At 46.3% G+C, this 57,671-nt stretch carries 52 protein-coding genes and 1 tRNA gene (2 of these 53 cut by a window edge); 27 read left to right on the top strand and 26 right to left on the bottom strand.

Going from position 1 to position 57,671, the window contains the following annotated elements; genetic code table 11:
- A protein-coding gene (locus WCK19_RS02475) for a hypothetical protein (protein ID WP_342395769.1) crosses the window boundary here: on the bottom strand, positions 1 to 279 show its 5' portion. 93 nt of this gene lie to the left of the window's left edge; 279 of the gene's 372 nt are visible here — the first part of the coding sequence; its start codon is at positions 277 to 279; its stop codon lies beyond the left edge, outside the window.
- Positions 280 to 1,235: 956 nt separating this feature from the next.
- Here WCK19_RS02475 and WCK19_RS02480 point away from each other — a divergent pair.
- The 4 genes from WCK19_RS02480 to gmd all read left to right on the top strand — a co-directional run bounded on the left by WCK19_RS02480 (position 1,236) and on the right by gmd (position 6,033).
- Positions 1,236 to 2,027 (top strand): ribonuclease Z, encoded by a 792-nt coding sequence (locus tag WCK19_RS02480; RefSeq protein ID WP_342395770.1) that lies wholly within the window; start codon positions 1,236 to 1,238, stop codon positions 2,025 to 2,027.
- A 185-nt stretch (positions 2,028 to 2,212) separates the two neighbouring features.
- Positions 2,213 to 2,914, top strand: coding sequence for a DUF4388 domain-containing protein (locus WCK19_RS02485; RefSeq protein WP_342395771.1), 702 nt, complete (start codon positions 2,213 to 2,215; stop codon positions 2,912 to 2,914).
- 6 nt (positions 2,915 to 2,920) lie between these two features.
- The gene (locus tag WCK19_RS02490) at positions 2,921 to 4,924 is read left to right on the top strand and encodes an ATP-dependent DNA helicase (RefSeq protein WP_342395772.1); all 2,004 of its coding nucleotides are present in this window, start codon (positions 2,921 to 2,923) and stop codon (positions 4,922 to 4,924) included.
- Positions 4,925 to 5,052: 128 nt separating this feature from the next.
- Positions 5,053 to 6,033 (top strand): GDP-mannose 4,6-dehydratase, encoded by a 981-nt coding sequence (gene gmd, locus WCK19_RS02495; protein ID WP_342395773.1) that lies wholly within the window; start codon positions 5,053 to 5,055, stop codon positions 6,031 to 6,033.
- A gap of 44 nt (positions 6,034 to 6,077) precedes the next feature.
- Here gmd and WCK19_RS02500 read toward each other — a convergent pair whose 3' ends face one another.
- From WCK19_RS02500 to WCK19_RS02510, 3 genes are all read right to left on the bottom strand, one after another.
- Positions 6,078 to 7,493, bottom strand: a complete 1,416-nt coding sequence (locus WCK19_RS02500) for a peptidase MA family metallohydrolase (RefSeq protein WP_342395774.1) — start codon at positions 7,491 to 7,493, stop codon at positions 6,078 to 6,080.
- Between the two features lie 25 nt (positions 7,494 to 7,518).
- Positions 7,519 to 7,591: transfer RNA gene (locus tag WCK19_RS02505), tRNA-Thr, on the bottom strand.
- Between the two features lie 46 nt (positions 7,592 to 7,637).
- Complete coding sequence (locus WCK19_RS02510; RefSeq protein WP_342395775.1) at positions 7,638 to 8,696, bottom strand: hypothetical protein; 1,059 nt, start codon at positions 8,694 to 8,696, stop codon at positions 7,638 to 7,640.
- Between the two features lie 175 nt (positions 8,697 to 8,871).
- Between WCK19_RS02510 and WCK19_RS02515 the strand changes: the two genes are divergently transcribed.
- Both WCK19_RS02515 and pknB read left to right on the top strand, forming a co-directional pair.
- Complete coding sequence (locus WCK19_RS02515; RefSeq protein WP_342395776.1) at positions 8,872 to 9,006, top strand: hypothetical protein; 135 nt, start codon at positions 8,872 to 8,874, stop codon at positions 9,004 to 9,006.
- 143 nt (positions 9,007 to 9,149) lie between these two features.
- Positions 9,150 to 11,210 carry a Stk1 family PASTA domain-containing Ser/Thr kinase gene (gene pknB, locus WCK19_RS02520; protein ID WP_342395777.1) on the top strand — a complete coding sequence of 687 codons (2,061 nt, stop codon included), beginning with the start codon at positions 9,150 to 9,152 and terminating at the stop codon, positions 11,208 to 11,210.
- A gap of 70 nt (positions 11,211 to 11,280) precedes the next feature.
- On the opposite strand, the gene WCK19_RS02525 is transcribed toward pknB, so the two are convergent.
- The 13 genes from WCK19_RS02525 to WCK19_RS02585 form a co-directional block, all read right to left on the bottom strand.
- Positions 11,281 to 12,252: a quinone oxidoreductase gene (locus WCK19_RS02525; protein WP_342395778.1), complete on the bottom strand. Its 972-nt coding sequence runs from the start codon at positions 12,250 to 12,252 to the stop codon at positions 11,281 to 11,283.
- A 175-nt stretch (positions 12,253 to 12,427) separates the two neighbouring features.
- Complete coding sequence (locus WCK19_RS02530; protein WP_342395779.1) at positions 12,428 to 13,306, bottom strand: class I SAM-dependent methyltransferase family protein; 879 nt, start codon at positions 13,304 to 13,306, stop codon at positions 12,428 to 12,430.
- A gap of 32 nt (positions 13,307 to 13,338) precedes the next feature.
- On the bottom strand, positions 13,339 to 14,319 hold the full coding sequence (locus tag WCK19_RS02535; protein WP_342395780.1) for a phosphatidate cytidylyltransferase: 981 nt from the start codon (positions 14,317 to 14,319) through the stop codon (positions 13,339 to 13,341).
- A complete protein-coding gene (locus tag WCK19_RS02540) occupies positions 14,316 to 14,948 on the bottom strand; it encodes a CDP-alcohol phosphatidyltransferase family protein (RefSeq protein WP_342395781.1) in 633 nt (210 codons plus the stop codon). The genes WCK19_RS02535 and WCK19_RS02540 overlap by 4 nt, the downstream gene beginning before the upstream one ends.
- 16 nt (positions 14,949 to 14,964) lie before the next feature.
- The gene (locus WCK19_RS02545) at positions 14,965 to 15,651 is read right to left on the bottom strand and encodes a lysophospholipid acyltransferase family protein (RefSeq protein ID WP_342395782.1); all 687 of its coding nucleotides are present in this window, start codon (positions 15,649 to 15,651) and stop codon (positions 14,965 to 14,967) included.
- 267 nt (positions 15,652 to 15,918) lie between these two features.
- Positions 15,919 to 16,707: a PhzF family phenazine biosynthesis protein gene (locus WCK19_RS02550; protein WP_342395783.1), complete on the bottom strand. Its 789-nt coding sequence runs from the start codon at positions 16,705 to 16,707 to the stop codon at positions 15,919 to 15,921.
- A gap of 11 nt (positions 16,708 to 16,718) precedes the next feature.
- Positions 16,719 to 17,831 carry an aminotransferase class I/II-fold pyridoxal phosphate-dependent enzyme gene (locus WCK19_RS02555; RefSeq protein ID WP_342395784.1) on the bottom strand — a complete coding sequence of 371 codons (1,113 nt, stop codon included), beginning with the start codon at positions 17,829 to 17,831 and terminating at the stop codon, positions 16,719 to 16,721.
- Between the two features lie 8 nt (positions 17,832 to 17,839).
- Entirely contained in the window at positions 17,840 to 18,142 is a 303-nt protein-coding gene (locus WCK19_RS02560; RefSeq protein ID WP_342395785.1) for an AzlD domain-containing protein, read from the bottom strand.
- Positions 18,126 to 18,857 carry an AzlC family ABC transporter permease gene (locus WCK19_RS02565; protein ID WP_342395786.1) on the bottom strand — a complete coding sequence of 244 codons (732 nt, stop codon included), beginning with the start codon at positions 18,855 to 18,857 and terminating at the stop codon, positions 18,126 to 18,128. The genes WCK19_RS02560 and WCK19_RS02565 overlap by 17 nt, the downstream gene beginning before the upstream one ends.
- A 74-nt stretch (positions 18,858 to 18,931) precedes the next feature.
- Complete coding sequence (locus WCK19_RS02570; protein ID WP_342395869.1) at positions 18,932 to 19,939, bottom strand: type I phosphomannose isomerase catalytic subunit; 1,008 nt, start codon at positions 19,937 to 19,939, stop codon at positions 18,932 to 18,934.
- Between the two features lies 1 nt (position 19,940).
- Positions 19,941 to 20,609 (bottom strand): hypothetical protein, encoded by a 669-nt coding sequence (locus WCK19_RS02575; protein ID WP_342395787.1) that lies wholly within the window; start codon positions 20,607 to 20,609, stop codon positions 19,941 to 19,943.
- Positions 20,610 to 20,611: 2 nt separating this feature from the next.
- Positions 20,612 to 21,088, bottom strand: coding sequence for a hypothetical protein (locus WCK19_RS02580; RefSeq protein ID WP_342395788.1), 477 nt, complete (start codon positions 21,086 to 21,088; stop codon positions 20,612 to 20,614).
- Positions 21,089 to 21,092: 4 nt separating this feature from the next.
- Positions 21,093 to 21,557 carry a YbjQ family protein gene (locus tag WCK19_RS02585; RefSeq protein ID WP_342395789.1) on the bottom strand — a complete coding sequence of 155 codons (465 nt, stop codon included), beginning with the start codon at positions 21,555 to 21,557 and terminating at the stop codon, positions 21,093 to 21,095.
- A 281-nt stretch (positions 21,558 to 21,838) separates the two neighbouring features.
- Between WCK19_RS02585 and WCK19_RS02590 the strand changes: the two genes are divergently transcribed.
- On the top strand, positions 21,839 to 23,281 hold the full coding sequence (locus WCK19_RS02590) for an aspartate kinase (RefSeq protein WP_342395790.1): 1,443 nt from the start codon (positions 21,839 to 21,841) through the stop codon (positions 23,279 to 23,281).
- A gap of 84 nt (positions 23,282 to 23,365) precedes the next feature.
- Here WCK19_RS02590 and WCK19_RS02595 read toward each other — a convergent pair whose 3' ends face one another.
- A complete protein-coding gene (locus WCK19_RS02595) occupies positions 23,366 to 24,220 on the bottom strand; it encodes a TIM barrel protein (RefSeq protein WP_342395791.1) in 855 nt (284 codons plus the stop codon).
- Between the two features lie 365 nt (positions 24,221 to 24,585).
- On the opposite strand from WCK19_RS02595, the gene prfA reads away from it, so the two are divergent.
- From prfA to WCK19_RS02655, 12 genes are all read left to right on the top strand, one after another.
- Entirely contained in the window at positions 24,586 to 25,650 is a 1,065-nt protein-coding gene (gene prfA / locus WCK19_RS02600) for a peptide chain release factor 1 (RefSeq protein ID WP_342395792.1), read from the top strand.
- A gap of 15 nt (positions 25,651 to 25,665) precedes the next feature.
- Entirely contained in the window at positions 25,666 to 26,571 is a 906-nt protein-coding gene (gene prmC, locus WCK19_RS02605; protein WP_342395793.1) for a peptide chain release factor N(5)-glutamine methyltransferase, read from the top strand.
- Positions 26,564 to 27,460: a glycosyltransferase family A protein gene (locus WCK19_RS02610; protein ID WP_342395794.1), complete on the top strand. Its 897-nt coding sequence runs from the start codon at positions 26,564 to 26,566 to the stop codon at positions 27,458 to 27,460. The genes prmC and WCK19_RS02610 overlap by 8 nt, the downstream gene beginning before the upstream one ends.
- On the top strand, positions 27,457 to 29,634 hold the full coding sequence (locus tag WCK19_RS02615) for a glycosyltransferase (protein ID WP_342395795.1): 2,178 nt from the start codon (positions 27,457 to 27,459) through the stop codon (positions 29,632 to 29,634). Before WCK19_RS02610 ends, WCK19_RS02615 begins: the two co-directional genes overlap by 4 nt.
- Positions 29,628 to 31,700: a glycosyltransferase family 39 protein gene (locus WCK19_RS02620; protein WP_342395796.1), complete on the top strand. Its 2,073-nt coding sequence runs from the start codon at positions 29,628 to 29,630 to the stop codon at positions 31,698 to 31,700. The genes WCK19_RS02615 and WCK19_RS02620 overlap by 7 nt, the downstream gene beginning before the upstream one ends.
- A 209-nt stretch (positions 31,701 to 31,909) precedes the next feature.
- Positions 31,910 to 32,989, top strand: a complete 1,080-nt coding sequence (locus WCK19_RS02625; RefSeq protein WP_342395797.1) for a lysylphosphatidylglycerol synthase transmembrane domain-containing protein — start codon at positions 31,910 to 31,912, stop codon at positions 32,987 to 32,989.
- A gap of 123 nt (positions 32,990 to 33,112) precedes the next feature.
- Positions 33,113 to 34,594: a hypothetical protein gene (locus tag WCK19_RS02630; protein ID WP_342395798.1), complete on the top strand. Its 1,482-nt coding sequence runs from the start codon at positions 33,113 to 33,115 to the stop codon at positions 34,592 to 34,594.
- 23 nt (positions 34,595 to 34,617) lie between these two features.
- Positions 34,618 to 35,502 carry a hypothetical protein gene (locus WCK19_RS02635; RefSeq protein ID WP_342395799.1) on the top strand — a complete coding sequence of 295 codons (885 nt, stop codon included), beginning with the start codon at positions 34,618 to 34,620 and terminating at the stop codon, positions 35,500 to 35,502.
- Positions 35,503 to 35,533: 31 nt separating this feature from the next.
- Positions 35,534 to 36,538: a P1 family peptidase gene (locus WCK19_RS02640; RefSeq protein WP_342395800.1), complete on the top strand. Its 1,005-nt coding sequence runs from the start codon at positions 35,534 to 35,536 to the stop codon at positions 36,536 to 36,538.
- A 1-nt stretch (position 36,539) separates the two neighbouring features.
- Entirely contained in the window at positions 36,540 to 37,964 is a 1,425-nt protein-coding gene (locus WCK19_RS02645) for a UbiD family decarboxylase domain-containing protein (RefSeq protein ID WP_342395801.1), read from the top strand.
- Positions 37,965 to 38,131: 167 nt separating this feature from the next.
- A complete protein-coding gene (locus WCK19_RS02650; protein ID WP_342395802.1) occupies positions 38,132 to 38,674 on the top strand; it encodes a hypothetical protein in 543 nt (180 codons plus the stop codon).
- Between the two features lie 147 nt (positions 38,675 to 38,821).
- A complete protein-coding gene (locus tag WCK19_RS02655) occupies positions 38,822 to 39,826 on the top strand; it encodes a copper resistance protein CopC (protein ID WP_342395803.1) in 1,005 nt (334 codons plus the stop codon).
- Between the two features lie 67 nt (positions 39,827 to 39,893).
- Here WCK19_RS02655 and WCK19_RS02660 read toward each other — a convergent pair whose 3' ends face one another.
- From WCK19_RS02660 to gcvPB, 6 genes are all read right to left on the bottom strand, one after another.
- The gene (locus WCK19_RS02660) at positions 39,894 to 41,387 is read right to left on the bottom strand and encodes a hypothetical protein (RefSeq protein WP_342395804.1); all 1,494 of its coding nucleotides are present in this window, start codon (positions 41,385 to 41,387) and stop codon (positions 39,894 to 39,896) included.
- The gene (locus tag WCK19_RS02665) at positions 41,384 to 42,073 is read right to left on the bottom strand and encodes a class I SAM-dependent methyltransferase (RefSeq protein ID WP_342395805.1); all 690 of its coding nucleotides are present in this window, start codon (positions 42,071 to 42,073) and stop codon (positions 41,384 to 41,386) included. The genes WCK19_RS02660 and WCK19_RS02665 overlap by 4 nt, the downstream gene beginning before the upstream one ends.
- Before the next feature lie 4 nt (positions 42,074 to 42,077).
- Positions 42,078 to 44,552: a glycosyltransferase gene (locus WCK19_RS02670; RefSeq protein ID WP_342395806.1), complete on the bottom strand. Its 2,475-nt coding sequence runs from the start codon at positions 44,550 to 44,552 to the stop codon at positions 42,078 to 42,080.
- A complete protein-coding gene (locus tag WCK19_RS02675) occupies positions 44,549 to 45,790 on the bottom strand; it encodes a glycosyltransferase family 4 protein (RefSeq protein WP_342395807.1) in 1,242 nt (413 codons plus the stop codon). The genes WCK19_RS02670 and WCK19_RS02675 overlap by 4 nt, the downstream gene beginning before the upstream one ends.
- 110 nt (positions 45,791 to 45,900) lie before the next feature.
- Positions 45,901 to 46,764 (bottom strand): hypothetical protein, encoded by an 864-nt coding sequence (locus WCK19_RS02680; RefSeq protein WP_342395808.1) that lies wholly within the window; start codon positions 46,762 to 46,764, stop codon positions 45,901 to 45,903.
- Between the two features lie 149 nt (positions 46,765 to 46,913).
- Positions 46,914 to 48,383 carry an aminomethyl-transferring glycine dehydrogenase subunit GcvPB gene (gene gcvPB, locus WCK19_RS02685; protein ID WP_342395809.1) on the bottom strand — a complete coding sequence of 490 codons (1,470 nt, stop codon included), beginning with the start codon at positions 48,381 to 48,383 and terminating at the stop codon, positions 46,914 to 46,916.
- 260 nt (positions 48,384 to 48,643) lie between these two features.
- On the opposite strand from gcvPB, the gene WCK19_RS02690 reads away from it, so the two are divergent.
- Entirely contained in the window at positions 48,644 to 49,489 is an 846-nt protein-coding gene (locus WCK19_RS02690) for a metal ABC transporter ATP-binding protein (protein WP_342395810.1), read from the top strand.
- A 24-nt stretch (positions 49,490 to 49,513) separates the two neighbouring features.
- Complete coding sequence (locus tag WCK19_RS02695) at positions 49,514 to 49,753, top strand: cytoplasmic protein (RefSeq protein WP_342395811.1); 240 nt, start codon at positions 49,514 to 49,516, stop codon at positions 49,751 to 49,753.
- A 1-nt stretch (position 49,754) separates the two neighbouring features.
- Here WCK19_RS02695 and WCK19_RS02700 read toward each other — a convergent pair whose 3' ends face one another.
- Positions 49,755 to 50,630: a decaprenyl-phosphate phosphoribosyltransferase gene (locus tag WCK19_RS02700; RefSeq protein ID WP_342395812.1), complete on the bottom strand. Its 876-nt coding sequence runs from the start codon at positions 50,628 to 50,630 to the stop codon at positions 49,755 to 49,757.
- Between the two features lie 398 nt (positions 50,631 to 51,028).
- On the opposite strand from WCK19_RS02700, the gene groES reads away from it, so the two are divergent.
- Both groES and groL read left to right on the top strand, forming a co-directional pair.
- On the top strand, positions 51,029 to 51,325 hold the full coding sequence (gene groES, locus WCK19_RS02705; protein WP_341468260.1) for a co-chaperone GroES: 297 nt from the start codon (positions 51,029 to 51,031) through the stop codon (positions 51,323 to 51,325).
- Between the two features lie 49 nt (positions 51,326 to 51,374).
- Positions 51,375 to 53,006 carry a chaperonin GroEL gene (gene groL / locus WCK19_RS02710; RefSeq protein WP_342395813.1) on the top strand — a complete coding sequence of 544 codons (1,632 nt, stop codon included), beginning with the start codon at positions 51,375 to 51,377 and terminating at the stop codon, positions 53,004 to 53,006.
- A 64-nt stretch (positions 53,007 to 53,070) separates the two neighbouring features.
- On the opposite strand, the gene WCK19_RS02715 is transcribed toward groL, so the two are convergent.
- Entirely contained in the window at positions 53,071 to 53,847 is a 777-nt protein-coding gene (locus WCK19_RS02715; RefSeq protein WP_342395814.1) for an SDR family oxidoreductase, read from the bottom strand.
- Positions 53,848 to 54,431: 584 nt separating this feature from the next.
- Here WCK19_RS02715 and mraZ point away from each other — a divergent pair.
- The 4 genes from mraZ to WCK19_RS02735 form a co-directional block, all read left to right on the top strand.
- Entirely contained in the window at positions 54,432 to 54,875 is a 444-nt protein-coding gene (gene mraZ / locus WCK19_RS02720) for a division/cell wall cluster transcriptional repressor MraZ (protein ID WP_342395815.1), read from the top strand.
- Positions 54,875 to 55,843 carry a 16S rRNA (cytosine(1402)-N(4))-methyltransferase RsmH gene (gene rsmH / locus WCK19_RS02725; protein ID WP_342395816.1) on the top strand — a complete coding sequence of 323 codons (969 nt, stop codon included), beginning with the start codon at positions 54,875 to 54,877 and terminating at the stop codon, positions 55,841 to 55,843. Before mraZ ends, rsmH begins: the two co-directional genes overlap by 1 nt.
- 72 nt (positions 55,844 to 55,915) lie before the next feature.
- Positions 55,916 to 56,422 (top strand): hypothetical protein, encoded by a 507-nt coding sequence (locus WCK19_RS02730; protein ID WP_342395817.1) that lies wholly within the window; start codon positions 55,916 to 55,918, stop codon positions 56,420 to 56,422.
- Between the two features lie 14 nt (positions 56,423 to 56,436).
- On the top strand, positions 56,437 to 57,671 hold the 5' portion of the coding sequence (locus WCK19_RS02735) for a penicillin-binding protein 2 (protein WP_342395818.1). It continues 631 nt past the right edge of the window; only the first 1,235 of its 1,866 coding nucleotides appear in the window; the start codon lies at positions 56,437 to 56,439; its stop codon lies off the right edge, out of view.

Raw genomic sequence — 57,671 nt, forward strand, 5'->3', positions numbered from 1 at the left:
CTTGACAATTTGGGCGTGGCTTAAAACCTGACCACATTCGTGTCTTCCGCATGTACCGCTTTGAGGGGTTGAAATGGGGAGTAATACTTCTTTGCGGTTTGCCAGCAAATTGTAACGCCCCTCGCGGAGCATTCGTTGCTGTCGTTTTTTAATATCGGCTTCACAGAAGGTACAGTATCCATAATCGGTGGGTTTTGCCAACCGTTTTGGTCCCATAAGAATATTACAGATAGGGCAAACTAACTCACCCTGTGCCAGTTTATATGGTGAATGTGACATATTGCTCCTTTCAAAATGACGCTTATCTAGGTATCAACGGCGATACCGAATTCGTTGCGCCTCCAAACTCACTAGTCGAAAGTTTCGTAAATTGTTAATCGGCTAATAAGTAATATGACTGAGGTACGCCCAGTATTTGTGGAAAGGATAATTCCTTTTTCAGGGAAAGACTAACAAAAATAGAAATTATATAAAGATTGTAAGTATGACTAAATCTAGCTAACCATGCAGCTAATTTGGCGAGAATTTCTGGTATTCTGCATGAAAGGAACGTTAAAAAAACTAGAATATGCTGAAATTATTGTTATGTATAATTATACACTACATATTGTAAGGCTGGAATACCCTTATCTCTAGAATTTTGCCTTTAAGACTTAAATTTCGGTAAATTTTTTGTTAATTTTTTTTACCATTATTTACTTTTACTCTCTCAGATTTAATATCTGTGCTGAATTTGTTCCAAACGCATATTGACACAACCACGATTTCAGTATGTTCCTATAGTTATTACCAATGAAACGTTTGTCAAAATGCAGGTTTTGTCCCTTCAAACAACCAAGATTAGCTAAAAAAAATTGCAGTAACTTATAGCGTCTCAGACATCCTTGCCGTTCTAATGAGCTATTTGGATGTGGGCTTACTGGACAAACCCTTGCCAACAACTTTAATGGCAAAATAGCTCTTAAGTGCGATAATCTGATATACCGATACTGTCAATAAGTCAGGAAATGGCAAAATCGAAATGCTTGGTAACATTGTGATTAAAATCATAGAAAATGTACTGGAGAATTGAGATAATACGGGTTATAAAACTTGCGCTAAGTTTGACGCTGTTTAACGGCTTTGTTATTATCGCTAACTTGAAGGCTAAAGTTTACGAAAATTCGTTTGCCGTTGCAGGTTCTGAATAAATAAAGAGAGACATCTGCTAGAAAGGCTATAGGTTAGTATAGGATATGGGCAGAGTCATTTTTCTAGGTACAGGTTCTGCGCTTCCCTCTGAAACTCAAGATAACACCTCATTACTAATAGAATCCAATGGTTCTTATCTGATGATTGATTGCAGCGGTACTCCTTACCGTAAGTTGCTGAAATTAGGAGTAGAGCGTGACCGCCTTGAGCATATTCTGATTACCCACCACCATATTGACCACATATATGCTTTGCCATCTCTAATAGAATGTCTGTGGGTAGAAGGGCGGGACTTGCCTTTGCATATATATGCCTTGCCTTCGGCAATGAAAGCGGTTGAGACACTTCTCGATCTTTGGAATTTGCGTTCGCGTCCGGTTCGACAGTTCCAAATCGAGCTTCACTCCTTGGCAGGTTACGAAAACGAACTAATTTTACAAAATATAAATTTTACGATACGCACCTCTCCAATGGTTCATGCAGTGCCTAGCGTTGCCACCAAAATAACCTTTCCGGATGGCAAGACTTTCGTTTACAGCAGTGATACTGCGCCTTGTAAGCAACTGGTCGAGTTTGCCAAAGGCGTAGATTATGTTTTGATGGAATGCACTTTTTGCGGTGATGACGAGGGTCTTGCCGAGGTAACCCTTCATCTTAATTCAAATCAATATCGTGAATTAGCACACTCAATCGCGGCTAATAATACCTTACTTATACATCATTCTGATGTTACAGCTTGCCCGCATGTCGAGGTATTGCAAGAAATAGGTCCTTTGGGTAACGGTCACAAGAAAATGGTTTATTTACCACACGATATGGAGATTCTAGAACTTTAAAACCTTCTATTTAAGCCAAACACAAACCTTTTTTATGATTGTTTGGCTATATTTATGGGGTAATAATTATTCTTTACCCTTTAGTTCATTAGTGCTATAATCTTATTCGAGTAATCTAAGCTACTGTTGGGTAAAAGCTTTTTATCCAAATTTGTCCAATCAGATCTGGGGTAAAGAGGAAGGTAATGGCTTCAGGGCGGTCAACAGCTCTATATGGGCAGTTGCAAGTATTCACCCTTAATACAATATTATCGGCATTAAACTTGCAAAAAGTTACTGGACATCTGACGTTAGCCCAGTATGATCGCTATGCCCAGATTTTGATTAAAGAGGGTGAGGTAGTAGATGCTTGGTCTGAAACCGAGCGAGGTTTGAATGCTTTATTACCGCTCTTTGGTTGGGAAGAAGGCTTCTTTTCTTTTGATTTATTGCCGGTAGAGACCCGAACCATCAATATTTCATTGCCGGTATTGCAGGTGCGTTCTGCGGTTTATATGGAAGAACAAAAAGCGACGAAATTGGCTCAAGCCGCGCCGATTGCTCCCCAACAGCTACCGCCTCAACCGCAAGCCCAGAAGCCCAACCCCCAGCAAGCTCAACCTGTACTTGCTTCCTTAAAGTCAGAGCCAATAACTTCTCAGCCTCGAAGCAAATTTACCCGTGAAATTCCCGGTCCCGATTATATTCTAGGAGTGAATCAGGATTCGGATAATGATGTTACCATTCTGCCTCAGCATTGGGGGATTTTGCGGTATCTGGTTTCAGGTCCCCGCACTGTCTCCGAAATGGCGGAACTAACCGGGATGAACCTTGAAGTCTTCGTGGATACCGCAACCCAATTGGTGCGCGGCAGAATGTTAAGGGTTTATTCGCCCCAACAAAGGTGATCAGACGTGAACGAAGAGCGTCTTTTACGCTTGCTCGAAAAATTATCCCGCTATCTATCCAATTATCGCCAGCGCGCCGGACAACAACAAATGGCTGTTGCAACCGGAGCGGCGATTGAAACTGGTAAGAGCCTTGTGGTAGAAGGTGGTACCGGGGTCGGCAAATCAATGGCGTATCTGCTACCCGCACTTATGGCGGTATCTGAAAAAGGCGCTCGCTCTTTAATTGCTACTAGCCACAAACCTTTGCAAGATCAGATTTCCAAAAAAGACGTTCCGGTTGTAGCTCAATTGCTTAAAGAAGAGGGTAAACGCCCAATCAAATGGGTCACTCTCAAAGGTTTAAGCAATTATTTTTGCTGGCATAGTGCCGATGAAGAGCAGGGCAAAATCGCGGTTGATCCGATTGCAGCTAAAGTTATTCGCTACGCTGCTGCTGCTTCGAGAAGCGAATTTAACGGTGATTTTGAAGAACTTCCCTTTGATGTGCCGCCTGATACCAGAGCGTTGCTGAGCGCTACCAGTGAAGATTGTCTGAGCAAAAAATGCCCACAATTCAGCCGTTGCTACGCTTTCAAAATGCGCGAAGAAGCTGAAGAAGCCGATGTAGTTATAACCAATCATTCCCTGCTTACCCTTGATATTCAGAGCGAGGGCATGATTATTCCGGGTCAATATGCTTTCTATGTAATTGATGAAGGTCATAATTTTGAGGATAATGCTACCAAAGCGAATGGCTTAACCGTAACGCTTGGCGCTTGTCGTCGTTTTCTAAATAGCGATGCGGTTAAAACTGCCACCAAAATAGCTACCGCTCGAATTGAAACTGCCCGCACTAACTACGAACGCTTGCAGCAAGCAATTATACAGCTATGGAGTTTACCCGCCGAGCAGAATCGTTTTAAGAGTTCGGGCGGTAATGAAGATGAAAACAAGCGCTTGCTAAAAACCGAAATGCCGTCTGGGTTAACGTTGGCAGATGATATCAAGGGTCTAGCGGCTTTAATCCGAGCCGTGCCTCCCAAAACTGATGAGGAAGGGGCGCGTTTGCAGCGTATGGCAAAACAAGGGCTATCGCTGGCGGAAAGGCTGGAGAAAATCTGCGCTATCGGCGACCCTAATTTGGTGTATTACGCAGAAAGGCTCAGCTATAATCCGGTTGAACCCCGCCGCCGCTCTGATGCCGCTGCCTATGCCATCAATGCAATGCCAATTGATGTAAGTGGCTATCTTGAAAAATGGTTCAATGAAAATACGGTTATTGTTACCAGCGCTACGCTTTCAGACGGGCAGAACTTTGACTTTTTCAAGAAGCGGGTAGGGCTACACAACGCCGACACTTTGATTGTACCTAGTCCTTTTGATTATGCCGGAAGAGTCCGCCTGTTTTTCCCACGCACCGAAAATAACGGTGCAAACGGCGGCAAAACCTATGCCACGCTGACTGAGCAAATAGCCCAACTGATTAACACAGTTCCAGATGGGAGAATATTGGCGCTGTTTACCAGTTATGCTGCTCTGGATTATGTTTGGCGAAGGCTGAATGACCACGAAGAATTCCGCCTGAACCCACAACGCCCCCTTTTCCGGCAAGGGGAGTCGCAAATGCAGCGTATAATCTCGAATTTTCAGGATACTTCTAACGGAGTTATATTCGGCACTCGCAGTTGGTGGCAAGGGGTAGATTTACCCGGAATGCGGCTTTTGATTATAGATAAATTACCATTTCCCCAATTAAATGACCCCATTATTAACGCCCGCAATCAAGATATTGACACTCGCGGTGGTAGTAGCTTTAACGAATTTATGCTGCCGATGGCGCTTATCACTTTTCGGCAGGGGGCAGGTCGGCTGATGCGACAGGAAAACGACCGGGGTGTGATAGTAGTTTGCGATGAGCGTATTGTGCGCCAGCGTTATGGAGCGCGTTTTATCAAGAGTCTGTCGGCTAATATCCCTGTGTTGGGTTCCATTAAAGACTTGCACCCTTTCCTTGAATCCTTCGATTAAGCACAATTTCATACCAAACCATCGTAATCTTCCAACCATTTTTAATACAGGTTGGCGTTTTTGCGATTTTGCTGTTATTATTTAACCCACTGTTAAACAGAAAGTAAAATGCAACGGAGGAAGGTGTTTTGACGAAAACTGCTTTGATTACCGGTATTACCGGGCAGGATGGTAGTTACTTGGCTGAGTATCTGCTCGAAAAAGATTACAAGGTTTACGGATTGTTGCGCCGTACCAGTATTATAATTGATGAGCGTATCCAGCACCTAATGAATCAAGTAGAGTTTCTGGATGGGGATTTGTTGGATCAACTCTCCCTTATAAGCGCGATTAAAACTTCCCAACCCGATGAGGTTTATAACCTTGCCGCACAATCATTTGTGCCTACAAGCTGGCAACAACCGGTGCTAACCGGGGAATATACCGCTATTGGTGTAACCAAAATGCTAGAAGCTTGTCGCTTTTCAGACAAGCCGGTACGTTTCTATCAGGCAAGCAGCAGCGAAATGTTTGGTAAAGTGGTGGAAGTGCCTCAAAAAGAAAGCACTCCTTTTTACCCCCGCTCGCCCTATGGTGTTAGCAAGGTTTATGGTCATTGGATTACCGTTAACTATCGCGAGAGTTACGATATGTATGCGGTGAGCGGCATCCTTTTCAATCATGAATCGCCAAGGCGCGGTCTTGAGTTCGTAACCAGAAAGATTACCAATGGTGTAGCGCGTATCAAGCTGGGGTTGGACAAGAAACTATATCTGGGCAATTTGGAATCGCGGCGTGACTGGGGTTTTGCAGGAGATTACGTAAAGGCAATGTGGTTGATGCTACAGCAAGACGAGCCTGATGATTATGTAATCGCTACAGGCGAGACTCATTCAGTGCGTGAGTTTGTGGAACTTGCTTTTAGGCACGCCGGATTGCCGAATTGGGAAGACTATGTAGATATAAATCAGAAATTTATTCGCCCTGCCGAAGTTGATTTGTTAGTAGGCGACCCCTCCAAAGCACATGAGAAATTGGGCTGGAAGCCTGCCGTCACTTTTGAAGGTTTGGCGAAAATGATGGTAGAAGCCGATATTGCGCTATACAAAAACACTTTGGGCAAAGCTTAACGAGTTATAGATAAAAAGCGAGGGTGGCGAAAGCCACCTTTTTTTTATCGTTTTCTACGGAGTACCAACACAACGCTCAAGGTGATTGTGACCAGAGTAGCGGCTATCCCGGTGGCTGCTAGAACAATTAGCAGCGTGTTATTTGGCTCTGGATTTGCAGAAATCGCGCTGGTGGACGAATTGGAGATGGGGCTGCTTTTGGAAATATCAGGCAAGAATCCTACTGTGGGATTACCGATATTGCTGGTAGTAGGTACGGTAACAACTTCTATGGGGGTAATCGGGATACGTGTGGGTGGGACAATAATAGGAGTTGGAGTGGTTGCAACCGCGCTTACTTCGGAAACAGGATAACCGAGTGAGAGCCTCCACTGCCTATCAAGCTCATCGGTAGAGATGCCCAATACCGAGACAAACGCTTCATCGTAGCTAACGCCGTTTTTGAAGGCAACCAGCAATTGCCCCAATTTAGCCTCACCGTATTTTTCCACGATATATTTCACCGCATTTAAGCTTTCGCCATAAGACTGGTAAAATAATACCGGGTCGTTGGGAAATCGCCCGTTTATGGTGCGAAGCGGTTGCAGGGTGCGTTTATCCACCCCTCGCTGGAAGGATTCGGTCAGAAAACCCTCCACCTCATCCTGATTGTAAACTGCAAACCCTTCATTCAACCATAGGGGTAGCATATTATAAGGATTTGCGGTTGCCTGATATATTATCAGGTGGCTGATTTCGTGCGGCACGCTACGTCCGATTTCCTTGTTATCTCCGGGTGGAATTAGCAAGGAAGTTACCCCATATATTACATAAGCCTGCCCCCCTACAAACTCCTCAGAATTGGGAGGCATCGCAGTATAGAGAGTGCGCTGGTCAGGATAGACGTGAATGAGGATTGGGCTGTTGGCTTTGATGCCGTACTGGTTGAAAAGCTTATCCGCTGTAGCTTTTGCTTTATTCAATATAGACTGTCCAAATGAGTTATTTCCTTCGTACCAGCGCACCGTAATAAAGCCGCTGCTCAATTCTTTGAAAGGAAAGCGTTCATCGTTGACAATAAATTCTTGCGAAGGGCTATCATAGTGGTCATTAGACGCGGTGTAGAGCGTCCAGTAATAGCCAATATGAACGCCGGGTGGGATGAATTCTTTCTGGGTATCAAGAATGAAATTGGCTGAAATCAAGGATGTATCTGGATTGAGATTCTGGCTGCGAACTTTAGTGGCAACCTCTCCTTGCAACCTAAAATTTAGCTCTAACTTGGAAAACCGTAAAGGACTGTTATTAGTAGCATTAAGTTCGAAAACAATATTATCAGGGAAATTGGGCTTGGCACGATTGAGGGTTATATTTATTTCAGTCGGGAATACTTGCGAACTGGCTTGCGTTTGAATGGGGATAAAAAATAGCAGCCCAACCATTGCTGCCATTAAAAAGGTAACAACTCGCAGTGTTTTCATTACAGATAGTGTCACATTACCACTAAGCCGACTATCGGAATCGAACCGATGACCTGCCGATTACGAATCGGCTGCTCTACCAGCTAAGCTAAGTCGGCGCGCCAATTACTATATTAAAGTTTATAAGAACTGTCAATATTAATATCAGGAAACCACAAAAAATGGTTCTACTGGAGCAAAAGTGCCCTCATTTTCATCACCGTTCAGCCGCAATTCAAATTGTTCCAGTGCATTGCGGGCGGAATAACTGACTTTGCTACGGATGAGATTGGCAAATTCTTGGCGTGGTACTTGTGCCGAGAGCAATACCGATTCATAGCTAAGTGTTCCATCAAAAAGCTCGTCACTGGGTTCGCGTTGATTCATCGCAAATTCACCGGGATTCTGTTTTTTCCGTTGTTTTTCCAGCTTCTTTTCTTCTTTTTCGCGTTTTTTCCGGTCTTTTTCTGTTTCAAAGGGGGTTGAATTTTCTCTTAGACCGAATTTGCGTAATCCGCTGGGGCGTGTATGCGTATCTACAGGAGCAAGGCTTACTCCTACAACAGGCTCATAATCCATCCGAACCAGCACTACTTCTAGTGTATCAATTCCGGGCAACATCTCGGCAGCTTTGACAAGGTACAATGCCGCTTGTGAGCATAGTTGGTCTTCGTAATCTTTGAAATTTGCCTGCAATTTTTTTTGGGTATTATTAGTGGAGCTTATGATTGGCGGAAAAGGCGCTCTGGCTTTAACCTGAAAACGGCGAGTTTCAGGTGAATAGTTCAAATAGGTAATCGGTTGGTCGCAAAGCTCGTACAGCATTAAATCATACATAGCTTGCTGGTCGCGTTTCTCTACTAACTCGACCTGTGCCTTTTCCATCCGGGTAATTACTTCCTTTTGCAAAGATTCTAAAGAGCGTGGGTCAAGGAAAGGCAAGCGTGCATATTGCACATAGAGTTCGAGATGCTCGCCTTCATCTGAGAAGCCAACCGACTCTATCATTCTTTTAGTATTGAAATAAGCCTTATTGATGTAATAATATGGAAGTTCAAGGTCGCGACTGGTGCGTGCGCCTTCTCGCATTATCAGGGCATGCTCGGTGAAATCAATAAAATATCCATCTTCTTTTACGTTAATGCTATAAAGACCACTATTTCCAGTGCGTTTCTGAGGCATGCGTCCATGTGCTACATACCGCCGATTCTGCTTAAAGGACACAACTACCAACCTTTCCAAGCTATGATGGAAAATTCCATTTCTAATTTGCGTTAATTATACCACAGGCTGAACCGGGCTTGAGCTATGCTATAATCAATAAGATTTGTGCTGAAAATCACTTGACATTTAAAATGTCTATAGAAATAAAAATATTGCGGAAGCACGTTTTTGGAGCGTGGAAAAGCTTCAAAAAGCTGGAATATATGACAGTGTGGCAGTGTCGCCTCCGTTACCACACGGGGTCTTTAACGATAGCGATGAACTTCTGGTAAGGCTGGTTTTTCTGCCGGGTGAATACCTGCGCCAGTAGTTCGGAACTCAAACCCGCTACACTGCGTTATATATAATGTTGGGTAGCAATTTTGGCAATTATTTATCTGTCCACCACCAAACATTGTATAATGACGTAGCATTTAGCTAAACAAATTATCAGGCTGAAAGAGGATATACCTCATGACGCAGGCTCAAAGAACCCTTAATAATCGTTATGAATTGATAGCCAAAATTGGCGACGGCGGCATGGCGGTTGTTTTCAAGGCGCTAGACCATAAGCTCAACCGTACAGTTGCTGTTAAAGTCTTAAGAGAAAGCTTTTCCAGCGATCAACAATTTTTATCTCGGTTCAACCGTGAAGCCCAATCTGCCGCTTCTTTGACCCACCCTAATATTGTAAGCGTATATGACGTAGGCGAAGACGGTAATTTTCATTACATCGTAATGGAATATATCGAAGGAGTGAGCCTTAAAGATTATATAACCAGTAACTCACCTATACCGGTTAATCAAGCGGTTGAATTTGCCATTAAAATCAGCAATGCAATCGGCTACGCCCATACCAAAGGACTGATTCATCGAGATATAAAGCCTCAAAATATACTGCTAACTACTGATTTGGATATAAAAGTTACAGACTTTGGTATTGCTAAAGGTTTGGGTGACGCTACATTAACCCAAACTGGCTTTACCCTCGGTACGGTGCATTATTTCTCTCCGGAGCAAGCACAGGGTAAGCCTGCAATGGCACAAAGCGATTTATATTCAATCGGGGTTGTCTTATATGAGATGTTAACCGGGCGCATTCCATTTGAAAGCGATAGTCCGGTGGCGTTGGCTCTAAAGCATATTGAAGAACCGCCACCTTCGCCGCGCCGCTTCAACCCGAACATTCCGGTGCCGCTTGAGCAACTGGTATTGAAGTCGTTGGCAAAGAATCCCACCGCTCGTTTTCAGTCTTCTACTGCTTTTACGCAGGCGCTCAAGGAATTTGCGAAGGCAAGCGAGATGGGTACAATGGCAGTGCCGCGTGTTCCCGGTTCTCCGGGTAATCGCCCTCCCAACGCAAGAGTGGAAGAAGATTTTGCCTCGCCAACTCCGCCCAAGCCCCCATTACGCCGCCCGTCAGACCCGGAGGCTTATTCGGCGTACGCGCAGGGTAGCGGTTACGACCCTAATCAGGAAATGCGCCGCCGTCCTACTACCGGGCAGGGCAATTACCAACCTAATAATTATATTGATAATCAGGGAGATTTGGCGCGTAGATATAATACCCAATCTTCACGCTCTATATCGGCAGAAGACCGCTATGATGAAGACACTTTTTCGAAGCGTAGCTCAGGTTGCGTACCATGGGTAGTGGGCGGCTTGTTAATGGTGATGTTAGCTGGCTTGGTGGTATTGTTCTTCCAATTTCTCTTGCCTGTCCTTACTCCAACAGTAACACCTTCCCCAACTCCCAAACTAGTAATACCTACCCCAACATTAGGACCGGTGGCGAAAGTAGCCGTGCCGGATGTTAGAAATAAGGTATTGGATGAGGCTGAGATTGTTCTGAAAGAAGCCGGTTTGCAACTCGGCACAACCAAAACCCAGTTTGATGATAAGGTTGATGGTGGAAAAATAATAAGCCAGTCTATTGCGCCCAAAGCGCAGGTTGATAAGGGCGCAAAGATAGACCTTGTTATCAGTCAAGGGGTGGATGCGGTAGAATTGCCGCAGCGTTTTGTCAATACTCCCTATGAAGATACCAAAAAAGCCATTGAGGTTTATGGCTTGAAAACGCAACGGGTTGACCAACCTAGCGATTCGATTGGTCCCGGTGCGGTTATCAAAACCGACCCTGAAGGAGGTCCGGGAGTAAAAGTGCCGCGCAGCGCCGTTATCAAAATCTTTGTCAGTACCGGACCGTTGCCTACTGCAACGCCTGTACCACCGACTGTCACGCCTGTGCCACCGACACCTACTGTTAGTCCCACTCCTAAAGTGATGGTGACGGTTCCAAGCGGCTTGGTTGGTAAGAAAGAAGCGGAGGCACTCAAACTGTTGCAGGATGCTGGTTTTACGGTTGAGGTAGTACGGTGGAATCTGGACGATATAAAACGTCAGTTCCCCGGCGATTTGGTGGCGATTGATACTTGGAACAGCCTTAAAGAAGGCGATGCGCTTGGTACAAATCCGTCCTCCGGAGTTAAGTTGGATAAAGGTGCAAAAGTGACACTGGCGGTTAAAAAGCTCTAACATTTTTCTGTTAGTTGCAGATATATAATGCCCTTCTCATTCAGAGGGGGCATTATATTAAAAGAAGTGGTTAGCTGCCCGGTATTAGCACAAGTTTCCCGGTAGTGGCGCGTCCTTCCAAATCAATATGTGCTTGTGCTGCCTGTGATAGCGGATAGGTATGCTCTACCCGCAGCTTTAATTTACCTGATTGCGCCCAAGTCAGCACATCTCCGGCGCGAGAAAGCAGCGCAGTTCTATCGGCGATATAGTGTCCCAACGTAGGGCGAGTCAGGAAATACGAACCGCGCATCAGGATAATAGGGTCTATTGGGGGGACAGCGCCGCTGGATGCGCCGTATAAAACCAGATAACCAAATTGTTTGAGCGAGTTAAGGCTTTTATCAAAAGTGGTTTTTCCCACTGCATCGTAAACAACTTCTACCCCTGCTCCTTCGGTCAACCGCTTAATCTCGGCTTCAAAATCCTGTGAAGTGTAAAGAATAACTTCGTCTGCGCCCGCTTCTTTAGCCAGAACCGCCTTTTCTTCGGTTGATACGGTAGTAAATACCCGCGCTTCCCGCATTTTACACATCTGGATTAATAACAAACCGACCCCACCTGCTCCGGCATGCACCAATACATTATCTCCCGCTTTAACCGGATAGGTGGTGTGGCATAGATAGTGCGCCGTCATACCCTGCAACATTGCCGCTGCTGCATAGCGAAAATCCATTCCGTCAGGAACCGGAACCAGTTTTGAAGCGGGTACAGCCGCATGTTCGGCATAACTACCGGGAACATTAGTGTAAGCTACCCGGTCACCGACTTTAAATTCGGTTACGCCCTCTCCAACTGCTTCTACCACGCCCGCGCCTTCCTGACCGGGTATAAGGGGCAGATTATTGGGATAGCGCCCGGTACGATGATATACATCTATAAAGTTTATGCCACTGGCTGCCAATTTGATAAGCGCTTCTCCGGCTTTGGGAGTAGGATTAGGTACTGCTTTATAGGTTAGAACTTCAGGTCCCCCAAATGTTTCTATTTGAATCGCGTACATGATTCCTCCTTTGAGGCTTTATTGTAGATTTGAGCAATATATCTAAAAAAAACTATGCTGGAATTATACTATCACGCTGAGCTATATGCAGCTCATAAAATAATAAATCCCCTGTGCGTGACTATTCACAGGGGATGAGTGATGTGGAATGGACGTGATTAACGTCAGATATTGTTCATTTGCGCCCGGTTGTTACCGAAAACAGCCCGACTTCCTCAATTCTGCTTTCGACCTGTTTGAAACTGGCTTCTCGCCCCCATGTAGCCATGTCTGCCACCGGGCGGCAGCGCATTACCCACGGTATGCCATCCCGGTTTGGTAATACGTTGGCGATAAATTCAAGCTGCGGGTGGCGATTCTGAGCGGTGTAAAAGATTGCCCCGCCGGGAGCGAGAAATTTGTACAAGGTTTTGAGCGATGTGCGAATGATTTCATCCTCTAGCATCAATTCGTACAGCCCTGAAACTACGATTACATTTGGTGCAGACCCAAGCGTGGCATCTGTAGGCGCGGGATTGAACGCATCGCCCTGTTCATACTGGATGTGCTTAATCCCGGCTTCCTGTGCCTGTTGTGCGCCCTGTGTGACACCTGCCAGCGAGAGGTCGCGGCACAACACTTCGACATCGCCCTTTTCCTCGCCGATTTCCTGCAATAGCTCCTGAAGGTAGCGACCGGGTCCGGCTGCAACATCGAGAATACGAGTCTTGATTCCATCAGCGCGATTTTTTTCAATTTCAGATTTCAGCATTTGTTTCAGCACTGCACGCCGCGCCCGGATGCCTCTCCAACCTATTGAATTCAGGTAGTAGCGATCCACCAGTTTACCGACTAGCAATGTTCCGTGCGCTTTATTTACATACACGTAGTCAAGCATGTTGCCGCTATCGAAGCCGTAGCGGAAACCAAGGCGAACGCCTTTGCTGGTACGCCCGAAGGTGGAGAACCCTGCTTTCACCACTGCCCATTTAATTTTTCCAAAAAAGCCCGGTTTTCGCACTTCAACTTCATTCGCTTTTGGTTGGTTAACTGTATTAGTATTAAAGGTTGTCATTTTGATGCCTCTTTCTCTTGAAATTTTATTGATTAAAGACCGATGAGTGTTTCTAACCTTGACAGGTAGAAAACTAGGGGAGCTACAAATAGCAAGCTATCTATCCGGTCGAGCAACCCTCCGAAGCCGGGAAGGAAATTGCCCGCATCTTTTACTCCACTTTGCCGCTTTAGCAATGATTCAAATAGGTCGCCGCATACACTACCGACTGCAATTCCTAACGAAAGCAGGAAAAGCAACCACCAAGCCATTCCGGTGAGAGCGAAAGAGAATAGCGCGATTGCAATTCCTGCCCCCATCAAGTTACCGACTACCCCGCCCCATGTTTTGTTTGGGCTGAGTTTAGGAGAAAGTTTGGGACCTCTCAGCGTTTTGCCGCCGCAGAATGCGCCTATATCGCTCAACGCTACGCCAAGCCCTATTGCGAGGGTTAAGCCGGGTCTTTGTCCGGTTTCGAGCGCTAAGAGATGCGCTGGAAGCCATCCTGCATATAGATAAGCCGAGAACCCGCTTGAGGCTGCCATAAAACGTTCTTTAAGTTCGTGTTCCCCCTTCAGGGGCAGCAATGCCACAAATGCCCAGAAGAAGAAAGCGATGGCGGGCGCGATAACTATTTCAGTAGAACCCCCAACCAACACCAGTATTAGTGTTAACCAACCACATAGCACCGCGAGATATTGGTGCATTTTCGGCAGGCTAAACAACTTTGCGTATTCGGCAATTCCCTGCCAGATAATGAAAGCTACCATCGCGGCGGTGGTTAGCGCTCCACAAAGCGCAGCGCCACCATAAACAAAGGCGATGATGAGCCACGTGCGGTAACGCTGCCACAGCACATGTCGAGGAGTGCGTCCGGCAGCAATTGTTCCACCACCAGTTACTTCAAGTTGCTTTTGCCTCAAACTAACCAACGCCAGAGCCATACCACCTAGACTAAACAAGAGGGTCAGTACCGTTATGACCGGGATTATAACCGGATTATCGAGCGGGTTTGTCACAATTTCCGCTTTCATTTCTGTCCATCCTTTGCCGGGTTCAAATCCCGGTAGCTCCAACGAAATCGCTGTACGATAGTAATCAGTATTCCGATGCCAAAGACCACCAGCAGCCAGTTCCAAGCGGTTGCTCCAAAGAAGGCGACAAAAGGCGAGAATAGCGCCAGATAAATCATGCGGTCGGCTTTAGCCAGTAATCCGCCAAACTGCCGTTTTCCTCCGGCAGCTTTTGCAGCCGTGCCGAGGTAGCTATTCAACAGCGCCAATACCAGCACTCCCCATCCCAGTGGGACGATTACTTGCGGATTCAAAGCCAGCCCAACCAATACCAGCAAGTCGGCAACTCGGTCACTGAATTCGTTGTAAAGCTCACCCCATGGGCGAGCCTTGCCGGTGCGACGCGCTACCAATCCATCTAGGGCGTTCGCCGCAATCCGGGCAATGACCAGCGGGGCTACTACCAACGCCAGCCACGACCAGTGAGCCGAAAAATAAAGGGCTATTCCCGCTAACCCTGCAAATGCCACACCACTCAGGGTTACATAGTCCGGGTGAACCTCTCGCTTGACCAGAGCATCTTCTATGCCTTTCAAGCGTCTTTGCCACCATGGTTTTATAGAATAAATGCCGCCAAATTGCTTTAACATTTATGTACCTAGCCTTTTAAGCTGCTCGATTATGAGTGTCAATTGTTTCTACGCCCGCCATTCGGCGTAACTGCTGCTCCATCGCGATGTTGATTTCTGTTGTGCTGGCAGTTTCGGAAAAGCGCATCGGTTCGCCAAAAATTACGGTGATATGATGGTGGCGAGGGAAGCGTGCGCCCTTTGGCATTGCCTCAAAAGTGCCTTCGAGGTGTATAGGTACTACCGCCACGCCGCTGTGTTTCACCAAATGAGCCGCACCCTTTTTGAAGGTGTGCAATTGCCCGTCAACGCTTCGAGTGCCTTCCGGGAAAATCAAAATGTTTTTGCCGTCTTTCAACAGGTGTTGAGTTTTCATCAGGCTGGTAAAACAACCATCGCCTTTTCGAGAAAATGAGATGCAATTGAACAGGGTGCTGACCAACTTGCCTTTCCAACCGTTGCTATAGAAGTAATCGTTGGCGGCGGCGACTTTGGTTTGAAGTCGTTGCTTGCCCGGTAGCGCTTTCAAGATTGAGAGCGTATCCAGATGGCTGGAGTGATTAGCGATGAATACTACCGGGCTATCCAGATTAGTTAGGTTTTCTTCTCCGTGTACCTCTACCGGAACGATTGCTCGCATTGCCGGGTAGAAGGTAACTTTTCGGATTGCTTCCCCGATGTGGGGCTGCATCATTTCAAAAGCTTGTATTATTATGGTTTTCATCGCTTTACCTCGTTTATTCTTTGTTGTCTGTTGCTTGTCGTTTGTTCTTTTTCTACTACCACCATACCTCTAATAGACCTGTCATTTACAGGTTTTGGGCTGTTATAAACTGGAAAATTACTGCCATTTACTGCCAACTTGAGTTTAAAGCCACAGAATCGGGTTTTTAGTGGTAGGGAAAAGAGATGGTATTTGTAAGAAAAGGGTAGAGGCGGGTGAAAAGCAGAAATAAAAAAGAGCCGGGCAGTTAACCCGGCTTTGCAGTTGTTAACAATCCAGTTCGCCTCGTAACACGGTGATTGCTTTGCCAAGTAGTCTGGTTCTATCGCTTTCCACTATGACTTGCACCACTCCACCGCGTGCGGAAGCCTGATAAGCAATAAATTCACTTTTGCCGAGCTTTGCTTGCCAATATGGAGCAAGGCAGCAATGCGCCGACCCTGTAACCGGGTCTTCATTTACGCCGGAGGCTGGCGCAAAGAAGCGCGATACAAAATCATAGTTAGCCGAGGCACGCGCCGTTACTATAATTCCGCGTGTTTCGATACGCGCAAGCGCGGTCATATCGGGTTTGAGCAACCTAACCGCTTCTTCAGAGTCAAGCTCAACAATGTAATCCATGCGATTTTGCCCTACGAAAAGAGGTGTACCGCCGAGAATCGAGGCGAAATCAGGCGGATTTGCAACCGGAACGGCAGGTTCAAGCGGAAAGTTAAGCTCAATCCAGTTGCCTTTAAGGTTGGCGGTGAGCAAGCCGCTACGGGTATAGAATTTAGCTTGCTCTTGCGGTTTAAGATGCCCTTCTTGCCAAAGTATATGGGCGCTGGCAAGAGTGGCATGCCCACACAAATCCACCTCAAGCGTGGGAGTGAACCAACGCAGACGATAACCGTCACTTTCTGGGAGGAGGAAAGCGGTTTCGGACAGATTCATTTCGCGTGCCACATTATGCATCCACTCGGTTTCTTGTGGTGCAGTTAATACACATACAGCGGCGGGATTGCCGGAAAAAGGTATATCGGTAAAAGCATCTACCTGTACAATGCGTTGTCCCATCTTAATCCTCTCTATAACTCTCTAAGAAAATCTTCCAACCTTTGCAGGGCTTCGGGCATATTTTTGCGTCCAAAACCAAGCCTAAAATTATTGCTATTTCCATCGTACAACGTGCCGGGGAGCAGCAAAACGCCTTTTTTTTCTACCAACTTGCGGCAGAAATCGGTCACTGGCAAGTCCTTTTGCAAGTGGGGGAAGGCAATCGGTCCGGCAAGCGGTTTTTGCCACTGGAAATAATCTTGCCATTGCTCGAAAAAGCGGTCAAGTAGTGGCAGATTCTTCTGAATTATTCCCACATTTCGCGCTAGAATTTTCTCGCTGTGCCGAAGGGCAAGCGTGGCGAGAAATTCGCTCGGTGCGCTATTGCAAATAGTTGTATAGTCCTTGAAAGATGCGCTTTGTTTGAATATCTCGCGATTCTGAGTAGCTATCCAACCGATTCGCAAACCCGCCAGCCCATAGGCTTTGGACATTACCCCTAGTGAAACGGCGTTTTCGTAGAGGTCACAGGCGGCAGGCAAACGGGTTTGCAAATCGTATTCCAGTAACCGATATACCTCATCCGAAAATAGTAACATGTTGTGGCGACGCGCTATTTCAATGAGACGCTCGAAATCAGAACGGTTCATCAAGTAACCGGTAGGGTTGTGCGGACAGTTGATTACGATTGCCCGCGTATTCGGGCGAATAGAGCTTTCCAGAAAATCTAAATCCAGACTCCAGCCCGATTCTTCCTGTGCTTGCCAGCGCGTAACCTCACAGCCGATTGCGTCCGCTATCTCAAAGAGTGACTGGTATGAGGGGTAATGTACAATAAGGTGGTCGCCTTTTTCTAGCACCGCGTTCATGAAAATAAAGATGGCTTCTTCCGCTCCGCTAAAAACCAGCGTTTGGGAAGGCTCAATCTGTTGATATAAACCAGCGATACTGGCTCGAAGCGCAGGATTTCCCGCAGATTCGGTATAGCCCAGCCATAGCCCATGCATTTCTTCTGCTGCTTCCGGTTCGTAAGCCAGCAAATCTTTTATTGACATAGACTCAAGGTCAGAAGAACAGAGCAGATAGGAGGCTTTGAACTCCCAATCGGCGAAATAGCGTTCCAGTTTGAAATCCGGTAGCTTCATAATTCCACCTATTTAACTTGGCGAAACAGCCAAACCGCTAAAACCCCGATTATCATTGCCAACAACAGGTTACGGGTACGCACCGCAATTGCCCCGGTCAGTATCCCCGCTGCCAATTCCGCCAAACCGCCTGTAAAAAGGGCGGGAGCAATCATTGAAATAAAAACTGCGCCCGGCACATAGCGCAAACCCGCCTCAACTCGCGGCGAAAGTTTTATTCGCCCCATCATCCAGAGACCGCCGCTGCGAGTGGCATATGTTACCAGTCCCATGCCTAGAATTATCAGGAAAACTTCAAGATTTACGTCCATACGTCCATGCTCCCATAAGGCTTCCGGCAAACCCTCCTGCCAATATGTACCATTTACCCGGCAATGCCTGTGAGACAACGATTGCAACCAACGCTGCTATTCCCCACGGCAATAAATCTCCTTTTCCTCGCCATAGTCCCAACAACAGAGCGATAAAAACGGCGGTAAAGGCAAAATCTAAGCCGTATTTAGCAGGGTCTTGCACCACACCTCCTAGCAGTTGCCCCGCTATAGTAGAGCTATTCCAAGCTATAAAGGCTACGATGCCGCTCCCCAGCAAAAAACCGGCGTTGCGTCTGCCGTTCATATATTCGCCCATAGTCAAAGCCCAGCTTTCATCAGTCATGAGATAGGCGGTGAGGTAGCGTTTAAGGGGGCTTACTTGGGAGAACCAAGGATAGAGGGCTGCGCCCATCAAAACGTGACGCAAGTTGATAATCAAGGTGGTGATAATGATGCTGGCAGCAGGTAAAGGCGCAATCCACATGCCTAGTACCGCAAATTGCGCCGACCCAGCATAAACTAGGCTGCTCATTAAGAGGGCTTCGAAGATGTGCAAACCCGCTTGACCGGATAGCACTCCGAAAATCAGTCCATACGCAAATATACTTATACCCACGGGAAAAGTGCGCCGGATTCCGGCGATTACCCCGCGCAAGTCATAGGTTACAGGTTCTACTTTGGTTGGTTTTTCGTTGCTTGTTTGTTCAGACATGCCCCAAGTATAGCAAAAGACTTGAGGCATGTCCTGATATATTTGGCGGATTTATTTGGGAATATGTGCCGACTTTACCGATGTCCGGTTTCCAGCCAACTCCCAATGATTTCGAGAAGGTATGAACTATCTTTTGTGTCAAGCTCATAATCCATATCTGTCGGAATTAAAAGTGTATCGCCTTTATTCAAGGGCTGTGGCATAAATTCGTCTGTTGGAGAGCGTATTTCGCCTTCGCCACCTAGCACGGTCAGCAAGGTAAAACTTCTAGGCGCAGCTTTAAGCTGAGCTTGTTTTTCAATCTGCCATAGAGTAGCGGTGAAAAAGTCACAATCCACCAACTCCGTAGCCCAGTAACCTTCATGTCTGACACCTTCCGTATGAGAGACCTTGAAATTACGGGAAGTTAGGTCTATAGCTTGTACGCCCTTTTCCACGTGCATTTCGCGTCCTACTCTGCCCCAATCGTACAGGCGGTAGGTAATGTCACAATCTTGCTGCAATTCGTAAACTATAATTCCTTCGGTGAGGGCATGCACCGTACCGGCGGGCAAAAACACCACATCTCCTTTTTTTACCGGTGTGCGTTGCACGAAGCGCAACAGGTCATCCCGGCGAATGGCTTCCGCCAACTCTTCGCGACTGGCAGAAATATCATTCAGGCTATAGCAGATTTCTGCGCCTTCTTTCGCTTCTATGACATACCAGAATTCGGTTTTCCCGAAGGGGTAATTTTCCAACCTTTGCGCCATTGCATCATCAGGATGAACTTGCACCGAAAGATTCTGGTGGGCATCTATGAACTTAACCAGCAGTGGAAATTTGGGATAGCTCATTGCTGCTGCACCAAACAAGGACGCGCCATAGGTATCGAAAAGCTCGGCGAGTTTTTCACCGCAGAAATCGCCATTAATAATGATGCTATTGGAATAGGCTTCCCAGCTTTCACCGAGATTAGCCCTTTCCGCGCCTTTGCGCCCCAATTTGTTTGCCAACCAACGCCCACCCCATACAACTTCTTTGACATATGGCTCAAGCCGGAGTGGGTATTTGGTAATAGCAGAAACCGTTTCTTTGTTTATATTATTGCTCCATTATATTCAAGCCGTATTTCAAGAAGCTTCCGAAGGCTTCTCGCAGCTGTTTTTCGTATTCGCTTTCGTTGCGAAAACTCCACCAATAATCGGGTTTTGTGCCGGGAATTAAATTGCTCAAACGGGTTTCAAAACCGCCGCTACTTCCAAACAAAGGACTTTCACCAGCGTTTTTCACCAAATTGATGGTGAAACGGCGCGGCGGTGGTGTAAGCATTACGGTGGTAGAAATTTGCACATCCACAAAGCAAGTTTGCGCTCCGATGATTGTCCGCCGGAAAACAAACGAGAACTGTTCTGGTCCGGGTTGGCTTACATCTTCGGCAAATCCATAGTGATACGGCGCAAGCAACTCTTGTCCAATTTTGATGACGCTCTCTCGATAGAATACGCCCCATTCATTCTGATTCAAAAGGTTATATTCGGTATCTAAATACAACACCAACCCTTTTATAGCCTTTGGCGACCAGAAAAATATTTCCCAACTCTTTTTCTCGTTGAGATGGGCAGGTGGGTAATCCGCAATTTCGGTAAGAGCAGTACGGGCATCGGGTTGCCATTGCCGGGCGATTATTATACCTCGTTTGAAAGCTTCGGTAGCATCTGCCCAGCTTTCAGAATCGTTCAATTCTGGTTCTTCGAGATTAAAAAAGCCCATGATTAATCAAATAGCTCCGCATAGAAACCCCGTATATAATCCGGGAGCAATTCGGTTTTGCCCATAACGCCACTGGCTAGTCCAGCGTATTGTTCCCAATCAATTACGGTTCCGTCCGCTTCAAACATTCCTTTGAAACCGGTTAGCGCCTCCCCATTTTCATAAACACGAGCTAGTTCTTGAGCGCGGCGGTAACGGTGGTCGGTTTCCTCTGAAAGCCGCCTGACCATTGCTGAGAAAGCTTTGCGTACCTCTGGGTCTTTTCGCAATTCATGCCACCAAGCATGCGCCAATTCGTGAATGGCGGCTTCTTCCTGTGCCGTTTGCAGTTCGACTAATTTGCTATCAGGATACCACCCGCCGCCGCCGTGTGTACTGTGAGGGTTTTTCACTTCGATGCGAACACCGTAGTATTGCAACCACTCCCAAGCACGTTCGCGAATGGGAAGCGGCGGTATGTCAGGATGCACTTGAACCATAGGGCTATCTTCTGTCACTTAGTGGCTCAACTATAACTGCTGTGCCGTAAGATAGCACTTCGGTGATACCGTCAGATACTTCGTTTGCATCGTAATGCATACCAACAATCGCGTTTGCGCCTATCTGAGCAGCGTGTTGAATCATTAACTCAAAAGCTTCTTCTCGCGCTTTCTCGCAAAGCTCAACATAGATGCTGATTTTGCCTCCCACCAACGCTTGGAAACCTGCTCCGATATTGCCGATTACGCTGCGGCTACGTACTGTTATGCCACGTACCACACCGAAATAGCGTACAATCCGAAACCCCTCGAAACTAAAGGCGGTTGTAACCATTCCGCGATCTAGGAAACTGGGCGGTGGCATACCCGGTCCCTGTTGCGGTGGGAAACCGCCGGGTCCCTGATTATATCCACCGGGCGGCGGGGGCGGGAAATTGCCGGGCGGCGGTTGATTATAAGGTGGCTGCATCAGTTTTGCTCCTTACTTTACATTTTACAAGTCAAAAAATGACTAGAATCACTCCTGAATTGAGAGAACTACTTCTCTTTAAAATTATAGCATATAGTTAAACCCCTTCTTTGACATTACACGTACAATTGCTATAGCGCTTTGAAAAGAGCTTACAACGATCTGGGTATAAAACCGCGTTAGATGGTCTATTCGTCCCGGTTGTAGTAAAATATCATACTGTTTGGCAGATTAAACGTATAAATCAACAAAGCGTCCCGAAAGTGAGGATTGGCTCGAAAATGATAGTTATGAAATTTGGTGGAACTTCTGTAGGAAGCGCAGAGCGGCTCCGCCATGTAGCAAAGTTGGTCGGTGGTTATCTGGAGTTAAAGCCGGTAGTAGTAGTTTCGGCTATGGCAGGTACAACCGATTGGTTATTAAATACTGCTCGCCAACTTGCCGAGTCCAATCCTAGCGTCGGTACCAGCGCCGATAAATTAATCGCCGAATTCCATAGCCGCTACCATCAGGTTGTGGATGAAACGATAGATAATCCCGATATACGTTCTTCCCTACGCAGCGAAATTGCTACACTCTTGCACCAACTGTTAAGGCTCTTCACCGGTATCGAATTATTGGGGGAGGTTAGCCTGCGTTCGCTGGATGCAGTAGCAGCTTTCGGTGAAAAATTATCCAGTACCATACTCGCGGCTGCTCTTCGAGATATAGGTTATAAATCCGAAGCAATCAGCGCTACTACCTTGATTGAAACTGACCGTACTTTTACCAGTGCAGTACCACAAATGGAACAAACCACTTTAAAGTGTCGCGAGAAACTGATTCCCTTGGTAGCGCAAGGTTCTATACCAGTGGTTACGGGCTTTATCGGCGCAACCTCCGATGGTATTACTACTACGTTAGGGCGTGGCGGTAGCGATTATAGCGCCAGCATAATCGGTGCAGCTCTGGATAGTGAAGAAATCTGGATTTGGACTGATGTTGATGGGGTAATGTCTGCCGACCCACGCCTAGTATCCAACGCGCGTTCTTTGCGGAGAATCAGTTATGCTGAGGCAGGCGAACTTAGCTATTTTGGCGCAAAGGTAATCCATCCCTTAACGGTGATGCCTGCGGTTGAAAAGAATATTCCGCTTTATATCAAAAACACGATGAATCCGGAATTTCCCGGTACTCGCATTGACAATCCAAAAGAGTCAGCCGAAGGGGTGGTCAAAGCTGTCACTAGCGCACGCAATCTGGCTTTGATTACGGTGTCGGGTGGCGGTGTTCTAACCGTACCCGGTATTGCAGCTCGTACTTTTGCCCGTGTGCATGACCATAACGCCAACGTGCTGATGATTAGCCACGCCAGCAGTGGTCACGACCTTTGCTTTGTGTTAGAAAAGCAGGTTGCCCCTTCGGTTGTTGCCAGTCTTAACCGTGAGTTTGACCGTGAAATTCACCGTAAGGAAATTGACCCGATTAGTCTTGACGATAATATTGTAATTGTTGCGGTGGTAGGGGCTGGTATGCGCGGTACTCCCGGTGTGGCAGGACGCTTGTTCAGTACGCTTGGTCGCAAGAATATCAACATTATTGCGATAGCACAGGGCAGTAGCGAATTGAATATCAGCCTTATTACTTCTGTCTCAGATGAAAAAGCAGCGGTTCATGCAATTCATGATGAGTTTATTTCGCTGACAGGGTTGGGAAAAAGCATGCGATACCAACCGGCAAAGTAATAAATCCGGTATTTGGTAGCTGGAAAGACATTTATTCTGGGTTTAAAAAGGGCAATAGCGAAATGTTACTGCCCTTTACCATTTTTAGACCGATTCTGAGCTTGAAACTGCCTTTACAATCCCTTTTAGGGTAGCAAGCTTAGATTCGAAGCTATTTAACTGGAACGCTCCATCTTCTCTTGTATCAAGGTTTATATATCCCTGATAGCCATTTTCCCACATTGTTGCAAGCAGTTTTTTCAACTCGCTTTGTTCAAGGGTTTCAGGACTCTGGAATAGGCTGTTTTCCAGTTGCACGTAGGTATATTGGGCTAACATCGGTTCATACGCTTCGCTCAACGGCTTTTCGCCTACTTCCATGAATTGCGCCGGATTAAAGGAGGTACGCAAGTTGCTACTGGCAACCTCATAGATGATATGCTTGCATCGCGCCGCTTTATCCCCGATATAACCCGGCGCATTTTCGTGAAGCATAATTATTCCCCACGGTTGTGCCTGTTCCGCCAGTTCACTGAGACGCTTGATTGCTTCTGCCAGTTGCTCTGGGTTTGTACCGTCACCCTTGAAGGAACTAACTTTAATGTAGCTTGCTCCAAACCAGTCTGCAACTTCAAGCATTCGTTCAAATTTGAGTTTTTCGGACTCGAAAGCGTCTCCGATTCCAATTGTACCAATCTGAGAATTGACTCGACTGATAGCCAACTCGGTTTGTTTAAGAATTTTTTCTAATTGCTTCAGGTCTTCGTTGGTAAGCTCGTAAAGCTCCTTACCCCATGCACTGGCAAGGTCAATTCCGGTAATGCCAGCTTTTTTCAGGGATTCAAAAAGGGTGGTCGGGTCGTCCTGTGATAAATTCAAACTGGTACTGTAGGAAAAAAGAGGTTTGGGCTTCTGGTTCTGGGTTAAAAATCCGAAATCCAATTCAGGTTCAAATGACATAGTCTGACTCGCTTTTGTTTGGGCTTAGAACAATTAACGTTGATATGATAATTTTATCACACATAAAATTTACGCCGTTGCGCTTTATGCTATAATTTAAGCAGAGGTGTTATAAAATGTGCGGTAACTGGCGCAACATTCTTACAAATCTTATAGAAAATACCTCCTTACGGGTTGCCTTGCGATGTAATGCAATTATTGCCTCTCTTTCTTGGCACTAGCGGTTCTACCTCCCCCGAAAGGGCTTTTAGCATACCCCTTGAGACGGGCTTTCTACTTTCCTTTAGCAAATTGAAGCTAACCGGCTTTAGTGCGCGGAAATATGTTATGCTATAATAATTAACCGAAATGGAGGATACCGCAGGGTGTACGATAAGTTAGAACAAATACAACAAAGATACGAACAATTAGGGCAATTTATGTCTGACCCCGCTACTATTGGGGACAGCGAAAAGATGCGAACCTACGGCAAAGAGTATTCCGATCTTGAATCGATTGTGGAAAAATTTCGAGAATACAAGATTTCAATTACCTCTCTTAAAGAAGCCGAACAGCTTACCAATGACAAAGAAATGGCAGAACTCGCTCGTGAAGAGGTTGAGCAACAAAAGCAGCTAAGCGAAAGATTAATGCAGGAAATCATGGTTTTACTGCTGCCCAAAGACCCCAATGATGAGCGCGATATAATTGTTGAGATTCAGGCGGGGGCTGGTGGAGATGAAGCCGGGCTATTTGCCGCCGACCTGTTCCGTATGTACCAGCGCTATGCAGAAAAAAAGGGCTGGAAAATAGATGTGATGGATGGCAATATTTCCAGTCTGGGTAATATTAAGGAAGTTGTTTTTGAAGTAAAAGGTAAAGGCGCATATAGCCACTTCAAGTATGAAAGTGGGGTTCACCGGGTGCAGCGTGTTCCTGCTACCGAAGCGAACGGGCGCATTCACACCTCCACTGCTAAAGTAATCGTTTTACCTGAACCGGACGAGGTGGATATTCAAGTACGTGACGAGGATATACGCATTGACGTATATCGTAGTACCGGGCATGGCGGTCAGAGCGTAAACACTACCGATAGTGCTGTGCGTATTACCCATATGCCCACCGGATTGGTAGTAACCTGCCAAGATGAGAAAAGCCAGTTAAAAAACAAGGCGAAGGCTATGCAAGTGTTACGCGCCCGTCTTTACGAAGCAGAAATGAACAAACGCCAGAGTGATTTGCAGGAGCAACGACTTAGCCAAGTTGGTACTGGCGACCGCAGCGAGAAGATACGCACCTACAATTTCCCGCAGGATAGGGTTACTGACCACCGGATAAATTTGAGTTTGAGTAACTTGCCGGGTATTCTGGAAGGCAAAATAGATGATCTTATCAATACCTTACAAACCACCGATCAGGCGGAGCGGTTGCGTTTTGCCGGGGTGGGCTAATCTCAGGCTTTTGTTATGACTCAGAGGGTAAAAGATTTACTTGCCAGAGCAGTACAGCGACTGGTAGAGGTGCGTGATAATACCGCCCAACTGGATGCTGAGGTACTTCTTAGGCACAGGTTGGACTTGAGTCGCGCGGAATTATATGCGCGGCTTAATGATGAGATGGATGACCGCACCTCGCAGGAATATTATCTGCTGGTTGAGAGACGCGCTCAGGGTGAACCCGTAGCCTATATTACTAATACCCGCGAGTTTATGGCGTTAGACTTTTATGTGGATAAGCGGGTGCTGGTGCCACGTCCCGAAACCGAATTGCTGGTTGAGTTTGCCATCAGCAAGCTTCAGGAAAAAGGGTGGCTTGATCAGGAGATTGTGCTGGTAGATGTGGGTACCGGAAGCGGTATCATTGCGGTGTACCTTGCAATTCGTTTTCCGAATTTGCATGTCTATGCCACCGATATTAGCGATGAAGCTCTTGAAGTAGCGACAATTAATGCTCGCCGTCATGGGGTAGCGGCACGTATCAAGCTCTTACATGGCAATCTGATAGAACCTTTAGATACTAAACCCAATATTATTATCTCAAATCCCCCTTACACTGTAATATCGCAGGTAGAGCCGAATGTAGCCCGTTTCGAGCCTAATATTGCGCTGGATGGCGGACCTAAAGGGTTGGCGATTTTCAGAGAATTGTTCACACAGGCAAAAACTGGTCTAACTCGTCCCGGTTTTATTGCGCTTGAAATCGGCGCAGACCAAGCCAACGATGTGCAGAATCTTAGCAAGCATTTCTTTCCTGACTCGCATGTTGAAATTCATAAAGATTATGCAGGACTCGATCGTGTAGTAATTATTGACGTAGCGCAAGAGATTACACCGGAAATTACTGGAACTCGGACAGGCACAGAAAATGAGTGAAAAAGCAGTGCAGCCAAATACTCAACCGTTAGTTGCAGGAGATAAGAGGCTCTCGGTAATCATTCCTACATATAATGAACAGTTGCATATCACAGAGTGCCTAGACAGTCTTTTAAACCAGACCTTGCCACCTGAAGATTATGAATTGATAGTGGTGGATGATGGTTCAAAGGATAAAACCCCCCATATCTTGCAAGAATATGCTAATCGGTTGCCTGAACGAGTTAAATTTCTAAAGCAAAAACATGGTGGACCTGCGCTCGCTCGAAACTGGGGTTCAACTCACGCACGCGGCAAGATGTTGAGTTTTTTAGACGCAGATATGAAGTTTGCTTCAGATTTCTTAGAAAAGCTTATCACTCCTATTGAGAAGGGTGAAGCGGTTGGCACTTTCACGCTTGATGAGTTTGTTGCTAATTCCGATAACCTATGGTCACGTTCATGGAGCGTGTGCTACTATCTCCCGGTAAATTGCCGTGTACCGTCCGATTTGAAGGAAGAAGAAAGCACTGTTTTTAGAGCTATCAGCCGCAAAGATTTCTGGTCGGTAGGCGGCTTCGATAGTACCGGTTATCATGATGACCATACTGTAGCCAAAAAGCTGGGAAAAACAGCCAGCCGCGTAGCCGGTGCGCTTTGCTATCATTATAATCCGGGTTCAGCCGAGGAGGTTTTTGCCAGCGCCCAATGGATAGGCAAGAGTGATAAACAGCCTAATTCCACCAAAGAATGGCTCAGACGCTCGCCGCCGGGCGCTTTGAAAAGGGGAATAGCCCGCGCCATTGAAGAAAAAGAGCCTTTCTATATAATTTTTGAACAAGTATATAGCTTAGGCATATTAACTGGCATGTTCTGGCGAAATATATTGCACCGTGACCATTCTCGATGAGCAATTTCTCCGTTGTAATTGTCAGCTATAATGTTGCTGTCTTGCTTGAAGATTGCCTGAACAGCCTGTATTCTGATGTACCTGAAGGCGTTAACCTCGAAGTAGTGGTGGTGGATAATGCCAGCCACGATGGCAGCGCAGAACTAGTCAAGCAGAAATTCCCACAGGTTTTTGTAATCCCCAATTCTGAAAATTACGGTTTCCCGGTAGCCTGTAATCAGGGATGGCAGCGTACAAACGGCGACTATGTTTTTTTTCTAAATCCCGATGCCCTCCTTGAACCGGGCGCAATATCTACGTTGCTAACCTTCATGGCGCAACATTCTCGCGCCGGAATCTGTGCGCCGTTGCTGCGTTATGGTGATGGCAGCCTCCAATCCAACCGACGACGCTTTCCCTCATTTAAACTGGCTCTGATAGAAAGTACCGTTTTACAACGTAACTGGCTTTTCAAAAACTCACCTTTGCTTAAACGCTACTATTTTGAAGATGTGCCGCTTGATTTTGCCCGTCCGCAGGAAGTGGACTGGCTTGTTGGCGCTGCATTTATAGTTAGGCGCGAAATACTGGAGCAAATCGGCGGTTTTGACGAACGTTTCTTTATGTATAGCGAAGAAATGGATTTGTGCCGTCGCGTTAAATCGGCGGGTTGGGAAGTATGGTTTGAGCCAAACGCCGTTGTAACCCATCTGGAAGGGCGCAGCAGCGCTCAGGATGTGCCGCGTCGCCATATCAACTTTAACACCAGCAAGGTGAGCTATTTCCGTAAACATAATGGGGTGTTGGCAGGTTGGGCGTTAAGGCAGTATCTATTAATGACCTATCGCTACCAGTTTCTTGAAGAAGGCGCAAAATTAATATTGCGGCATAAGCCACAACTGCGCCGTGAACGCTTGTCTCTGATTAGAGCGGTATTGGCAACCAAACTCCTACCGGGCAAATTCCCGCGCCCGTCTTTCAGCAAAGGGATTTGTTTGTTGAGCGCAGAATTTCCGCCCCAACCTGGTGGCGTTGGTGATTATACAGCTTGCTTGGCAAGTGAATTGGCTCAGGTTGAGCCAGTGCGAGTGCTAACCGGAGTACGGGATAAAGAAGAACAGTCGGTAGCTCAAACTTATCGGGTAGTACGTCCTGTCAAGGAATGGAATTGGGGTAGTTTACGCCAAATTGCTACCTATCTGGAGCAATATCCTGCTGATGTACTGAATATCCAGTACCAATCCGGCGCATACGAATTACACCCTGCCGTTAATTTCTTGCCGCTTTACCTCAAGCGCAACTTGGGCAGAACTTGCCCTCGTATTGTGACTACTTTCCATGATTTGCGCGAACCTTATCTGTTTCCGAAAGCAGGAAAAGTAAGGCGTTGGGTAAATCTCAGGCTGATGAAAGACAGCGATGTGGCGGTGGTAACAAATGAGGAAGATTACCACAACGCGCTTGAAGGCGGAGTTTCTGTGTCCCATCTGAAATTAATTCCGATTGGAAGCAATATTACGCCACTTGAAATTCTAAACGATGCGGAGAAAAAGATAGAGCGAGGGAAATGGGGCGCGGGTGATGCTGATTTTCTAGTCGGTTATTTCGGGTTGTTGAACCATAGCAAGGGCGTTGATAATTTGCTGGACGCGCTTTCGCTATTGAAGAACGAAAAGGGCTGGAAATTGGTGATTATTGGAGGCAGCACCGGCGAAACGGATGTTACCAATCATCCCTACGCTCTCCAGCTTTTTGCCCAAATCGAGCGGCTAGGTTTGGCTGAATACCTTCACTGGACGGGATACCTTTCGCCTACTGAAACTTCCTGCGCCCTATACGCCCTCGATGCTATCGCTTTGCCTTTTCGAGATGGGGCTAGTCTGCGGAGGGGCAGCCTGATGGCGGCTTTAGCGCATGGTATTCCGGTTCTTACTACTAACCGCAATCCTGCTTCTGAGACGTGGCTGACAAACTCGTTAGCTTATGCTAACATCCGCGAAGCTCTGAGTTTGCTAGAGAGCAGCGTTTTAAGCGTTGCGCTCGAAAACCCCACGGCATTGGCAGAAGCTTTGCGAAAGTTGCGGACTGAACCTGATTTACGCGCTTCTCTTTCCAGCCATGCTTTGGATTTTAGCCGCCATTTCGATTGGCAAACCATCGCTAAATCCTTTCTGGAGGTCTTTTCCGCTTGTTAAATCGTTCCAGACTTGTACCTACCAATGCCTTTAAAAAAGGCTGGGAAGCGCTTTCACACCGTTCAATTCAATTAGAATGGCTTGCGGTTATTTTACTAACCGGGTTGGCTTTTTTGGCGCGTCGCAATAGCCTTGGCAACCAATCACTTTGGTTTGATGAAGCTGACCTAGTGGCGCGAGCTTCCGATAATCTTGGGAAAATCCTCGAAAATTTCTTCAAAGCGGGTGAAAATGGTCCGCTCTATACTCTATTCATGCATTTCTGGATTCAAATTTTCGGGAATAGTGAGTTGGCAGTGCGTACTCCTTCACTGCTGGCGGGTACAGTCGCAGTTCCATTGCTTTATCTGGCGGCGCGTAAACTGGGTGGGGCAAAGGTGGCGCTTCTTGCGGCTTTGCTGCTTACGCTTTCGCCCTATAACGTATGGTATTCACAAGATGCTAAGATGTATCCGCTGGCGCTTTGCCTGACTCTTGCTTCAGCTTGGCTCTTTCTGAAAGCTTTGGAAGACCCCCGCTGGCGTTGGTGGCTTGCCTATATCATTATTACTACACTTGGTTTTTATATCCACGTGATGGCAGCTATGCTTGTGGGAGTAGAAATCGCCTATTATTTCGGCTTGCGCTGGTACAAGAAACCGCATAGCAGTTATAGCGGGAAGCGTACCCTGCTTTCGTTTGGCTTGCTGACTCTGCCCTATTTGCCGCTTGCGCTCTGGCAACTTATCGCGCTTTGGGATGGGACGGTGGGCGCAACTTGGTTCGTTCCGGTTAGTCTGCCCGAAATGCTTAATAGCCTTTTACGGCGGTTTGCTTTGAATCGCAGCGTAGAGCCGTGGGAAACAATCGGTGCGCTCGCATTTCTGGTTTTGGCAATTCTCGGTTTGGTTAAAGTATGGCGTAAGCCTTCAAGAACAGAAAATACTGCTTTCTTTTCTCCTGCAATTTTTCTAACTCTTTATCTGTTATTGCCGATATTGTCGTTTTACCTTCTCACTACCCGCATTCCGCTTTTTGCAGAGCGTTACTTGCTGATTGCTTCTCCTGCCTATTACATTTTGGCTGCTATGGGGCTAGTATGGTTGGCAACCCGCCGCATGACTCTCATATTGGCATTATTGGGACTGGCTTTCGTGCTGGTAATGGCGTTGGTGGCGCTGGTAAGCGTTAATTATTCCAAAGAAGCGCAAAAAGAGGATTGGCGCGAGGCGATGAAACAGCTAACCGCCCAATTGCGCCCTGGCGACATTGTATTTGTAGTGCCGGGCTATCTGGAAACGGCAGTTCGTTATTACCTAAAGCCCGGTCCCGATGTGGCTATTCAAACTATTCCCGAATCTATTCTCGCGCCTAAAGCTGTCGGTGATGCGGATGACATCGCGCTAAACGATTATATCCATCGTTCTATTCGCTCATACGAGCGTGCTTGGTTGGTAATCTCTCCTGAACGCTACCGGCGGGAAGACCCACAGGAATTTTTGCGTAAAGTCTGGTTTGATAATAACACCTATACAATTGGAGACCCGCTGGAATTTGTAGGGGTACAAATCCTTAAATACAGTTTTGCTCAGATACCGGGTACAAACGTGGATTTTTACCCACGTTCCAGCCAGACCGATTACAAATTTGGTGATGCAATTTTGCTGGAAGGCTATGATTATTTGCCCAATGGGGCGGGTAGGGTTTTACCGGCAGGTACGGTACAACAGGGCGATAATTTACATCTTACGCTCTATTTCCGAAAACTGCTGCCAGATAATACCGATTATGAGATTTCGGTACGGCTTGTAACTGCTAACGGAGAAGATACCGCTACTAATTATATTACTCGTGCTTTGAGCGGCTATTTTCCCACCAATAAATGGCAGCCCTATCGAGGAGTGCGTGACTACCGCGAGATTTATATCAAAGTTCCGGCAGGGGAATACCGACTCGAAGTTTCACTTAATCCGGTAGAGAAGCCGGAACAAAAAGTTTTGGTATCGGGCAAGGAAGGGCAAAATCTTGTGAAAGAAGCTGCTAAGGTGGTATTGTCGTTGCCAGTTAAGGTAACGCCACGCCAGTAAAAGGCTATAAAAATTTAGAGTGAGCAATTTAGGTTGTTAAGGATTCCACTATCCGCTATAATGCGCGAAGGGGAAAACTGCTTACTCCGGAAATTTACCTCATTCCAGTTACCCGGCGCAACCAAAACTCCCTTTGTGGTGTTTTTATAGTTATGGCGGTCTTAAAAAATCACTGCGGTACAATCGCAAAAAGGATGTAGAGTTTCAGGATGGGTTTGTTTCAAAAAGATAAGCTAAAATTCTGGTTTGGTTTGCTGGTTGGCGCAATATTCTTGTATCTCACTTTTCGGGGACAGGAATTAGATAAAATAGGGGATGCACTGGGGAAAGCTAATTATTGGTGGCTTATACCCGCTCTTTTAGTGTATTTCCTTGGAGTGTTTGTACGCGCAATCCGGTGGCATTTCTTGTTAAAGCCGCTTCAAACTATCCCGATCAGTCGCCTATATCCGGTGGTAGTGGTTGGCTATATGGCTAACAATGTCTTACCGGTGCGGATGGGCGAAGTGGTACGCGCCTATATACTGGATCGCCGTGAGCATCTGAGTAAAACGCGCTCGCTTGCAACAATCGTGGTAGAACGCATCATGGATGGAATCACCATGTTGCTGTTTATCGCGATTGCTTCGTTCTCGGTGAGTTTGACCGGAGATATTGCCGGTGTCGAACGGGTAGCGGGAGTGGTGTTTCTGGTCGGTATCGTGGTGTTTCTGTTTCTGGCGAGTAACCGCCGCTTGCTTTTGGCGGTGGAGCGATTCGCTTTGAAATTGCTGCCCGGCAAAATCCGTCCTAAACTTGAAGGTCTAGCCGACCGCTTTATTGACGGGTTGCAGGTTTTGCGGCAATGGCGCGATTTGCTGGCGGTTTTTGCTTTGTCGGTGCTGGCTTGGGCTTGCGAAGGCGCGATGTACTGGTTTGTGGCGTTGACTTTCTCAGAATTGAGTCTCAGCTTCACTGCCATAATACTAACTCTGGCGGTGGCGAACCTGTTTACGCTGGTTCCTTCTACACCCGGCTATTTCGGACCTTTTGACTTTGCCGCGAAGCAGGTTTTGGTCGGAATATTCCTGATACCTGCCAATTTGGCAGCCAGCTACGTAATTTTATTGCACGCGGCGCTCTATTTCCCTGTAACTCTACTAGGTCTATACTATTGGCTGAAAGAGCATCTTTCCTTGAAAGAAGCCGAAAACGAACGCAAACTGATTGAAAATGAGAAAAAACATTTCTCTCATCAAGACCTTTTACAGCCTGAAACCATAGAAGTAACGCCCACCCGCAATAAATAAAAGATATTGCTGTGTACTGTTTTGCTGGAATATAGTGTCCGGCTATAACATCAAGTGAACTCCAGACCTTTCGCGCCATAACGTGAAGGGTCTGCTTTGTTAATAGCCTGAAAAGAACCGCTTATGACAATTTTACTGGAAGCTTACTATCAAAAAAAGATTGCACAGGTTGTACCGGAATACGCACGTCTCGAATTACGTCTGCATAACTCCGGGACTGCTTCAGCAGAAAACCTGTCTGTGTTACTTGCAAGGCGCGTTTTGCGAGACAATATCAGGCTTGCGCCGGGCGCGACTTTTGCTTTCGAGTGGAGCGTGGAAGATTATGTCGGAGAACTGGAATTTAGCGTTTCCCCCTCCGAACCGGAAACGCGCCTCAAAATAACCGTTCAACCGGAAAAACTTAGCTCTAACGAATTACTTTACATAAAAACTGAACGCTTGCCCCAACTGCTTGCCCGTTTGGATGCTCCCAATGGTTTCAGCTTGGAATATACCGGGCAAAATATCCCCCCGTTTGATTTTTTCAGCGCCGATTACACTGCTGAAAAATTGCGCTATTTCAGCGAACGGTTGCAAGAACTTAGCTCGCTATTGTTGGAAAAACTGGATTATATAACTCCAGAACGGCACGATTTAGGTTATGGCATGATTAAAGGAGCGGTGCGTTGGGGAACGACCTTGCAACACTGGCTCAATCGTCCCGAATCGGCGGGTTTGCGCCACGAGTGGTCGAATGCCCACAAATCTTTTGGCACTTTACCTAACATGCTGTTGGTTTATTTCCATTTTGAGCTTGCATCACAAACCCAAAACCTTGCAAGGTTGGTGGAATTGGGTTCGTATTCTTCCACCGGGCTAAAAAGGGTGTTACCTGCTTTGGTAGAAAGCGCTGCCCAACACCGCCTATTTCCCGATAATCCTTATCTTGTAATGCTACCTAGTTATTTGTCCGGTTTTGACCCTGTCGCAAATGAGGTTGCTCCCTTGCTGGCGGAGATGTGTCGCAATGCTAGAAATCCGGCTTATGGGGCTATGCTAGAATTGTGGCAACGCTATTGTTCAGCTTACGTGCGGCTCCCGAAAGATGAGTCGGAATTGGCACGTTGCGGTTTACAACCGACTAGCAAGATTTATGAATTGTGGTGTGCTTGCGAGGTGGCGTTGGCATTGAGGTTGGAATACCGGGAAGATGGCAATAAAGGAGGGTATCATTTTGCCAATGCCGAATATCGCCTATTGTACAATCGGGGCATTCAAGGCGGCTGGTATTCGGCAAAAAGAAGTGGCACGGCGCGTCCTGACTTGCAAATTGAAGTTATTAAGACAGGTAAGCGTATATTATTGGATATGAAATATTCCTTACAAGAAACCCGCAAAGGTGAAACGTTTGCCAACCCTGAAGACGTATATAAAATGCTGGCGTATCTGAATGATTTTGCGGTGGCGGTAGGGGGTATAATATATCCGGGTAAAGGGGAAGCTAGATTAATAAATGATGGTCATATCCAGCAATTTCTGGAATTACCCCTGCGCCCTCCTGTAAATAGTGACCAACTTAGCTTTGCAGAAAGATTGCGAGGCTCACTTCTACAAATACTGTAGCTTGTGCGATTTTGTGGGAGTATATGACACAGCTTATCCGTGAAAATGATAAGACTAGCCCGGTATGCGCCTCCTGTGGTACTGTGCTTGAACCTGAGCAATATATTGAGGAATTTCAGATAGCGCGTTGTAACTCTTGCAAGAGTCTTTTGCGGTTGGTAAGAAGAAATGCTGCTAATAATTCCGCTTTATACCCTCCCGGAGAAAGTAAACCTTACGATTCTGAATGGGTTAAAGGAGCAAACGGCACTCGAATTTTTACGGAATTGCTCGAACCATTATCCTATCCGAACCTTTATTGCCCATATTGTGAGACCATTAATCGGGTTTATGGCGTTGAGTCGCCGGATTGTCGAAGTTGCGGCAAAGCCTTGACTGAGACTTGCCTGAATTGTCAGCGTTCTTTGTACATTCTGGAATATTTTTGCACAGCTTGTCATACTGACCAGCGTATCGCTATGAAAGAAATAGTTGCTAATTATAAGGCACGCTATTGGTATGGCGTAAAAATGGCAAAGCAAGGGAACTGGCAAGAAGCGGTGGACGCGCTGGGAATTTTCTTTAACCCTGCTTTACCACATAGCGCGGTTGAGAAAAGCCAAATCGAACAAGCCCGCTCAACTTTTCTGAAGCATCTTGCCCCTAGCGAGAAAGAGCGTGAAAAAGGGGTAAAACTTTACTGGCAAGCCAAACAGAATCTTCAGAAAGGCATTTCACCGGACGAGCGCAAGTGGCGTAGGCACAAACGCTGGACAGGTCCTGCGTTGGTGGGTTTGCTGGTGTTGCTCCCTTTGGCGTTCTTCTTTTTGACTGAGCTATTCGGAATCTCAGTGATAATCGTTTCAATATCTTTGCTTGTTGCTATACTGGTAGTTCTGGTAATTGTTACAAATCTAGGGCTGGTATAGATTTATAATCACACTGGAAAGAATCAATTAAATGGGTTCAATAACCGATGTATCCGGTATTAAAGTAGGGCAGACACAGGATTTAGTAGCGCTTACGGGATGTACAATAATTTTATGCCCACAGGGGGCGGTTGGTGGCGTAGATGTAAGAGGTAGCGCACCCGGCACCCGCGAAACCGATTTACTAGACCCTTCAAATTTGGTACAGGCTGTACATGCTATTGCTTTGTGTGGGGGTAGCGCTTTTGGATTGGCGGCGGCTACCGGAGTGATGGCATGGTTGAGCGAACATGGCTATGGTTTCAAAACTTTGCATGGGGTTGTACCGATAGTTCCGGCAGCGGTAATCTATGACAAAGGTCTAGGTTCTGCCGAGCATTACCCAGACGAACAGATGGGTTATATTGCTTGTACACTGGCAGGAAATGAAGTTCTGGAAGGGAGTCACGGGGTTGGAACTGGCGCATCAATTGGTAAATTAATGGGTGTACAGCATTCAATGAAAAGCGGGGTTGGCTCTGCTTCTTCATCGATATGGCTAAAGCAACCGGATGGGGAGAAGCGCGTTTATACTGTAGGTGCGTTAGTGGTTACAAACTCTTTCGGCGATGTTTATAGCCAGAATAAAATTATTGGCGGTTTGTGTGACCATAAAAATGGGGAATTGCTGGATACAATGCGACAGCTAAGGCTGGAAACCTCTTTTTCGCTGAAACCTGAACCGGGTGTCAATACCACCTTAGCGGTGATAGCGACAGATGCGCCCTTGAACAAAGCATCCGCCCGCAAACTAGCGCAGATGGCTCAGGATGCCATAAGTCGAGCAATAAGACCCGCTCATACTATGTTTGATGGTGATACAGTGTTCGCTCTTTCAACTGCTCCTGAAAGTGAAAAGACGCTTGACCCCTTTGGACTGAGTTGTCTGGGGGCAATTGCCACCGAGGCGCTAATAGAAGCGATAGAGCGAAGCGTCTTAGAAGCGCACCCGGCAGGGGGATTACCATCTGCCCGTAAGCCTAATCGAGGAGAATAGCTTGTACAACGGTTTCCCTGAATATGTATCTCTTTTAGAGAAACGCGGTTTATTGCGCCGGGTAGGTGTGTCGGTTAGCGGTGAACTGGAGATTGCAGCTATTGCTCAGAGAACTTGTCGTTTGCCTGATGGTGGTCCTGCGCTTTTATTTGAGAAAATCAATGGAAGCGAATTTCCGATAATGATTAACTCTTATGGTTCGGCTGAGCGCATCGCTTGGGCATTTAGTGTCGGTAAGTTAGCCCAACTTACAGAGCGTGTTGAGGAGTTATTTAAACCAGGCTTATCGCAGGGCTTGGGAATACGCCAGTTTCTTTTTGGAGAAAGCTCAGAGCTTAATAAATACACTCCACGGCAAATCAAGTCGGCTGTTTGTCAGGAAGTCAGCGAGGTTTTTAACCCTTCCTTCCGTCAGTTGCCGTTTTTACGTTGGAATGTTTCTGACTCTGATGTATCGCTTCGGCGTGCTGTTTTGCTTTATGCCGATTCCACCACTGGCAAACAAAAAATGGTTTCTACCGGATTGCTGATTTTGGATAATCGGCAAGCCCTACTGGTTGAACCTAAGGGTGACTTAGCGATTACAAAACCAACCGAAGCGGCAATTATTATCGGTGAAGACCCTTCTCTATTGGCGGTTGCCCATGCAGCATTACCGCTTGAAAACGATGGATTAGCATTGGCAGGGTTTATGAGACGCGCCCGCTACGAAATCGTCAAGGGCTTAAAGGTTGGATTAGATATACCATCGGGCGCAGAGTTTGTGCTGGAAGGGGTTCTTGAACCTTATTCGGTAAATCAGACAAGGACTATTGCACTCTCCAGCGGTTATTATCACCAGCTTAATGGTGGGGCTATTAGCTTTCAACTTTCGGCTATTTCGCACCGCCGTAACCCATTGTGGGTGGATGTAATAGCGGCACAACCTCCACAAGAAGAAGCCCAACTGATTCGGGTGTCGGAAAGAATGTTATTACCTTTTGTAAAGGCAGTTGCACCCGAAATTGTGAATATTAACTTGGCGCCGGGTAATGCTCGAAACGGTATAGCGTTGGTTTCAATCCAAAAAAGCTATCCGGGTCAAGCGCAAAAGGTGATGTATGCACTGTGGGGAATGACTCGCTTGCGAGAATTAAAATACATTATTGTTGTTGATGCAGATTGCAATTTGCACGATTATGCTGCAATTGCTTGGAGTGTTTGTAATCGCGTTAGTCTTTCTAGAGACCTGCTTGTGGTAAACGGTCCCTTGTCAACAACGGATAGATTCTCGCATTTACCCGGAATGGGTAGTAAAATTGGTATAGATAGCACACACAAGTTACCGGGGGAAGTTGAACCAAACCAGCTTTTATTTGTTCCTGAGTTACCTTATAATCTGGTTAAATTAATTGACGAAAAGTGGGCTAGTTTCGGCATAGACTAGTTAAACACATTATTAATACATCTTAATCGTCATTTCATGTATTTTTGCGTTAAGCAACCCTCTTAACTTAATAATGATTTAAATAATTGGTATATTCTATCTTTCGAGAAGTAATTAACTAGTATCTTATGTTGACTATTATAGGGGAAAAGGGTGTTATGCATGCTATGGCAAATTCTACAAAAATTCAGGAATTATTAGTAGCCGGAGTCAATGAAGCGCGGAACGGCAATAAGCAAGTAGCATTTTCCTATTTCAAGCAAGCTCTTACATTGGATCAACATAATGAAACAGCTTTGTTGTGGTGTGCTACTTTGACTAATGACCCATTTGAAGCTCGGAATTATCTCTTGGGAGTTTTACAGAACAACCCGCAACATCAGGTTGCCCGAACTTATTACGAAATGGCGCAAACGCGGTGTGATGAGTTGGATAACTTGTTAAGCGGTTCACGCCTGGTTCGTCAATGGCGCAATGAGCCAGATCCAAATTCTACAATCCCGCGCCTTGGTCAATATTGTATAGAGAAAACCTGGTTATCTGAAGTCCAACTTAAAGCAGCATTGCATTATCAAATATATCTTAGGGAGCATGGACACAGGGAGAGATTGGGGGATATTTTGGTTTCTTTTGGTTACATTGATAAAAAGCAACTTAAGCAAGCCCTTGACCATTTAAATACGGAGTATAATAACCGCTTTATGGATTAAGAATGGTTTCTAAAAGCTTTTTATATGGAAACCCCGGCTAATCTCCGGGGTTTTAAAATGCCCTTTGACCCCGTTAGTCTTAAAATCCGGTTGCATGGGTAGGGGAAAGCTGCTATAATCCGGTGGATAATTTTTCAGGAGAAATTAATGGCTACTAGACTTTTGGCAGATTCTGTTAAGAAACGAACCAAGCTAATACTTCTGGTAGCGGCGCTGCTGGGAGTATGTTTTTTTGCTCTTATGGTGCCTGCTGCCAAGGCTGAACCAAAACTAATTAAGACCTCACCTGAAGCCAAAGCTTACCTTGAGTATAATAATTCACCGGTAAGAGTGACGCTTACTTTTAGTGAGAAGTTGAAGGCGGATACCAGCAATTTTACGATTCAACGCGAAGATGGCGTTGATAAAAATGTAATTATCAGCCCTAAAGTTAACCCTGATAACCCTACTGAGATGTTCGCGGATTTGCCCACACGTCATGAACTCGGATCTGACCGCTATACGGTTACTTATACGGTTGTTTCTGAGTCAGATAATTCGGTTGCGGCAGGCTCTTCCGAATTCTTTATTCTTCCACAGGGAAAAAGCGTTTTTGATGTAGGCTATCTTTTCACCACCCCAAGCTCTGCTTTTACCAGCGATTGGAAGGGCTATAGTTATCCGCCACTTGGTACGATTTACTTCTTTATTGCTTTGCTAGGTACAGTTGTATCTAACTTTTTTTATTTCTATGGTCGTTACCAATTTTTTAGTAAAAACCGTTTGGTGTTTACCGTTGTATCGCAAGCAAGCAAAAATCTGGCGATAATAACCAGCCTAGCTTTTGTATTTTTCTTGTGCCGTATCGCAATTTTGCAACCATTCAATGCCCGTGTGTTCCTATATGCGATTGCGATTTATTTCCTTTTCCTGATTGTTCGCGGGGTCATTTATATGTCGCGAAAATTCCCCAAGGCGCGTGCTGAATGGGAAGCTTTGCAATTGAAAAATAAACCCAAGAAGGTAGCAACGCCTGTTGCAGTAACTTCAAGCGCGAGTGTAGATGCGGGTAGCAATTCTTCCAATGGAGACGAAGTTAACACTACCAGTGCTGAAGAAAAGCCTCGTGGGCTTTCCAAGCGTGGGGAGAAACGTCGCGCCAAGAAGAAATAGAAGTTAGCATTTGAATTCTAATCAACCTCCCCGCTTAATCTAAGGCAGGGAGGTTTTTATTTATGAGTTACTTTTTGAAGAAATCTTCTCGTTTGGTGAAGAACTTAGCGGCTGTATCTATTAACTTACCGGGTACTACCGTAAATTGGTCGCGTACAACTCTTGCCGGGTCAAGGTTTTGGCGAGATTGCTCATCGCGGATTGCGCTGAATTGGACTATTACCCCAAAATTCCAAGCTATAAAGAGTACGCCCAATCCAACCACTACCCAACGAGCCAATAAACGGCGGTGTTCTGTTAGCCACCAACCCAAATAGCCTATTCCCACGATATATACTAGACTTACCCCCACCATTCGGCGTGCGCCGTAAGAGCCTGCCATCGTCCAAGTCAGGAAGGAAGCAGAAATATAAAGTTCGGCAAGCCAAGCAGCAAACAGCAATATACTTATAAGGCGCAATTTGCGGTTGAACCACATCATTATAATGCCAGCCATAGAGGGAATTAGTACAGGCGACCACAAAAACATCCCGTGATTGGGGTCAATCATCAAGCCTAGCAATTGGGGGTTTAGAAAACGGAGTTTGTTGCCAACTATAGTGCTAGGGCTTGGATGCCCATTGAGGAATTGGTAAGTTAGCAATTGGGGGATAATTCCAACTATTAATCCGGCTACCAGTAGCAAATTACCACTGAATAAGCGGCGCACCTCGCTCCAATTACGTTCCCGCAGCGAGACACGGTAACTGAGTAATGCCTCAATCGCTACTACTACCATAACCGTACCGTCTTGCTCGCGAACCATTGTCATTAGTGCGCCAAGCACGCCCAGCGCAAACCATGCCTTAAGGCTGCGCTTTCCGGGTACAAAACGTCCGGTTTCTTCTAGTTTCCAGCCTCGTGTTCGATGCCATACAAAAACCCATAGCGAAATTGTAAAAAGGGAATTGGCATGTGACATCGGAGGGGTTATAGACATGTAAAAAATCAGAGGTGAGGCGAGCCAAATGATTATACAGCCAAATGCTGCCCAGAAACGGGATAAAAACTCGCGTGCTAATAGATAGCACATTATGATTCCGGCAAAACCGTAAAGCAGAGAGGCGAAAGTTACCGAGAAGATATAAAAAGGCGAATAGCCGTTAGGGTTAAAGGCTTTTATGCCCATAGCGTTTCCCAATGAGCTAATACCATGCGCTGTCAGGTAAAATGGCGACCACAATAGGGCTGAGCCAATTGGCGCAACATTTATTGGTAAGTTATTCTCGTTCTTCTTGTCCAGCAGGTCTTTCTTGAAACCCTCATATTTCTTCGGATTTATGCTAATGAAATATTCGTATTCGTTGGTAAAATCCAGATTGAAGTCGAATACGACGGAGTGCAAGTATGAGAAATACTGGATTTCATCGCTGGCATAGATACGCGGAGTGTATAAGGGTAGCGTGAGGATAAAGACAAGGCATAAAGCCAGTATCCCTTTATCAGCACGCTGGTAGAGTTTTTTTACCCTTGAAACGTTTTTGTTAGTCGTAGGTTGTGAATTAATATCCGCTTTGCTCATCCGAGTTGCTGGTTTCCTTTATATGCTATAGCCGCAATACCCCCCCCTATAACTGGGGGATAGGGTATATTGAGCGACCAACCCAACTTGCGGATACTGCGTGACCACATCGGTTTCATGCCGCTACGCCACTTAACTTTGCTGAAACCTGCATCTTGCAAAAGGCGCACAACTTGGGGTGGAGTCATAAGATTAATGTGGGTAGGGTCTTGGTATCCAATCCATACTTTCCCACGCGCTTTAGCTAAGAAGCGGCGCATATCCCATAGATTCGGAGTGGTGACAATCAGACAACCGCCGGGCAGCAATGCTTGATAGCAATCTGACAGCAATTTTGCCGGATTGTGTAGATGTTCTACCACTTCGCTGACAAGTACCACGTTGAAAGAATTGGAGGCGAAAGGCAAGCCATGTTCAAGATTTGCGACTACCAACCGGGCTTGCGGAGCGCGTTTGCGGGCTTCTAGTAACGGGTATAGTACCAAATCGCTGCCGGTTACGCTAAAGCCCAAACGCTGAAGATAGCCAAGCGCGGGACCCGCTCCACATCCGGCATCCAGAAAACGAAGATGCGTACTTGCTCCGATTCCGGCGTAGTGTAGCAAACGTCCGTACTGTACTTCGGCTTTTTCTTCCGATTTGCTAATTTGCCCTGAAAAATATTCTTCGTTATAACGTGTTTCCAAAATGTCAGCCCTGAATTTCCACTGCAAAATCCAATATAGCGCGGGCGCGGTTGGTATAGGTATAAGCCTGTACCTTCAATCTGCCCTTTTCTCCTGCCTTGTTAGTCTCCACGGGGTTACAGTAAGCCCTGCCTAATGTTTCTTTCATTGCGGTAATGTCCCCTCGCTTGAAATAAAGAGCCTCATCCTGACCTAGAATTTCTAGCAAGGCGGGTATTTCCGGCAGCATTACGGGTCGCCCTACCGCTGCGTATTCAAACATTTTGAGCGGCGAAGCGGTAATATCGGTTACGGTGTCGGGAATTGCTAACAAAGAAGCGGCATTCAAGTATAAATTCACTCTGTCCGGCGAGATTTGCCCAACACATTTTACTCGCTCTGTTATTTCCAATTTTGCCGCCAGCGCCTTCATTTCTTCTTGCTCGAAAGGACGACCACCTACCAGATAAAGATAAGCATTGGCGTTTTTTTCCTGAACAAATCGGCTGAAAGCTTCGAGCAATTTATCAAGGCTTCGATAGGCAAAAGTAAGACCGCTATATACAATGATAAAGGCATCGAGAGGTATTTCCAGTTTTTTGCGGCATTCTTGCTGAGCTTGTGAGCGATACACGCTGTCATCATAGGCATCGGGGATAACCGCGAAAGCCCTGTTTTTAGGACGATAGCCTTGTGCAGCAGCATAATCCACAAATGCATGTGTTAGTGAAACTACTCCATCGGCTTTTCCCATTACGGTACTATCTACCTTATGCAACCAGCCTTCAAGAATTTTAGCGCGGCTAGGGTTGCGCTGTTCAAGGTCGTGTGCCTCGTAAATTATTTTTGCGCCGAGTAACTTATGCCAATAGCGTACTAGAAAATAGGTAACGATAACGTCTCGCGAATAAATAATTTTGTAGCCTTGCCCTGAAAGACGTTTAACTAATAGCCAGAAGCCTACCAGAAGTGCAAAGAAAGCTCGCTCGGCGTAGCTCCACGGGAGCTTCTTTACGAGCGGAAAATTGCTGAAATAATTAAAGGGTACTCGCGGCAAGTGCTTTGCCCTGACTTCAAGGTCGGCGAAGCGACTGGCGCGAGAGAACAAGCGGGGAATTAGAACCTCCGCATTTCGATTCAGGTGTTTAAGTTCGCGACAGGTGGTATAGGTTTGGATGGCATTTGCCGATTTCAAAGTTAGGCTGGAAGGATAAGCCACGTAGCAAAGCCGAACGTTAGATTTTTTCTTTTTGGAGGGATTGAGAAGTTGATTATAAAACTCTAGCAAACGTTCTCCGGTGCGGGCGGAACTATATTGAGCCGCAAATGCAGGTCCTCGCTTTCCCATTTCATCTAGCCTTGGCAATGCTTTGAGAATGCCTTCTGCCAATGCTTCTGCGCTGAAGGGGTCAATGCTGATAGCTGCGCCCGCGCTGGAGGCGTACAAGGCTACCCCACTGGTGCGCGTGACTACTGAGGGAGTGCCAACCGCTGCCGCTTCCATTACCACTTTATTGAGGGCTTCTAGCAAGGAAGGCACCACAACTAGGTCTGCTCCAGCCAGATAATCTTGCGAAAGGCTAAATTCTATTCTTCCGGTAAAAACCACATCTTCCTTTGCGCCCACTTTGTCTGCTAAATCTTCTAGGTAACGGCGATAATCGCCAAAGCGTGGCGTAATACGGCTAGGACCACATACTAGCAAATTAATATCACCGTAGCGGCGGCGAATTTCAGGCATGGCTTTAATCAGCCAGTCAATACCCTTAACCGGATGCAAACGCCCGTAAGAAATCAGGATAGGACCGGGATTTAAGCCATAACGTTCTCGAAGCTCTTGCTGTTTGCGCTTTTTGTTTTCTGCCAAATCCAAATCGGGGGGAGGAAATACATTGTCGCTGACATTGACCAAAATAACAGCCATTTTGTCCGGGTCTGCGCCCAATTGCAAGGCGTAGGCTTCGTTTACCTCAGACACCGCGCAAATACCCAGCGCCCGCCGGAAAGTGAACCGCGCCAGCATCCGCGGTATGAAATAACGAGCGTAACCGTAATCATATTCGGGTAGGCGCGTTACGTCTGCTCCTTGCAAATGTACCATGAAAGGTATTTTGACTAATAGTGAGCTAATAGCGATAACTGTACCTAGCGGGAAAGCCGCTTCGACTTGAATGAAGTCGTAGTTTCGGCGATGCTTCCAGAGAAAAGCAATATATCCCCAAAGCAGTTCCAGAAAGAAGGCGTAACGGATAGTTTTGCCACAAAGCCAGCGCAAGCCTCGTCTCAGCAAAGTACGCTTAAAACTGATAGCATGCACCGTCACTTCGTCCGCTTCGTAATCGAAGGCTTTAGCTCCTACTTCACCGTTGCCGCTATAATCCGCGAGGCTGAACACATCTACTTTATGCCCATTCTGGCGGAAGTGCCTGATAACTTCGCTGTGTACTTCGCTTGCCATTACCTGCGGTCCATATGACCCTATGGCGTATAAAATTCTCATCGGGAGTTTACTGCACCTGAAGATTCGGCGCCTGTGCCGGGCTTTTTACAAACCTCAGTATAAAGTTTTTCAAGTTGCTGTATTATCTGGGGAGTAAAGTATTTCTTTACCGCTGTTTTGCCATTTTCGGACAATTTGTGACGCAGGAACGGATTTTCCAATGCGTGGTTAATTGTGCTGGCAAGGCTGGCAGCGTTGTCGTAATCGAACAATAGCCCGTTTACCCCTTCGGTTATAATCTCATCAATAACCGGAATACGGGTACTGATTACCGGGCAACCTGCGCTCATAGATTCTAGCAGAGGGATACCGAATCCCTCATAGCGGGTAGGTAGCACATATAAATCGCTGCTGAGGAACAGGGCGGCTTTTTCTTCTTCGCTCAGGTGGGTGGGTAGTTGGATGTAACCGCGCATACCAGCTTCATCCACAATGTTCAGCAGGTCGTCTCGATGGATGGGACTGTGTCCGGCAAAAATGAAACGTGCTTGTGGGTATTTCTGAATAATCGCAGGGATAGCTTTTGCCAGCAGGTCAAACCCTTTGCGATATTTTAGCTGTCCTAGAAAGAAAATCCTCAGTTCATCGTGCGATTTGGGCGCAGGCTTGATTCCCTCTAGCCAATCTGAGTCTTGCGCGATTGGAATAACTGCGGTGCGTTCCGGCCTGACTCCTAGTTTTATCAATACCTCTCGCTCATGTTCAGATAGCGCCACTACTTTTTTTGCTTGGAGGATGGGGGCATGCCATAGGTAATTTTTGATGGCGCGTTTGGGTCTGAAGCGGTGTAGCAGCGTTTTGAATAGCTGCGGCAGCGTCGTAATTATTTCATCATACTTTGGGGGGGTTTCTAGCGGTCTATCGCGGTCATCCACCAGGTAGGGGTCGTGCAGCATTCCAAAAGGACTTAGCACTACCGGGATACCGAGCAGACGGCAGATAAGCGTTGCCAAATAGTTGAATTGATTGCTGTGATGGAAAAGATGTACTACGTCTGGGCGGGGGTCCCGTAGCAAATATTTGATAAGGTCAAGTGAAAACCACTGGCGATGTGTGAGGCGTTTGACCTTAACTCCGTCTATTACTTCGCGTTTTTCCTTGTTCCAACTCTGCGTGCCGAGATAAACATAGGCATGCACTTCATGTCCAGCTTTTACCAACGCACGCGCATAGACCCGTTCGGGCCAGCTTACGAATTCTCTGGTAATGCCGTTTGTGGTGATAATCAAAATCCTCAAGCGTAGTCACCATCCAGTTATAAGTCTTTTAGGTTTGAAGTCTAAGTTTATATCAAGTGGCAGGGTTTGACAAGAAAGGTTAGCTAGGGGCGAAAAATAATCAGCTACCACTACAAGTTGTAGAAAGCTTGATTTATCAGGTTACTTAAAGTCTCACCGGGATTAATGCGATCTAGATTTTTTAGGTTCATCAAGGAGCGATTGATAGTGGCGACTACTTGCCCGTTAGGTGCATTCAAGCCCTGTATTTGCAGGATTCGCTTGATAACTAACTGGCGGTTAAAGAGCGCATAACTAGCGGTGGTTGTGGCAAGTGTATTCAAGATGGCACGGGCTTGCTCTTCTGTGCCACACTGCCGCGCTAACCAAGCTCGCAATTGCTTACCATCCCGGTCATCCAGATAGTGATTGACCAGATAAGAAATTCCGATTACGTCTCCCACGCCGCTTATGATTTTCCAACGCTCCAGAAAGGGAAGCTTTCCAAAACCGGGTAGTTCCATCAATTGCAGTAATAATTGTTGGCTGGTGTAATGTGGTTCGTAGGGGAAGTCGCGGATTCCGTACTCAGATTCTGCCATAATCGCTACCAGTTCGCGCAATATTTCATCGGCGCGATTGTAATTGCCATCCCGGTAGTGGATTTCGTGCGCTACTTCGTGTATTACCAGATTATAGGTTTCTTCTTCCGGCAACAGACCTAGACCAACATAAGAGCCGACGCTGCGGTTGAAAGCGCCGTAATGTTCGCCACGCAAATAGCGGTTCATAAACTGTTCTTCGCCGAAGTGCAGGCGATTTTGAATCAAGTCAGGAGGGCATTCAATTTGCCATAATTCCCTTATACGATGGCGAGTGGCGTTGATTATGTTGGTAAAATTGTAAACATAGCCGTTCACCTCCAACATATAGCCGGATAGGTCATTGAATTCGAGGGTTTTATAGTTTCCTTTTTGAACCAGCCCCAACCTCATGAATTACCTCTCTTTGTACAACTAAAGGGCATGAACAATAAATCGAGAGTTATGTTACCCAATTTGTGCCAATTATAAGACCCGCATTGGCGGTTTAAAGTAGGCAATACTACTAAAAGAAATGGAGTCATCTTTTGCACAGCTTACTTTTATCCGAAGCAGCGGAAACGCACAACCGGTTTGCGAGCGGCGGTGGTTTCATCCAGACGCAGCACCGGGGTGTTGTGTGGCGCATTCTTGACCAAATCCGGCTCGTTCTCTACTTCTTGTGCAATTTTAAGCATATCGTCAGCAAACTGATCAAGGGTGGTTTTACTCTCGGTTTCGGTTGGCTCAATCATTATAGATTCTTCCACGATTAGCGGGAAGTAGATGGTGGGGGCATGGTAGCCATAATCCAGCAGACGCTTTGCCATATCCAGCGTTTTAACGCCTTTCGCCTTTTGCCGTCGTCCGCTTAACACAAATTCATGCATGCAGGTGCGGTTGTAGGGTAGGTCAAAGGCATCTTTGAGTTTGTGCATCAGGTAGTTAGCGTTTAGCACTGCGTTTTCGCTGGCATATCGCAGACCATCACCCCCATGTACCTTTATGTAGGTAAGGGCGCGAACATGCATCCCAAAGTTACCCCAAAAGGAGCGAACTTTACCGATAGATTCAGGTAAATGCTTGAAATAATAACGAGCTTCGCCATTTTCGCCAAGTTCTTTTTCCACTACAGGTTCTGGCAAGTAAGCGGCAAGTTGCGTTTTCACACAAACGGGTCCACTACCGGGTCCACCGCCACCATGGGGGGTGCTGAAGGTTTTGTGAAGGTTAATGTGCATTACATCGAACCCAATGTCGCCCGGTCTGGCGATACCCATTATTGCATTGAAGTTCGCGCCATCTCCATACATTAAACCGCCTGCTCGATGTACTATTTCGCAGACTTCCATCAAATTTTCGTCAAATAGTCCTAGCGTATTTGGGTTGGTGAGCATTAGCCCAGCAATATCAGGTCCCGCCATCTGGCGTAAATGCGCTAAATCTACATTTCCCCGACTATCCGACTTAATGGTAATAACCTGATACCCACAGATGGCGGCGGTTGCCGGGTTAGTCCCGTGTGCAGAATCGGGAACCAGAATTTTGGTACGTGCTTTGTCGCCACGCGCCAAATGGTAAGCGCGGATACAAAGCACTCCAACCAACTCACCTTGCGCTCCTGCGGCAGGTTGTAGTGAGACTGCATCAAACCCGGAAACTTCCGCCAGCGCACTTTGCAAATCGTATTGTACCTGAAGTGCGCCCTGTACCGTATCTTCACTTTGCAAGGGGTGTACCTCGAAGAAACCGGGCAACCGCGCTATATCCTCGTTTAATTTGGGGTTGTACTTCATGGTACAGCTACCTAAAGGATAAAAGCCCCCATCTATGGAATAATTAAAGCGGGATAGATGGGTAAAGTGACGCACCATATCCAATTCGGCTACTTCGGGCAAACCGATTTTATCTGGATCCCGCAGAAGTGAAGCATCTGGTAAAGTGGTGGTGGGTACATCTAGTTCGGGCAGCGAATAGGCTTTGCGTCCGGGTGTGCTGATTTCGTAGATTAGCGGCTCAAGGGCAGCGGTCATAGTAGGTAAAATCTCCTTCAAAAGCAATTATCGGGATTTTCGCAGATTGCGATAATTATAACATAAATCAATTGTGTTCAAGTTCAAATATTTAGGGCTTTTGCTTTAGGCAAGGGATTTGAGCAAATTGCTTCTATTATTCTAGGTTCTTTTTGCTGTTCCAAGCAAAATTCAAATATTTAATTGGCAATCGAGCGCCTTTTTGATACAATATATCAAAATCGTTTTTGAATGTATTGCTTTTGTTAGAGTAGCTGAAAATGTCCGATAAATTGCCTAAAAACTTATCAAATTTCCCCGATCTGAGCAGCATTTCGCTCGGTCAGGATTGCGGACCCGAATGCCACGAAGAGGGACATAATCCCTTGCTTGAGATTAAGGATTTGTCAGTGTCTTATGGGCAAAACACCGTTCTTTCGGAGGTTAGTTTCGAGCTTGGCAGCGGGCAATTGGTAGGTATAATAGGTCCTAATGGAGCGGGCAAAAGCACTCTGATTAAAAGCATTCTGGGTTTAACCCCCTATCGCGGACGGGTAATGGTTAATGGTCTTCCGGCAAAACAGGCGCGTTTGAAACTGGCTTATGTACCTCAGAAAGAGGAAGTTCGCTGGGATTATCCGGTTACTGTGGAAGATGTAGTTATGATGGGGCGTTATCGCCGTATCGGCTGGGTGCGTGGTCCCCGTAAAGATGACCACGTAGTGGTTGAGGAGGCGTTGGAGTTGGTGGACATGTTGCCACTGAAGCAGCGGCAAATCAGCCAACTCTCCGGTGGGCAGCAGCAGCGTGTATTTGTGGCGCGGGCGCTGGCACAGCAGGGCGAGATTATTTTGCTGGATGAGCCACTAACCGGAGTTGATACTACAAGTCAAGAAGTGATTATTAATATAATCAAGCACCAACGGAAGCATGGAAAACTCATTCTGATGGCAACCCATGATTTAAACGCGGCTGCTCGTGAATGTGATAATATCGCTTGTATCAATCGCGGCTTGGTTGCGCTTGGTACTTCGCGGCAGGTTTTTACGCCTGAAATTTTGGCTCGCACCTATGGTGGGCGGGCTGTTTCTTTGCAAGGCGAATCTTCAACTTTTATCCTCGACTAAAATTCTGACTAGAAATCTACAACAATGAAATCTGAACAAGCTATTGAATTTTCGTTTAATAACCGGAAGCAATTAGAAGAAAGTGACCGGGCAGCCTGTTACCATTGCTGCAAAATATTCGACCCCTCTGAAATTCAGGTTTGGTTTGATGGAGGCTTTACCGCAATTTGCCCTTATTGTGGGATAGATGCGGTGCTTGCTTCCAAAGCGGGCTTCCAGTTTACTGATAAGGTTTTAGGTGAGCTTCGAAAGAAGTGGTTTTGAGTTATTTGAAAACATATAGAATTACGATTGATGTAATACCCCACAGGAAAATATCAATAAGTAGCGGATAATCTTTCAGCAGGGTTTCTTCAGGGCTGCCCCCTTCATCTCTCCGGTATACCAGATATAGGTAGCGGAAAATAGCGTATAGCACAAAAGGAATGGTGAGGGGCATCAAATTATTTTTGGGCAAGTTCGGCGCGGTTATGGTATAAAGCGAGTAAGCGATTACCACCGAGCTTGTCACCACCGAAATCATTTCTTGCACCAACTCCGAAGTGTACTCCTTGAGAATGCGGCGATGGTCGGTTGCTCCCTCTGCCAGTAGTACCAATTCATGCCGCCGCTTCGACAACCCCAAAAAGAGTGAGAGCAGCATAGTACAAACCAATAACCACACCGACACATTTACCTCAATTACAAATGCGCCGCCAACCGCTCGTAGCACAAACCCGGAGGAAATGGTAAATACATCTATAATCACTATATTTTTCAGGTAGAAGCTATAGGCAATCTGGATAATGAAGTACGCGCTGATTACTACCCCGAATTTCCACGAAAGCAGAAGACTGATGGGAATGGTAATAGCTACCAGCAATATCATTGCTAGAAACGCTACTCGTGGTTTTAATTTGCCAGAAGGCAGGGGACGAAAGCGTTTCTTGGGGTGCTGGCGATCTTTCTCGATGTCCACCAAATCATTTAGCAAATAAACCGCGCTGCTTATACCACAGAAAAGAATAAAAGCAATAAAGGCTTTTAACAAATAATTGTATTGGAACAAGTGGTTATCAAATACGACACCGGCAAAGACAATGGCATTTTTGGGCCATTGCTTGGGTCTCATAGCTAGAATCAGGTATTTTATGGTGGACAAATCTCGAAAATCCCTTTCTTCAAAAGAGAATAGTTCAAACCTTCTTGAAGGTTGGCAGCTAAACCATCAAGGATGATACCCAATTAGTAGCAGTGCGTCAAACTTGTGTAAGAGTTATATTAGAGTTAGCACTCTACCACTTCAATTGCTAAAATCGTTGAAAAATGAAGAAAAATGAAGAATAATATAGCTAATAAGCTCAAAAATAATTATGTAAATGCTTGTAATTACTGCTAAGCATTCTTGCGTGGTACGGTCAAGTGGAATAACATAGCACAGGAATTAGCACTCGCAACAAGTGAGCGCTAATAAGGAATATAATACAAATGTCTAATGAGTCGAAACCCGGTAACTTGCCGGGTGAACTAAAGACAAAATTTTAAGGAGGTAATACTCAAATGGCAGTCACTCTCAAACCGTTGGGCGACCGTGTTGTGATCGAACCAACTCCCAAAGAAGAAGTGACCAAGAGTGGTATCGTTTTACCAGATACCGCCAAAGAAAAACCCCAAGAAGGCACAATAGTTGCAGTTGGTGCTGGTCGTTTGAACGATAAGGGCGAGCGGGTAGCTCTGGACGTTAAGACTGGTGATAAGGTGTTATACGCCAAGTATGCCGGTACTGAGTTCAAGCATGAAGGTAAGGAATATCTGATTCTTGGCGAGAAAGATATTCTCGCAATAATCGTAGCATAAGTTTTTATTTAATTGTATCTGTATTAGTAAATAAATAAGGAGAATAAAAATGCCGAAACAGCTGCAGAATGCAGATGAGGCGCGCCAATCGCTTAAACGCGGTGTGGACATTCTGGCGAATGCGGTAAAGACTACCCTTGGTCCTAAGGGTCGTAACGTAGCTCTGGACAAAAAGTTCGGCGCCCCTACCGTCACCCATGATGGTGTAACTGTTGCTAAAGAAATCGAACTCAAAGATCCTTTTGAAAATATGGGTGCGCAACTTCTAAAGGAAGCCGCTACCAAAACCAATGATGTTGCCGGTGACGGCACCACCACTGCAACCGTGTTGGCTCAAGCCATCGTACATGAAGGTCTACGCAACGTGGCTGCCGGTGCAAACCCAATGCAGCTTAAAAAAGGCATTGACCTTGGTACCAATGCAATTGTAGAAAAACTCAAGAGCTATAGCCGTGAAGTAAGCACTCGCGCTCAGGTAGCTCAGGTTGCCACTATATCTGCGGCTGATGCCGAAATTGGCGAACTGATTGCCGATGTTATGGAGAAGGTCGGCAAGGACGGTGTTATCACCGTTGAAGAGAGCCGTGGTCGTGAATACGAAAAAGAATATACCGAAGGTATGCAAATTGACCGCGGTTATATCAGCGCGTACTTCGTTTCTAACTCGGAGCGAATGGAAGCCGTACTGGATGACCCGTTAATTCTCATCACCGATAAGAAGATTTCCGCTATTTCCGAAGTGCTGCCCATCCTTGAAAAGGCTTTGAGCGTAACCAAGAATTTCTTGATTCTTGCTGAGGATGTGGACGGTGAGGCGTTGGCGACTTTGGTGGTGAACAAACTGCGCGGTACTTTGAACGTGCTGGCAGTTAAAGCCCCCGGTTTTGGAGATCGCCGCAAGGAAATGCTTCGCGATATTGCTATCCTAACTGGTGGTCAGGTTATCAGCGAAGAACTCGGTCGCAAACTTGACTCCGCTACTCTGCAAGATTTGGGTAAAGCTCGCCGCGTAGTGTCCACCAAAGATGATACCACTATCATTGAAGGTCATGGCGATGAGAAAGACATCAAAGCTCGCGTAGATCAAATTAAAGCCCAGATTGAAACCACCACCAGCGACTTTGATCGTGAGAAGTTGCAGGAACGGTTGGCTAAATTGGCGGGTGGCGTGGCTGTAATCCGTGTAGGCGCCAGCACTGAAACCGAACTGAAAGAGAAGAAGCACCGAGTTGAGGATGCCTTGAGCGCGACCCGTGCTGCGGTTGAAGAAGGCTTCGTACCGGGCGGTGGCGTGGCTTTGATAAACTCTATCAGCGCCCTTGAGGACGTGAAGGCAACCGGTGATATATTGACGGGCGTGAACATTCTGCGCCGCGCTCTGACTGAGCCTTTGCGCCAAATCGCGGTAAACGCTGGTCAGGATGGTTCAGTAGTTCTCCAGACTGTACAGCGCCTCTCCGCCGAGCAGAAAAACCCTCATCTTGGTTATGATGTGATTAGCGGTGAATATGTGGACTTGATTGAAAAAGGTATTATCGAGGCTGTAAAGGTAACTCGCAGCGCTCTTGAAAATGCCGCTTCAATTGCTGGTATGATACTCACCACTGAAGCTCTTATCACTGATTTGCCGGAAGAAAAATCGTCCGCTCCTGCGATGCCGGGCGGTGGTATGGATTACTAAAAGAGCTTTAACCGCTCTCCCTCTCCTGAGAAATTCAGGAGAGGGTTTTTTATTGCGGTGCTATTTAAGAGGTATAGACGTTTGTAATACCGCCATCCGCAACAAGCGTTTGCCCGGTAATATAATTAGAAGCGGAAGATGCCAGAAATAAGGCTACTCCTGCTATGTCTTCGGTGTCGCCGATACGTCCGGCAGGGGTTTGAGAAACCATTTTGCTGGCAAGCTCTTCATTTTTCCAAAGTACGCTACTCATCTTAGTTTTGATAAAGCCGGGCGCGATTGCATTTACCTGTATATTTGATGCGCCCAGTTCATTGCCAAGTGTCATAGTCATATGAATAACCCCTGCTTTAGTAATCCCATACAAACCTTGCCATGTGAGAGAATGCAAACCTGCGATTGAAGCTACATTAATTATTTTACCGCCCCCACGCTTTTGCATTGAAGGAACGGAGGCTTTAATTGCCCAGAAATAGCCCTGCAAATTGACCTGAATAGTTTTTTCCCAATGGCTGTCTTCGCTTTCAAGCAAGGGTCCATAATGTGGGTTAGTGGCAGCGTTATTTACTAAAATATCTATTCCGCCAAAGGTTTCTATAGTCTTATTTATAAGAGCATATACCTGTTCTTTATTGCTGGTGTTAGTGGGAACAATCAACGCTTTTCGCCCCAATGCCTCGATGGTGGCGGCAGTTTCATCTAAACCTTCTGTTTTGCGGGAGGCAATTACTAGGTCTGCTCCAGCTTTTGCCAATCTTACTGCAATTGCTTCCCCGATACCGCGAGATGCGCCCGTTACTATCGCTACTTTGCCCGACAAATCAAAACCGCTATCGCTCATCTGGTTACTCCTCTCCAAATTTTATAAGGCTGAAAATATAAGGGGTATTATACCAAGATTTGAGCAACTGACAGCTTAAGCCGGGAATATCTGGAAAATAGCGCAATTCGCAGTTGACTCTTTAAGGTCAACTATGCTATAACTTGTGTAATAGCTAAGGATACTGCTTTTAATCGGTCATTTTTCGGTCCTCTCGGTCTTTCCAAAATTCGGTCCACTTTTCGGGTTCCAAATCGGGTTATTTATTATTGTATTACCCTAGTATAACGGGACCTGCTCTCCAAAAATAATTAATTCCCAAGGGACAAAGGCACATTAACAACTCGTTTGCATAAACTTCATAGAACATACGTACTAATCCGAGAACTGCTCAGGGTTTTAATTTGACCTGCTAATCTTACAAATTTGTAAACTTACTGAGTCAAATATAAAAACCCTTGTAATGTATGGAATATTATGTATAATTAACTGAAGTAGTGGTGATTTGAGGCATTAAGTGGTGATTTGTGGGGACAATTACTACTTAAACCACTCTGAATCCGTAAGTTTGCGTGTAAAAGAGAGCCTATTTCGGGAGTAAGGCTGTGTTTTTTGGTAGCTACGAACATAATGTAGATATCAAGGGTCGGCTTGCCGTTCCTATCAAGTTCCGGAATTCACTAGAAGCCGGGATGTTTATTACTCGCTCCGTAGATAAATGCCTCGCACTTTACACCGATGTAGAGTTTCAGAAACTTGCCTCCGAGTATGAAGCCCTTCCCACTACCGATCCAGATGCACGCGCCTTACAGCGCAATTTCTTTTCCGGCGCATCCCCATGCGAATTTGATAAGCAGGGGCGTATTACCGTTCCACAGGAATTACGCAAATATGCCGCCATTGAAGGCGAAGATGAAACGGTAATGGTAATCGGTGTGAATAACCGAATTGAAATCTGGAATAAAGAACGCTGGGAGCATGAGCAGGAAGTGGTAGAGGAGAAAGGCAGCGAAATGGCGGCACGTATGGGCAACCTACAACTGGTGTAATGATGAACCAGCCTTTAGGCAACTATCCTCATTTTTCGGTACTGTGGCGTGAATCGCTGGAGGCTCTAAATCTAAGAGTAGGCGGTCGCTACGTAGATGGCACATTGGGCGCAGGTGGTCATGCTTTTGGAATATTGGAAAGAATCGCCCCTGACGGTCAGCTTTTAGGACTAGACGTTGATTCCATAGCTTTGGATATTGCTCGGAAAAGGCTAGAATCTTTCGGCGATAACGCAAAACTGGTTCAAAGTAATTTTTCTGGAATGGCGCAGATAGCCCGCGAATTGAATTTTTCGCCAGTGCAGGGCGTTCTGCTGGATTTAGGGGTCAGTTCTATGCAACTGGATAACCCCGAACGCGGATTTTCCTTTCAAGGGGATGGCCCTCTTGATATGAGGCTAGGAAAAACTCAGGGAGATTTGACTGCCGCTCGAATTGTAAATGAATGGCGCGAAGAAGATTTGATAAAAATCTTTTTCGAGGTTGGGGAAGAACCTCAAGCCCGCCGTTTTGCCAGAGCAATTGTTGAGACACGCCAACACGCTCCATTTAAAACTACTTTGGAACTGGCACATTTACTTCAAAGAGTTTCGGGCGGTAGAAGCGTCGGGCGAGAAAAAAGACCGATTCACCCGGCTACCAGAGTATTTCAGGCATTGCGAATAACTGTTAATCGCGAACTGGAAAATCTTCGGTCAGGTTTGGAAGCGGCGGTGGAAATACTCGAAACGGGTGGAAGACTGGTGGTTATCACATTTCACTCGCTGGAAGATCGCATTGTAAAGCATTTTATTCGAGATGCTGCTAGTGAAAGAGAAAATTTACCGGGGGTTCCGGTTTATCTGGCGCAAGCCAAAATGCCAACGCTGAAAATTATCACCAAAAAACCAATGGAAGCTGGAACGGAAGAACAGGCTTCTAACCGGCGTAGCCGTAGCGCAAAACTGCGAATAGCAGAAAAAATATAGGGACTCTACCGGCATACTGAAAACTCATATAGATTTAAGCAATTCAGCTTGCTTGCAGGATTTGAGGATAGCATGCAAATTCCCATGGACGAACCGGGCGCACGCCCTTCAAACACCGGGTTCATAGGTACGGTAGCTGCTTTTAAGATGAAAGCTGCGCGTGAACAGCTAATTAAGCGAGCCAGAAATATGCAATTGGCGGTGCGATTTGCGCTGTTTGGGCTAATGCTTTCTGCTGCCGCTCTGATTTGCCTTAACCAAACCAGCATTATTGTTCAGCTTGGCTATGATATAGAGAGAATTACTGAACGGGAAGCGGTTTTAAACCAGCAAGCCGAAGCTATAAATGTTGACATTGGTAAACTCGTGAACTTGCGCCGTATTGAGCAGGAAGCGCGTGAAAAACTCCATATGACCGAAGCTACCAAATTTATTTATATGGATATTCCGGCAGCGTCACCCAGCGCGGTAGAGGGTTCTAATAAAAACCCACGCCTTTATCAGGTTAGTGATTGGTGGCGTATTTTAAGCCAAATGCTACCAAGCCGTTGGCACGATACTCTACCAGTAAGACTATAGCAGGAGATAGTGCCGTGAGTGATAAGCTTCGCTACCGTAATCGCACACCACTGAGATTTGACTTCCAGTCTCCAACCCTTGAGGTGCAGGAATTGCCCTCACCGGAGCCGGAGACTAAAAGGAAGTCTCTTCCGGTACGCAGGAAGAAGGGGGGTCTTTCTCCCTATATTCGCACGCGGATTGTCGCTGGGATAGTGATGCTGATGGCTTTTGCTCTGGTAATTAATCTTTATCGCTGGCAGGTGGTGCAATCCTCCACAACTTCGAGTATGGCTAAGGAATTGCATCTTCAAACCAGCGACATTTTGGCAAAGCGTGGCTTGATTTATGATACCAACGGTATGTTATTGGCGGGAAACTCGGCTGTTTATATAGTGTGGGGCATGCCGCTTGAAGTTAGCGGAGTAAAGCTCACTCAGAATCTGGATCAATTACAGAAACTATTGCCGGATGTACCTAGAGATAAGATAAGGTCAGCTCTGGTACTTAATAAAGAAGGCACAAATAAATGGAATATGATTGATTCTGAAGTAGATGCTAATATCGCCGAGCAAATTCGCTCTGCAAAGTTGGCTGGTATCTACCTGGAAGCAAAACCGCGCAGAGTCTATCCTAATGGTACGTTACTGGCGCATATATTGGGTTTTACTAACTTTAAGATGGAAGGGGCTTATGGGGTTGAGGGTTACTATAATAAGGATTTGAGCGGGCAGCCGGGTACAATCCTAGCAGAACGCGATGCTGATAAGAATCCGATTGCATTGGGTGTGCAACAGATAAGCCCGCCTGTTGAAGGTGCTGACCTGACTCTGACTATTGATAGCGCCATCCAGAGCAAGGTAGAGCATGAAACTCTGGCGGCTATGTTCCGTTGGAAAGCGACAGCTGCAAGCGCAATTGTGATGAACCCGCAAACGGGCGCAATTCTAGCGTGGGTTAGTTACCCGGACTTTGACCCAAACAATTTCAATAAGACTGATACAGCCCGTTTTCGTGACCCGAATGTTAGTGATGTTTACGAACCCGGCAGCACTTTCAAGATATTTACCACCGCTATCGGTATTGATACCGGGGCAGTGACTCCTGAAACAAATGCCGGAACCTTGCCGGGTTGCGTGATTAAATACGGTTATACAGTTTGTAATTACAACAGGGTTGGATACGACAATCAAACTGTTATAAAAACCATCCAACATTCCAGCAATGTTGGCGCAATGTGGATAGCGGAGAAATTTGGTCCAACAAAATA

The organism is Candidatus Chlorohelix sp., from assembly GCF_037138995.1.
In the GTDB taxonomy this organism is placed as follows: Bacteria; Chloroflexota; Chloroflexia; order Chloroheliales; family Chloroheliaceae; genus Chlorohelix.

Coding starts and splice junctions, on each gene's coding strand:
- WCK19_RS02535 (WP_342395780.1), bottom strand. CDS start 14,319: ATGAAAGCGGAAATTGTGACAAACCCGCTCGATAATCCGGTTATAATC.
- WCK19_RS02575 (WP_342395787.1), bottom strand. CDS start 20,609: ATGGGCTTTTTTAATCTCGAAGAACCAGAATTGAACGATTCTGAAAGC.
- WCK19_RS02635 (WP_342395799.1), top strand. CDS start 34,618: ATGACACAGCTTATCCGTGAAAATGATAAGACTAGCCCGGTATGCGCC.
- WCK19_RS02680 (WP_342395808.1), bottom strand. CDS start 46,764: ATGAGGTTGGGGCTGGTTCAAAAAGGAAACTATAAAACCCTCGAATTC.
- WCK19_RS02660 (WP_342395804.1), bottom strand. CDS start 41,387: ATGAGCAAAGCGGATATTAATTCACAACCTACGACTAACAAAAACGTT.
- WCK19_RS02670 (WP_342395806.1), bottom strand. CDS start 44,552: ATGAGAATTTTATACGCCATAGGGTCATATGGACCGCAGGTAATGGCA.
- WCK19_RS02530 (WP_342395779.1), bottom strand. CDS start 13,306: ATGACAACCTTTAATACTAATACAGTTAACCAACCAAAAGCGAATGAA.
- WCK19_RS02715 (WP_342395814.1), bottom strand. CDS start 53,847: ATGAGCGATAGCGGTTTTGATTTGTCGGGCAAAGTAGCGATAGTAACG.
- WCK19_RS02480 (WP_342395770.1), top strand. CDS start 1,236: ATGGGCAGAGTCATTTTTCTAGGTACAGGTTCTGCGCTTCCCTCTGAA.
- gcvPB (WP_342395809.1), bottom strand. CDS start 48,383: ATGACCGCTGCCCTTGAGCCGCTAATCTACGAAATCAGCACACCCGGA.
- WCK19_RS02690 (WP_342395810.1), top strand. CDS start 48,644: ATGTCCGATAAATTGCCTAAAAACTTATCAAATTTCCCCGATCTGAGC.
- WCK19_RS02655 (WP_342395803.1), top strand. CDS start 38,822: ATGGCTACTAGACTTTTGGCAGATTCTGTTAAGAAACGAACCAAGCTA.
- WCK19_RS02525 (WP_342395778.1), bottom strand. CDS start 12,252: ATGTACGCGATTCAAATAGAAACATTTGGGGGACCTGAAGTTCTAACC.
- WCK19_RS02560 (WP_342395785.1), bottom strand. CDS start 18,142: ATGGACGTAAATCTTGAAGTTTTCCTGATAATTCTAGGCATGGGACTG.
- WCK19_RS02540 (WP_342395781.1), bottom strand. CDS start 14,948: ATGTTAAAGCAATTTGGCGGCATTTATTCTATAAAACCATGGTGGCAA.
- WCK19_RS02565 (WP_342395786.1), bottom strand. CDS start 18,857: ATGTCTGAACAAACAAGCAACGAAAAACCAACCAAAGTAGAACCTGTA.
- WCK19_RS02545 (WP_342395782.1), bottom strand. CDS start 15,651: ATGAAAACCATAATAATACAAGCTTTTGAAATGATGCAGCCCCACATC.
- rsmH (WP_342395816.1), top strand. CDS start 54,875: ATGATGAACCAGCCTTTAGGCAACTATCCTCATTTTTCGGTACTGTGG.
- WCK19_RS02595 (WP_342395791.1), bottom strand. CDS start 24,220: ATGTCATTTGAACCTGAATTGGATTTCGGATTTTTAACCCAGAACCAG.
- groL (WP_342395813.1), top strand. CDS start 51,375: ATGCCGAAACAGCTGCAGAATGCAGATGAGGCGCGCCAATCGCTTAAA.
- WCK19_RS02590 (WP_342395790.1), top strand. CDS start 21,839: ATGATAGTTATGAAATTTGGTGGAACTTCTGTAGGAAGCGCAGAGCGG.
- pknB (WP_342395777.1), top strand. CDS start 9,150: ATGACGCAGGCTCAAAGAACCCTTAATAATCGTTATGAATTGATAGCC.
- prmC (WP_342395793.1), top strand. CDS start 25,666: ATGACTCAGAGGGTAAAAGATTTACTTGCCAGAGCAGTACAGCGACTG.
- WCK19_RS02500 (WP_342395774.1), bottom strand. CDS start 7,493: ATGAAAACACTGCGAGTTGTTACCTTTTTAATGGCAGCAATGGTTGGG.
- WCK19_RS02550 (WP_342395783.1), bottom strand. CDS start 16,707: ATGGGACAACGCATTGTACAGGTAGATGCTTTTACCGATATACCTTTT.
- groES (WP_341468260.1), top strand. CDS start 51,029: ATGGCAGTCACTCTCAAACCGTTGGGCGACCGTGTTGTGATCGAACCA.
- WCK19_RS02610 (WP_342395794.1), top strand. CDS start 26,564: ATGAGTGAAAAAGCAGTGCAGCCAAATACTCAACCGTTAGTTGCAGGA.
- WCK19_RS02615 (WP_342395795.1), top strand. CDS start 27,457: ATGAGCAATTTCTCCGTTGTAATTGTCAGCTATAATGTTGCTGTCTTG.
- WCK19_RS02580 (WP_342395788.1), bottom strand. CDS start 21,088: ATGGTTCAAGTGCATCCTGACATACCGCCGCTTCCCATTCGCGAACGT.
- WCK19_RS02640 (WP_342395800.1), top strand. CDS start 35,534: ATGGGTTCAATAACCGATGTATCCGGTATTAAAGTAGGGCAGACACAG.
- WCK19_RS02625 (WP_342395797.1), top strand. CDS start 31,910: ATGGGTTTGTTTCAAAAAGATAAGCTAAAATTCTGGTTTGGTTTGCTG.
- WCK19_RS02485 (WP_342395771.1), top strand. CDS start 2,213: ATGGCTTCAGGGCGGTCAACAGCTCTATATGGGCAGTTGCAAGTATTC.
- WCK19_RS02650 (WP_342395802.1), top strand. CDS start 38,132: ATGGCAAATTCTACAAAAATTCAGGAATTATTAGTAGCCGGAGTCAAT.
- WCK19_RS02730 (WP_342395817.1), top strand. CDS start 55,916: ATGCAAATTCCCATGGACGAACCGGGCGCACGCCCTTCAAACACCGGG.
- WCK19_RS02630 (WP_342395798.1), top strand. CDS start 33,113: ATGACAATTTTACTGGAAGCTTACTATCAAAAAAAGATTGCACAGGTT.
- WCK19_RS02585 (WP_342395789.1), bottom strand. CDS start 21,557: ATGCAGCCACCTTATAATCAACCGCCGCCCGGCAATTTCCCGCCCCCG.
- WCK19_RS02695 (WP_342395811.1), top strand. CDS start 49,514: ATGAAATCTGAACAAGCTATTGAATTTTCGTTTAATAACCGGAAGCAA.
- WCK19_RS02555 (WP_342395784.1), bottom strand. CDS start 17,831: ATGAAGCTACCGGATTTCAAACTGGAACGCTATTTCGCCGATTGGGAG.